General features: G+C 59.0%; 55 protein-coding genes, 1 tRNA gene and 2 pseudogenes (1 of these 58 only partly in view). 28 read left to right on the top strand and 30 right to left on the bottom strand.

From position 1 onward, the window contains the following. Together ACOYW1_RS22480 and ACOYW1_RS22475 are read left to right on the top strand one after the other, a co-directional pair. Window positions 1-247: the 3' end of a LysE family translocator gene (locus tag ACOYW1_RS22480; protein ID WP_482419823.1), read on the top strand. The gene continues 386 nt to the left of window position 1, outside the view; the window shows 247 of its 633 coding nt (coding positions 387-633); its start codon lies beyond the left edge, outside the window; its stop codon occupies window positions 245-247. 670 nt (window positions 248-917) lie between these two features. Next, window positions 918-1,202, top strand: a complete 285-nt coding sequence (locus ACOYW1_RS22475; protein ID WP_482419822.1) for a hypothetical protein — start codon at window positions 918-920, stop codon at window positions 1,200-1,202. Between the two features lie 956 nt (window positions 1,203-2,158). Here the strand turns inward: ACOYW1_RS22475 and ACOYW1_RS22470 are convergent. From ACOYW1_RS22470 to ACOYW1_RS22415, 12 genes are all read right to left on the bottom strand, one after another. Beyond that, a complete protein-coding gene (locus tag ACOYW1_RS22470; protein WP_482419821.1) occupies window positions 2,159-3,052 on the bottom strand; it encodes an SDR family oxidoreductase in 894 nt (297 codons plus the stop codon). A 5-nt stretch (window positions 3,053-3,057) separates the two neighbouring features. Next, on the bottom strand, window positions 3,058-3,843 hold the full coding sequence (locus ACOYW1_RS22465) for an SDR family NAD(P)-dependent oxidoreductase (protein WP_482419820.1): 786 nt from the start codon (window positions 3,841-3,843) through the stop codon (window positions 3,058-3,060). Further along, complete coding sequence (locus tag ACOYW1_RS22460) at window positions 3,779-4,357, bottom strand: hypothetical protein (protein WP_482419819.1); 579 nt, start codon at window positions 4,355-4,357, stop codon at window positions 3,779-3,781. Before ACOYW1_RS22460 ends, ACOYW1_RS22465 begins: the two co-directional genes overlap by 65 nt. 463 nt (window positions 4,358-4,820) lie before the next feature. Next, window positions 4,821-5,822 carry a DMT family transporter gene (locus ACOYW1_RS22455; protein WP_482419818.1) on the bottom strand — a complete coding sequence of 334 codons (1,002 nt, stop codon included), beginning with the start codon at window positions 5,820-5,822 and terminating at the stop codon, window positions 4,821-4,823. A 475-nt stretch (window positions 5,823-6,297) separates the two neighbouring features. Continuing rightward, the gene (locus ACOYW1_RS22450; RefSeq protein ID WP_482419817.1) at window positions 6,298-7,146 is read right to left on the bottom strand and encodes a hypothetical protein; all 849 of its coding nucleotides are present in this window, start codon (window positions 7,144-7,146) and stop codon (window positions 6,298-6,300) included. Then, on the bottom strand, window positions 7,131-7,355 hold the full coding sequence (locus tag ACOYW1_RS22445) for a hypothetical protein (RefSeq protein ID WP_482419816.1): 225 nt from the start codon (window positions 7,353-7,355) through the stop codon (window positions 7,131-7,133). Before ACOYW1_RS22445 ends, ACOYW1_RS22450 begins: the two co-directional genes overlap by 16 nt. A gap of 270 nt (window positions 7,356-7,625) precedes the next feature. Then, window positions 7,626-8,201 carry a thioesterase II family protein gene (locus ACOYW1_RS22440; protein WP_482423798.1) on the bottom strand — a complete coding sequence of 192 codons (576 nt, stop codon included), beginning with the start codon at window positions 8,199-8,201 and terminating at the stop codon, window positions 7,626-7,628. Between the two features lie 142 nt (window positions 8,202-8,343). Beyond that, on the bottom strand, window positions 8,344-10,422 hold the full coding sequence (locus ACOYW1_RS22435; protein ID WP_482419815.1) for an asparagine synthetase B family protein: 2,079 nt from the start codon (window positions 10,420-10,422) through the stop codon (window positions 8,344-8,346). Between the two features lie 522 nt (window positions 10,423-10,944). Next, window positions 10,945-11,322 carry an AMP-binding protein gene (locus tag ACOYW1_RS22430; RefSeq protein ID WP_482419814.1) on the bottom strand — a complete coding sequence of 126 codons (378 nt, stop codon included), beginning with the start codon at window positions 11,320-11,322 and terminating at the stop codon, window positions 10,945-10,947. Between the two features lie 126 nt (window positions 11,323-11,448). After that, on the bottom strand, window positions 11,449-11,688 hold the full coding sequence (locus ACOYW1_RS22425; protein ID WP_482419813.1) for a hypothetical protein: 240 nt from the start codon (window positions 11,686-11,688) through the stop codon (window positions 11,449-11,451). 224 nt (window positions 11,689-11,912) lie between these two features. Further along, window positions 11,913-12,683, bottom strand: a complete 771-nt coding sequence (locus ACOYW1_RS22420; RefSeq protein ID WP_482419812.1) for a fumarylacetoacetate hydrolase family protein — start codon at window positions 12,681-12,683, stop codon at window positions 11,913-11,915. A 170-nt stretch (window positions 12,684-12,853) separates the two neighbouring features. Next, on the bottom strand, window positions 12,854-13,657 hold the full coding sequence (locus tag ACOYW1_RS22415) for a beta/alpha barrel domain-containing protein (RefSeq protein WP_482419811.1): 804 nt from the start codon (window positions 13,655-13,657) through the stop codon (window positions 12,854-12,856). A gap of 294 nt (window positions 13,658-13,951) precedes the next feature. Here ACOYW1_RS22415 and ACOYW1_RS22410 point away from each other — a divergent pair, with 294 nt between their 5' ends. Next, window positions 13,952-14,305 (top strand): hypothetical protein, encoded by a 354-nt coding sequence (locus tag ACOYW1_RS22410; protein WP_482419810.1) that lies wholly within the window; start codon window positions 13,952-13,954, stop codon window positions 14,303-14,305. 421 nt (window positions 14,306-14,726) lie between these two features. Here ACOYW1_RS22410 and ACOYW1_RS22405 read toward each other — a convergent pair whose 3' ends face one another. The 6 genes from ACOYW1_RS22405 to ACOYW1_RS22380 form a co-directional block, all read right to left on the bottom strand. Next, window positions 14,727-15,812: a radical SAM protein gene (locus ACOYW1_RS22405; RefSeq protein WP_482417862.1), complete on the bottom strand. Its 1,086-nt coding sequence runs from the start codon at window positions 15,810-15,812 to the stop codon at window positions 14,727-14,729. Between the two features lie 366 nt (window positions 15,813-16,178). Next, complete coding sequence (locus ACOYW1_RS22400) at window positions 16,179-18,029, bottom strand: GNAT family N-acetyltransferase (RefSeq protein ID WP_482419809.1); 1,851 nt, start codon at window positions 18,027-18,029, stop codon at window positions 16,179-16,181. Between the two features lie 523 nt (window positions 18,030-18,552). Further along, a complete protein-coding gene (locus ACOYW1_RS22395; protein ID WP_482419808.1) occupies window positions 18,553-19,368 on the bottom strand; it encodes a substrate-binding periplasmic protein in 816 nt (271 codons plus the stop codon). 169 nt (window positions 19,369-19,537) lie between these two features. Then, window positions 19,538-20,434: an NAD(P)-dependent oxidoreductase gene (locus ACOYW1_RS22390; protein WP_482419807.1), complete on the bottom strand. Its 897-nt coding sequence runs from the start codon at window positions 20,432-20,434 to the stop codon at window positions 19,538-19,540. A gap of 38 nt (window positions 20,435-20,472) precedes the next feature. After that, entirely contained in the window at window positions 20,473-20,853 is a 381-nt protein-coding gene (locus ACOYW1_RS22385) for a VOC family protein (protein ID WP_482419806.1), read from the bottom strand. A 186-nt stretch (window positions 20,854-21,039) separates the two neighbouring features. Further along, window positions 21,040-21,115: transfer RNA gene (locus tag ACOYW1_RS22380), tRNA-Ala, on the bottom strand. Window positions 21,116-21,545: 430 nt separating this feature from the next. Here ACOYW1_RS22380 and ACOYW1_RS22375 point away from each other — a divergent pair. The 18 genes and pseudogenes from ACOYW1_RS22375 (at window position 21,546) to ACOYW1_RS22290 (ending at window position 38,196) form a co-directional block, all read left to right on the top strand. After that, complete coding sequence (locus ACOYW1_RS22375) at window positions 21,546-22,799, top strand: peptidylprolyl isomerase (RefSeq protein WP_482419805.1); 1,254 nt, start codon at window positions 21,546-21,548, stop codon at window positions 22,797-22,799. Continuing rightward, window positions 22,742-23,308, top strand: coding sequence for a peptidyl-prolyl cis-trans isomerase (locus tag ACOYW1_RS22370; protein ID WP_482419804.1), 567 nt, complete (start codon window positions 22,742-22,744; stop codon window positions 23,306-23,308). The genes ACOYW1_RS22375 and ACOYW1_RS22370 overlap by 58 nt, the downstream gene beginning before the upstream one ends. A gap of 407 nt (window positions 23,309-23,715) precedes the next feature. Continuing rightward, window positions 23,716-23,940: a hypothetical protein gene (locus ACOYW1_RS22365; RefSeq protein ID WP_482417855.1), complete on the top strand. Its 225-nt coding sequence runs from the start codon at window positions 23,716-23,718 to the stop codon at window positions 23,938-23,940. 84 nt (window positions 23,941-24,024) lie between these two features. Then, window positions 24,025-25,359, top strand: coding sequence for a M16 family metallopeptidase (locus ACOYW1_RS22360; RefSeq protein WP_482419803.1), 1,335 nt, complete (start codon window positions 24,025-24,027; stop codon window positions 25,357-25,359). Next, window positions 25,347-26,849: a M16 family metallopeptidase gene (locus ACOYW1_RS22355; RefSeq protein WP_482419802.1), complete on the top strand. Its 1,503-nt coding sequence runs from the start codon at window positions 25,347-25,349 to the stop codon at window positions 26,847-26,849. Before ACOYW1_RS22360 ends, ACOYW1_RS22355 begins: the two co-directional genes overlap by 13 nt. 340 nt (window positions 26,850-27,189) lie before the next feature. Continuing rightward, window positions 27,190-27,321, top strand: coding sequence for a hypothetical protein (locus ACOYW1_RS22350; RefSeq protein ID WP_482419801.1), 132 nt, complete (start codon window positions 27,190-27,192; stop codon window positions 27,319-27,321). Beyond that, a complete protein-coding gene (locus ACOYW1_RS22345) occupies window positions 27,318-28,028 on the top strand; it encodes a Na/Pi cotransporter family protein (protein ID WP_482419800.1) in 711 nt (236 codons plus the stop codon). The genes ACOYW1_RS22350 and ACOYW1_RS22345 overlap by 4 nt, the downstream gene beginning before the upstream one ends. A 97-nt stretch (window positions 28,029-28,125) precedes the next feature. Next, window positions 28,126-28,845, top strand: a complete 720-nt coding sequence (locus ACOYW1_RS22340; RefSeq protein WP_482419799.1) for a Na/Pi cotransporter family protein — start codon at window positions 28,126-28,128, stop codon at window positions 28,843-28,845. A 262-nt stretch (window positions 28,846-29,107) separates the two neighbouring features. Continuing rightward, window positions 29,108-30,502, top strand: a complete 1,395-nt coding sequence (gene resB / locus ACOYW1_RS22335; protein ID WP_482419798.1) for a cytochrome c biogenesis protein ResB — start codon at window positions 29,108-29,110, stop codon at window positions 30,500-30,502. Continuing rightward, entirely contained in the window at window positions 30,499-31,341 is an 843-nt protein-coding gene (gene ccsB / locus ACOYW1_RS22330; protein WP_482419797.1) for a c-type cytochrome biogenesis protein CcsB, read from the top strand. The genes resB and ccsB overlap by 4 nt, the downstream gene beginning before the upstream one ends. Before the next feature lie 778 nt (window positions 31,342-32,119). Next, window positions 32,120-32,548: pseudogene (qrcA, locus tag ACOYW1_RS22325) on the top strand (menaquinone reductase multiheme cytochrome c subunit QrcA); the annotation flags it as partial. 13 nt (window positions 32,549-32,561) lie between these two features. Next, window positions 32,562-32,777, top strand: coding sequence for a cytochrome c3 family protein (locus ACOYW1_RS22320; RefSeq protein ID WP_482423882.1), 216 nt, complete (start codon window positions 32,562-32,564; stop codon window positions 32,775-32,777). Window positions 32,778-32,833: 56 nt separating this feature from the next. Beyond that, entirely contained in the window at window positions 32,834-34,936 is a 2,103-nt protein-coding gene (gene qrcB, locus ACOYW1_RS22315) for a menaquinone reductase molybdopterin-binding-like subunit QrcB (protein ID WP_482419796.1), read from the top strand. Window positions 34,937-34,996: 60 nt separating this feature from the next. Then, window positions 34,997-35,818 (top strand): menaquinone reductase iron-sulfur cluster-binding subunit QrcC, encoded by an 822-nt coding sequence (gene qrcC, locus ACOYW1_RS22310; RefSeq protein ID WP_180139194.1) that lies wholly within the window; start codon window positions 34,997-34,999, stop codon window positions 35,816-35,818. Window positions 35,819-35,928: 110 nt separating this feature from the next. Then, the gene (locus ACOYW1_RS22305) at window positions 35,929-36,447 is read left to right on the top strand and encodes a hypothetical protein (protein WP_482419795.1); all 519 of its coding nucleotides are present in this window, start codon (window positions 35,929-35,931) and stop codon (window positions 36,445-36,447) included. A 169-nt stretch (window positions 36,448-36,616) separates the two neighbouring features. Continuing rightward, window positions 36,617-37,159 carry a hypothetical protein gene (locus ACOYW1_RS22300; protein ID WP_482419794.1) on the top strand — a complete coding sequence of 181 codons (543 nt, stop codon included), beginning with the start codon at window positions 36,617-36,619 and terminating at the stop codon, window positions 37,157-37,159. A 60-nt stretch (window positions 37,160-37,219) separates the two neighbouring features. Then, entirely contained in the window at window positions 37,220-37,375 is a 156-nt protein-coding gene (locus ACOYW1_RS22295; protein ID WP_180139201.1) for a hypothetical protein, read from the top strand. A gap of 239 nt (window positions 37,376-37,614) precedes the next feature. After that, window positions 37,615-38,196, top strand: coding sequence for a hypothetical protein (locus ACOYW1_RS22290; RefSeq protein WP_482419793.1), 582 nt, complete (start codon window positions 37,615-37,617; stop codon window positions 38,194-38,196). Between the two features lie 197 nt (window positions 38,197-38,393). Here the strand turns inward: ACOYW1_RS22290 and ACOYW1_RS22285 are convergent, their stop codons facing one another. The 4 genes and pseudogenes from ACOYW1_RS22285 to ACOYW1_RS22270 all read right to left on the bottom strand — a co-directional run bounded on the left by ACOYW1_RS22285 (window position 38,394) and on the right by ACOYW1_RS22270 (window position 41,377). After that, window positions 38,394-39,119: an RNase H family protein gene (locus ACOYW1_RS22285; RefSeq protein ID WP_482419792.1), complete on the bottom strand. Its 726-nt coding sequence runs from the start codon at window positions 39,117-39,119 to the stop codon at window positions 38,394-38,396. A gap of 13 nt (window positions 39,120-39,132) precedes the next feature. Continuing rightward, the gene (locus ACOYW1_RS22280; protein WP_482419791.1) at window positions 39,133-39,342 is read right to left on the bottom strand and encodes a hypothetical protein; all 210 of its coding nucleotides are present in this window, start codon (window positions 39,340-39,342) and stop codon (window positions 39,133-39,135) included. Further along, window positions 39,264-40,313 carry an exo-beta-N-acetylmuramidase NamZ family protein gene (locus ACOYW1_RS22275; protein WP_482419790.1) on the bottom strand — a complete coding sequence of 350 codons (1,050 nt, stop codon included), beginning with the start codon at window positions 40,311-40,313 and terminating at the stop codon, window positions 39,264-39,266. The genes ACOYW1_RS22280 and ACOYW1_RS22275 overlap by 79 nt, the downstream gene beginning before the upstream one ends. A 194-nt stretch (window positions 40,314-40,507) precedes the next feature. Beyond that, window positions 40,508-41,377, bottom strand: a pseudogene (locus ACOYW1_RS22270) (Hsp33 family molecular chaperone HslO). A gap of 580 nt (window positions 41,378-41,957) precedes the next feature. Here ACOYW1_RS22270 and ACOYW1_RS22265 point away from each other — a divergent pair. After that, entirely contained in the window at window positions 41,958-42,446 is a 489-nt protein-coding gene (locus ACOYW1_RS22265) for a hypothetical protein (RefSeq protein ID WP_482419789.1), read from the top strand. Window positions 42,447-42,567: 121 nt separating this feature from the next. Here ACOYW1_RS22265 and ACOYW1_RS22260 read toward each other — a convergent pair whose 3' ends face one another. The 4 genes from ACOYW1_RS22260 to ACOYW1_RS22245 form a co-directional block, all read right to left on the bottom strand. Further along, window positions 42,568-42,840 carry an anti-sigma factor family protein gene (locus tag ACOYW1_RS22260; protein ID WP_482419788.1) on the bottom strand — a complete coding sequence of 91 codons (273 nt, stop codon included), beginning with the start codon at window positions 42,838-42,840 and terminating at the stop codon, window positions 42,568-42,570. Then, window positions 42,815-43,423 carry an RNA polymerase sigma factor gene (locus ACOYW1_RS22255; protein WP_482419787.1) on the bottom strand — a complete coding sequence of 203 codons (609 nt, stop codon included), beginning with the start codon at window positions 43,421-43,423 and terminating at the stop codon, window positions 42,815-42,817. The genes ACOYW1_RS22260 and ACOYW1_RS22255 overlap by 26 nt, the downstream gene beginning before the upstream one ends. Before the next feature lie 985 nt (window positions 43,424-44,408). Further along, window positions 44,409-44,852, bottom strand: a complete 444-nt coding sequence (locus ACOYW1_RS22250; RefSeq protein WP_482419786.1) for a hypothetical protein — start codon at window positions 44,850-44,852, stop codon at window positions 44,409-44,411. Then, the gene (locus ACOYW1_RS22245) at window positions 44,849-45,826 is read right to left on the bottom strand and encodes a 4Fe-4S dicluster domain-containing protein (RefSeq protein WP_482419785.1); all 978 of its coding nucleotides are present in this window, start codon (window positions 45,824-45,826) and stop codon (window positions 44,849-44,851) included. Before ACOYW1_RS22245 ends, ACOYW1_RS22250 begins: the two co-directional genes overlap by 4 nt. Before the next feature lie 426 nt (window positions 45,827-46,252). On the opposite strand from ACOYW1_RS22245, the gene ACOYW1_RS22240 reads away from it, so the two are divergent. Then, a complete protein-coding gene (locus ACOYW1_RS22240) occupies window positions 46,253-46,441 on the top strand; it encodes a hypothetical protein (protein WP_482417840.1) in 189 nt (62 codons plus the stop codon). 172 nt (window positions 46,442-46,613) lie between these two features. On the opposite strand, the gene nifS is transcribed toward ACOYW1_RS22240, so the two are convergent. Beyond that, the gene (gene nifS, locus ACOYW1_RS22235; protein WP_482419784.1) at window positions 46,614-47,792 is read right to left on the bottom strand and encodes a cysteine desulfurase NifS; all 1,179 of its coding nucleotides are present in this window, start codon (window positions 47,790-47,792) and stop codon (window positions 46,614-46,616) included. After that, window positions 47,792-48,619, bottom strand: coding sequence for a Fe-S cluster assembly protein NifU (nifU, locus tag ACOYW1_RS22230; RefSeq protein WP_482417838.1), 828 nt, complete (start codon window positions 48,617-48,619; stop codon window positions 47,792-47,794). Before nifU ends, nifS begins: the two co-directional genes overlap by 1 nt. A gap of 488 nt (window positions 48,620-49,107) precedes the next feature. Here nifU and ACOYW1_RS22225 point away from each other — a divergent pair, with 488 nt between their 5' ends. The 3 genes from ACOYW1_RS22225 to ACOYW1_RS22215 all read left to right on the top strand — a co-directional run bounded on the left by ACOYW1_RS22225 (window position 49,108) and on the right by ACOYW1_RS22215 (window position 52,033). Further along, on the top strand, window positions 49,108-49,926 hold the full coding sequence (locus tag ACOYW1_RS22225; protein WP_482417837.1) for a purine-nucleoside phosphorylase: 819 nt from the start codon (window positions 49,108-49,110) through the stop codon (window positions 49,924-49,926). Window positions 49,927-50,071: 145 nt separating this feature from the next. Continuing rightward, entirely contained in the window at window positions 50,072-51,370 is a 1,299-nt protein-coding gene (locus ACOYW1_RS22220; protein ID WP_482419783.1) for an amidohydrolase, read from the top strand. A gap of 90 nt (window positions 51,371-51,460) precedes the next feature. Then, a complete protein-coding gene (locus tag ACOYW1_RS22215; protein ID WP_482419782.1) occupies window positions 51,461-52,033 on the top strand; it encodes a DUF4136 domain-containing protein in 573 nt (190 codons plus the stop codon). 55 nt (window positions 52,034-52,088) lie between these two features. On the opposite strand, the gene ACOYW1_RS22210 is transcribed toward ACOYW1_RS22215, so the two are convergent. After that, window positions 52,089-53,648: a Na+/H+ antiporter NhaC family protein gene (locus ACOYW1_RS22210; RefSeq protein ID WP_482419781.1), complete on the bottom strand. Its 1,560-nt coding sequence runs from the start codon at window positions 53,646-53,648 to the stop codon at window positions 52,089-52,091. A gap of 130 nt (window positions 53,649-53,778) precedes the next feature. Then, the gene (locus tag ACOYW1_RS22205; protein ID WP_482419780.1) at window positions 53,779-54,579 is read right to left on the bottom strand and encodes a TIGR04283 family arsenosugar biosynthesis glycosyltransferase; all 801 of its coding nucleotides are present in this window, start codon (window positions 54,577-54,579) and stop codon (window positions 53,779-53,781) included. A 193-nt stretch (window positions 54,580-54,772) separates the two neighbouring features. On the opposite strand from ACOYW1_RS22205, the gene ACOYW1_RS22200 reads away from it, so the two are divergent. Then, on the top strand, window positions 54,773-55,255 hold the full coding sequence (locus tag ACOYW1_RS22200; protein WP_482419779.1) for a MauE/DoxX family redox-associated membrane protein: 483 nt from the start codon (window positions 54,773-54,775) through the stop codon (window positions 55,253-55,255). Between the two features lie 96 nt (window positions 55,256-55,351). Beyond that, window positions 55,352-55,876, top strand: coding sequence for a rhodanese-like domain-containing protein (locus ACOYW1_RS22195; protein WP_482417831.1), 525 nt, complete (start codon window positions 55,352-55,354; stop codon window positions 55,874-55,876). The last annotated feature ends 70 nt before the right edge of the window (window positions 55,877-55,946 follow it).

The following is a 55,946-nucleotide window of genomic DNA, read 5'->3' as shown; positions in this document are numbered from 1 at the left end:
CATTGTTTTCCTCACGGCCCTGTTTCCACCCTTCATAAACCATGATGAAGCCCTTGTTCCGCAATTCTTGACGCTTATTTCGGTGTTAATGGCGTCGTCATGCACGTTTCTGGTGTTTTATGCCCTGATCGCAGACAGAGCGACAGGCTGGTTTAAAAAACCATACAGAATGAAGGCAATACGTCAGGCAAGTGGCTCGGTTTTTGTGGGCTTTGGTATTCTGATGGCAACGTCATCCAATAAATGAAGTGGCATCATATTATTGCAGTGGTTGCCTGTGGCCGAAGGCTGCTGGCCAACACGTTGCCCGGCAACGCCGATTTATCCGGGCAGGAAGATTTAGCCCTTAAGATGAAAGCCCGCCTCGGGGTTACGAGGTGGGCTTTTTTGCGCCGATTCTTACAACGTCCCCATGTATCTTCCCCCGTCCACAAGCAGGTTGTGACCGGTGATGAAGCGAGCCTGTTGACTGGCGAGAAAGGAGCTGCTGCGGCGTTGACCCGATCTTTCATGAGAAAATGTTTATTTGGATATGTACAATATTACAAGACGTTATTGGGGAAAAGTTCGATAATTCAAGGGATAAACGTAATTTACGATTTTCTGATTCGATTCTGACCCTTTGGAAGGAAGCCGTAATCCACCCCCCAACGCTGCGAACCGCTTCAAGAGAGCTATCGCAGATAGTGCGGAAGCCCATGTGTGATGGAAGCTCCGCCTTTTTCCGATAGTTTTTTTACGCCTGCCCGATGATGTCCTTGATACCATGTAGATCGAAAATCCATTCTGAATGGCACACCCCTTGTCTACCAAAAAAGTTCCCTCTTGCTTTAGTGCTTGCTAAACGTTTCCGGATTGGGTGCATTGTTTTTTGTGTTTTGTGTGAACGGAGCAAAATGAGTTGGGGAAAGATGTCTATGAGAAGTACTTACTGTTTTAAAATAATAAAAGAGTTGTGCTTTTTGTTAGCTTTGCAGCGTGTTGTCCAAAGTTCTCTTTCAGGTATGTATGGTTTTTCTAAATTGAAAAATGTTGAATTACAGCGTATGACTGAAAATATTCTAGTTGATTTCTCGCTTAGGGCTACAGGTACCATCACTGTCCAATATCCAATGGGATTATGCCTGTTTTTTGGGGCCGGAGTAGATACCACTTCATTCATTGAAAAGCAGGCAGTAGAGTCTTTAGATAATTTATCATAGCCACAGGCTGATTATGATATAAAGCATTTTTGTGATTGGATTGATGATTAAAGAGACTTGGGAATAAATGCCATAAATTCTGTTTTTATGGGTGGGTGCGATTTAGCGCATTCAGCCGATGCTCCATCAAACACGCGCTTAGAACTGAAACGGTAAGAAATAGAAATCGTAGATTTACTTTAGCTCAAGGACGGATCATGATGGGAAGTCTATTTCAGAATAAACGAGTCAAAATCTAACGTAAGTACAGGGTTCAATTAAAAAACGTACTAATGAATGAGGGAATAACGGCTATTTGGATTGATAAACTATTAGACTGCTTTCGACAGGATTTTTTTTCAAGATTTTTTTGAAAAAAGCGAGGCCTGGTTATTAGTGTGGCTTATATGGTTTATACATTGTCGGTATTTTGGGGCTTCTAACTTCATTGATTTTTCCGATCCGATATAATGCACTCCCTTTTATGTATTCTTTCGGGATTGGGATATCTTGGGTGCTTTTGTGTGTGGTTCTTCACTATACTTGCATATAAGTTGTCTCAATATGACCAATATTATATCTTCAACACCAACCAAAATGTCATCCAAGCGTTCTTAAACTCAATCGCCTTGATATCAGGTCTTTGTGGGGTTGTGTCTCTTCTCGCGGGCATTTTTTTCTGGATCAACATCATGATTTAACTCCTTTGTTATTGGCCTGTTTTCTTTTGTTTTTTGTAATATATGCTTGCGCTTTCGCTCAATCCGAATCTCCTTATTAATATCTATAAGAATATCTCTGTGGAGAAGCAATCATCGGAATATTATCTTTTTTTGTAAAAAGTAATTTAAATATAATTCTGATAATTTTTGGCTCTGGGATCGTTCTTAGCATAATTAGCTTGATAGGCTATGTTTACAAAATTCAACGATATTCCAGACAATTACTGCTAGATGATGACCATTGGTGGTTTTAGATTAACAGCTCTGTTGCCATTTGTAGGATATATACTGTTTCTGTCCTACGTATTTCGTTTTGGATTTAGTGGCTTCCGTTATTTCTATACCTTCGAAAATTGATGCCTTAATCAGGAAAAATAGTGAAAACTTGACTCTTTGCATTACGGTTTGCCGTGACCGAAGGGTAGGGCAAGCCTTTTTTTCAAATTGTTGGGTTTGAATGTATAAGAAGCTTGTCGGGGATCGTTTGAGTGTGAGAGGCCCGCCTCGGGCATGAGGTGGTCTTTTGTGCCGACTTGTACAACGTCCCCAATGCACTCCCCCGTCCACAAGCAGGTTGTGACCGGTGATGAAGCGAGCCTGTTGACTGGCGAGAAAGGCTGCTGCGGCGCCGAAGTCCGACGGGTCACCGAAGCTTCCGCAGGGAATGGCCGAGACCATTTTCCGGGAGATTTCCTCCTGGTGTTTGCCTTCCAGTGCGGCGCGGTCCTTGACCAGTTTGTCCACGCGGGCGGTTTTGTGGGTACCCGGTAGCAGGGCGTTGACGGTGATGCCGTGGGGGGCCAGCTCTGTTGCCACGGTTTTTAAAAAACCGGTGAGCCCGGCCCGGGCCATGTTGGAGAGAAGCAGGTCCCCGATGGGCTGTTTCACGGAGATTGAGGTGACGGCAATGATTCGGCCCCAGCCCTTGGCCTTCATGGCCGGGCAGACATGGTGGATCAGGCGCACGGCGCTCATGAGGTTGAGGTCCAGGGCCTTGGTGTAGTCGTCCAGGGCCGTGGTTTCAAACGTACCGGGGGGCGGGCCACCGGCGTTGGTGACGAGGATATCCGGGGTGCCCAGGGCGTCGTCCACCCCTTGAACCAACCTGTGGATCTCCTCTTTATTTGTCAGGTCCGTCCCTGAACCCACCGCCCTCACCCGCCGGCGGTGGCCGAGATTTCCCGTGCAGCCTCCCGGGCGGCGTCTTCGCTACGGGAGCACACGGCAACGCGACACCCCTCTTGCGCCAGGGCCTCGGCGCAGCTCCGGCCGAGCCCCCTGGTTGAAGCTGCGACAAGGGCTGTTTTTCCTTTGATTCCTAAGTCCATGGTCTGTTTTTCCTTGTAACTGATCAATCCAAACACGCCTCCGGCAGGGCCGCCGGAGGCATGTCTATCTAAATACGCTCTGGGGTTTATCAGGGGCGAAAGAAAGGGGCCAGAAGGCGACGGGCTTCGCTTGTCTCTCCCACGCTTCCCTGGCCGGACATTACATAGGCCAGGGCGGGGAAGGAGACCATACTCCGCTTTCCCCACGCCCCGGGTCTCGTCGACGTCCCGCTCAAGCCTGTAGAGCTCTCGAAAGGCAAGGTGGGGCTCTGCCCCGGCCATGAGCTCCATGACCTTGCGAGATCGCTTGGCGCCCTTGGCAACGTCCTTGTCCGAGAGGGTCGGCAGGTCAGGGGCATCGGAGAGGTTTGCGATGAACCGTTCTGCCTGCTCCATGGTCTCCTGCTTCAGGGAGAGGGTGTCGGCAGGGGCCCCGGATGACAGGCAGGCGAGGCGTCCTGCCGGGGAGTCGGTGGCGCCGTTGATGTTGGAATCGGTGGTGCCCACGATGATGGTTTTGCCCGCATCGGGAAGGGGCATGCCGCAGTCAACGGAGAGGCAGACCAATGGCGCTACCTCCAGGGCTCCTGCCTCCCGGTCCAGCACGGGCATCCACGAGCCTTTGGCGGCAGTGAAGGTGTCCAGAAAGTCGAGGCGGGCGGTGAACCGGCTCTGACCATGGCCGGTAGCCGGGGTCTGCCTCGGCGATTTTTCGGGCGCCCAGGGAGTAGTCCGAGATCATTCGGGCCCGGCCCGCTTCGGTGAGGATGGAAAGATAGCGGGCCGAAGCCGCCTCATGGGTCAGGCCGTCTGCGGGGCCGCCTGTGCGGAAGGCCTCTCCCGTGCGGATCACCGGCGGCTCGATCCAGGTGTCGCTGTCGGGGCCGGGGATTGCCGGTACCAGGCCGAACCGGATGGGAAGGCCGACGTCCCGTGCAAAGCTGAGGTCTGCTGCGCAATGGGCCGGGTTGACGATGACCACACCGGTGCCGATGTCCGGGGCCACCCAGTCCACGGCCCAGACGGGCATGAGGTCGCCGTGCAGGGGGTGACGGGCATACGCCCCGGTAAAGGCCGGAAGGCTTTTTCCCTTGGGGGCCAGCCTGTGGTGCGGGTGCACGGGCACGGAACACCAGGCCGCGGGTAGGGGGCTCCAGTCTGTGGTGAAGCAGTGCAGCGACCGTGTTCGGCCCCGGGTTCTTGTCTCCTGGAGGGCAAGGTGATGAGGGCGCCTTTTGGGGTTTCAGCTTTCTTTGCCAGTCGGCCCAGGCTGGCGCGCTTTTTCCATGATGTTGCAAGGAACGCCTTGGCCTCGGCAGAGGGGAGATAGTAGAGCCCTTCCCGGGAGTCACCTTCGGGGACCCGGTAGACCAGTCCCCGGCCTTCAAGGTCCGTGAGCCGCGTGCCGGGATCTTTTTTTGGGGGTTGGTCCTTTCTCGTCGTCGACTTCGCTGAGCCGCGCGAGCACTGACCAATGGCCGTGGCGCGGAAAGAGCCGTCAGTGGAAAAATATCTTCTTTATGGTGTCCTTTCCACGGGCCGCCGCGCGGGTGCGGCGCGTGGCTGTCTGTCGGGTGATAGGTGGCGAATTACGATGCCTTGTCCTGGCTAGGTCGCCTGCAGAACCCTTGATGGGCTGGGGGCGCCTGCTTTGCGGGCACGCTCCGGCGCTCCATGATCACGGCGATAAAAGAGCCCACCAGCATCACCGTTGCGCCGGTCAACTGCAGGCGGCCGATGGATTCCCCCAAAAAGAGGATGGAGAAAAAGGACCCGAAGAAGGGGACCGTGAACATCATGATGGTGGCGGTGGAGGCGCTCACCCGCTGCAAGCCGTAATAGTAGAACAGGTAGGCAATGGCCGTGGGGCCCACGCAGAGGTAGGCCACGTTGTACCAGGCCGTGGGGGACACCGAGGCCCAGTCAACCGCCTGGGCATGGGGGACGGCCAGGGCAATGAGGGCCACGGCCCCGCTTGCCGTGGCCCACGTCGTGGCCCGCAGCGGGTCGATGGTTCCCTTGGAGAGAAGGGTCTTGGACACAATGCTGTAAAGGGCCCAGCAGCAGGCACCGACCACGAAGAAGATGTCACCGGTCATCCGGGTTTTCAAGGACGCCCCGGTGCCTGCCCCGGCCAGGAAGACCCCTGCGCCCACAAGCCCGAGGAAGAGCCCCAGGATCCTCATGGACGAGGCCTTTTCCCGGCCCAGGATGATGAGAAGGACGGTGGTGATGACAGGGCTGAGCACCGGGACAATGACGCTGCCGTCGATGGACGGTGCCAGGGAGAGCCCCCAGAAAAAGAAGAGATTGTAGGCAAACACGCCCAGGAGGCCTGCAAACCCAGCAGACATGGCAGCCCCCCATCCCACGGGCTTGGAGCGTCCGTGCATCACCATGGCAAGGACCATCAGAAGGGCGCCCCCGCCCCCGAACCTTAGAGCCGCCGCCACTTCGTGGGGCAGCTCCCCTACCACGAATTTGGAACTCGCAAATGCACTGCCGAACATCACCATCGTCACCAGCAGGCTGAGATAAGGTGACGCACTGGAACCCGTTTTCTCCCGGCCTTGAGTCTTGTCAGTCAACATACAACATCATCTCCTTTCTTACGTTTGTATTACAAAAATCTATGGAAAAGGCGTGAACGCCTGGTCCGTCGTGTTCGTGGTGAGGGCGCCGGGCACAGGGGGCTTCTGCCCGGTCAGGCCTTCGGCTGCGTTGTCGACGGCTGCGCGGGTCGTCTTTTGCGGTTCTTCAGATTTGGCATCTCTCAGTGCCTGCGCCCGGTGCCGGTTTTGCCGGAGCCGGGCGCCGTTCGATCGCCTGCGGTTATCTTCCCGATACCCGGTCCATGATGGGCGATTCGTCGCCTCCGAAATTCACATGGATCAGTTTCTGGTTTGGGTCGCTCTTCGTGATAAAGGGCAGGAGTCCCTCCCGGGCGCTGTCGCTGCCCGTGGGCGACCACAGAGGGAGGCCACGAGCTGCCTCAAATCGGTGAGGCTCAGGCCGCTGATCCGTTCCAGCCGAATGGCGAGTTCCTGGCTTTCAATACCCCCGTCCTTAAGAAGAGCACGGATCTCCCCTTCCCGGGAGCCAGGTCCGGCTGTTCGGCGGAGAGGTAGTTGTGCAGCCCGGCACATTGCCCGCAAAGGGAGAGAAGACCATGCAGACCAGCTGCTCGGTGGTCAGGCCGAAGGTGTCCCGGGCGTACCCTTCCACGAGATCGCGCATGTGCGTTACGCCCTGGTCCGTGGCGTAGCGCTTTTTGATGGCTTCGATGAGGTGCTCCGGAAAGTCCTTGTGCTCCATGAGCTCAATGGCGAACTCCGTGTACTGATCAATGCCTTCCCGGTACCCCCGCCCGTAGACCCGCTCGGTGCGAAGGCCTCGCAGGTGCGCCATGAGCGCGGGATTGGCACAGTCCGATTCCGTGTACTGAAGGCCAGCTCGTCGAAGACAAACCCCAGGAAATCGGTGAGCAGCGCCCAGTGGGCACCGGAGGCATAGTCCGTGTAATCGTAAATCGAAAAAAAGGTGAGGGGCTCGGAGACGTCCCACGTGACCCGGCAATCTGCCAGCCGGTGGACCCCCTGCGCCGTGGATCTCCTTAAAATAGTCCTGGAAGATCCCGTCGAGGACTTTCAGGGTGCCTTTGAAGGTGGCGTCTCTGGACGGCTCCTGCCCGGTCTTGTGTGCCAGCTTGTTGATCCACACGGCATAATCCCGCTGTTCGTCCGGGGAATCTCTGGTGACGATGAGGTCCACGCCGCAATGGCGGGCTGCCACCCCGAAGAAGTTGGCCACGTTGAAATTGCAGGCATTGCAAAAGGAGGTGCGGCCGTCTCCGTAGGACTGATGTCCGGCCATGAGCAGGTCGGTCCGGTTAAAGTCGATCAACAGGTGGGGCATGGGGCGTGCAGGTCAAAGGGCCGAACCTCCTCGCGCTCTATGAGGAGGAGTTCGGCCATGGGATCGTCGTACACGCCCAGGGCCTGATAGGCCCGGTGGATGTTCTGCATCACGACAAAGGGCATGCCCGAGTGACGCATCGTCACGATGACCAGGCGAAAGGTCTCTCCGCCGAATCGCTCGGCCATGGCCAGGTGCACGGCCCGCATGAAGGCGGTGGTGTAAGCGTTGCCCTTGCCACCGCCCTATGCAACCATCACCGTGTTTTTACACAATTTGTCTTTGTGTGGTAACCTGCCGTGCAGGTCTGTTACACATTGTTCGACTGCATTTAGATCATTATTCGGCAGGGCCTCCCGCAGTGCACTCAGAATATGATTTTGCATTCCAAATTTCCCTTGTAGGTAATGTCAATTTGGTGACAAACGCTGCTAATTCAGTAGCATACATAGTCTCGGTTCATGGCACAACTGAATTGCTTAATGGTAAGTAATTCTTTTGACCCATGTGATGAATTCATCCGTCGCCAGCAGGTCTGTGTGACCGCCGCTGAATCGTCGGCTTTTCAAACCCTCGGTGGTGTACTCGTCCCACCCGTCGAGGCCGGTTTTCGTGACCAGGGGGTCCCGGTCGCCGGACGCCGCGAAAATGGGGCAGTGCAGCCGCCCGAAATCCGGAGCGTGAAAATCGCTCTGCAGATTCAGCTCCTTGCAACTTGTGTCGATGAGTTCGTCCTTCCATTCTGGATCGGGGATTCGTTCAAACAGGCTTGGGTCGACCATGGCCCAGTAGGCTTCGATTTCTTCGGGCGATCTCGGTAGTAACTCGGCTCCGTCCAGGACATGGGGCGCGTTGGCGCCAACGACAATGAGCCCGCCGATGCGGCATGCTGTTTTTTCCAGCGCGGTGGCAAGGGCGTAGGCGATATACGCCCCGAAGCTGTGCCCGAAGAGGATAGGTCCCTTTTCCTGCATGCCCCGGAGCCGGGGCAGGCAGGACATGGCTGCGTCGTGAAAATCAGGAACGTCATGTCGTCGGACTGTCCGTAGCGCCAGGGGTAGCGAAGAACCTGGGCCTTTGGCCTTAGCGTTCGCACAATGGGCTGGAACTCGCTGCCTAAGGATCCGGTTCCGGGAAAGATGATAACGTCCCGTGTTGCTTGGTCCATGATGGTTTTCCTTGTTGGTTTGTCTGTTTTCAGCACCTCAGTTCCAGCTCGTCGACGATCATGGCGAGGCTGATGGCGCCCAGGCGAAAATCCCACTTCTCGTTGACGGTTTCAGGGGACGGTCCGGCCATGCATTCCGGGTTCAGGGCTTCCACAGAGGCCACCATCTCCTGCCAGTCCTGCCAGAGCAGGTGGTCGACGATGGATTTGAGGTCATAGGCCGTGAAGCCGTGTTTGGCATGGTTCATGACCTGGTCCGGGACGGTGTCGCGATAGGCTTTTTTCAGGCAGGTCTTCCCCTCGAAGTTCACGACTTTTTCGTCGTCGGGTACCTGGAGGGCCAGGGAGACCACCGAGTTTCCGAGGAAGGGGTAGCGCCCTTCGATGGAGTTGGTCATGACCATGGCGTCTCCATGATCGCCCAGCAGGTGCCCGCCGAGCTGGACATAGACATCGGCGATGGAGCGCAACTGCATGGGGGAGAGCCCGGTGAGCTCCGTTTCCGAATAGGGGATCAGGCGGTTGCGCCAGAATTCCCGGCCCACAATTTCCTGGCGCGCATGGTCAGACAGGAAGGCCCCGCGGCGGCCCTCCACACGGTCTAAGTCCACCTCCCAGCTGAAATCCGCCCGGCCCCATGCCTGTTCGTTGCGGGCGCTGGCTTTGGGCGGGCGGCGCCGGACGCTGTCAAAGGCGTAGGAGTCGTAGCCGAAGAAGAGCTCATCGGCCCCTTCACCCGACACCACACCTTTGATCCCTGCCTTGTGCACCCGTTCCGAGAGCATCATGGCTGAGACGTTGTAGGTCTCCCGCTGGGGAAAGCAGCAGTGGCGAACCATCTTTTCGAAGCGGGCGGCAATGTCATTGGGGGCGCACTGCACCTCTTCGTGGACGCTGCCTGCGGCCGCCGCCACAGAGCGTTGGTAGCGTCCTTCGTCCAGGCGCGGGTCATCGAATGTCACGGAAAAGGAGCGCATGGGGCCCTTGGACAAGGAGGCCGCGTCCATGAGGATCGCCGTGGAATCCAACCCCCCGCTGAGGTAGGACCCGATCTCCACATCGGAGTGAAGGCGTACGGCGATGGACTTCCGGATGCCTTGGCGGATCGCTTCCGCATCCACGGGCCCCTTCGTTCGTGTGAAGGTGCCATAGCGCCAGTAGCGGAGGGTCTTGCGGCCGTCTTCGCTTACCTTGACGGCGCACCCCGGCTCCACGGCAGAGACCTCTGCCACAGGGGTCCTGGGCGCCACGATATTGCCCAGGGAGAAGTACTCGTCCACGGCGGCATAATCGAGGCGCCACGGGCCGGGTACGGCCTGCACAAGCCGCTCCAGCTCCGAGCAGAAGTGGGTTTCGTGCCCCGCTGTGGTGTAGAACAGCGGGCAGATGCCGAAGCGGTCGCGGGCCAGGTAGACGGCGTTTTCCAGGCGGTCGTGGATCACCGAGGCAAATTGCCCGTCGATTTTCTCCAGGCCGTCGATGCCGTAGCGGGCCACCAGCTCCGGAAGGATGGCCACATCCACCCCGTTGCCGCTGGGACGGGGGATACCCAGCTCCCGGAACAGGCTGTCGGCGTTGTAGATTTCCCCGTTCGTCAGGGCCACGAAGCGGCCGCTGGCCTCTTCGGCTGCCAGCCGTTTTCGATGTGGATCATCCCGAGCCTGGCGAGTTTTGCCGACAGGGACGCCGTGTTCAGGGAGTAGGCCTCGTCCGGTCCCCGGTGGGTCAGCCGGTTGTGCATGGCCACGCAGAGGCTGCGGTCCAGCCCACCGTCCGGGGCAAAGGTTCCGCTTATACCGCACATAAGCGTTCGACCTCCTTTTCGGGAAGGCGTCCACGAGGTCGCCGAGTTTTTCGGCCCGAAGCACGTCCCGCACGCCCACGTCGGTCCATCCCAGTTCTTTGAGCTTGGCCAGCAGGATGATGGTGGAAGCCGAATCCCCGCCGATGTCGAAAAAGTTGTCGTCCCGGTTGGCGTCTTCAAGGCCGGTGAGGCTACGCACCAGTGAGAGGATCTGGGCCTCGACGGCGGTGGCCTCCTCAAAGACCTGGTGGCGGGCGGCCTGGAGGGCGTGGCGGTCCACCTTGCCGTTGCGCGTGTAGGGCATGGCCTCCAGGCGCTTGAAAACCGAGGTACTTTGTACGGGTTGAGGTTTTTCTCCAGATGCTTTCGCAGCATGCGGGGTTCGGCCATGCCCTGGTAGTAGCAGACAAGGGCGTCGTCCCCTGCGTCCTTTTCCCCTGCGTGGGACTCGGCAAGGACCACCGCCTCGACGATGGTGTCCAGGCCGCAGGCCACACCTTCCACCTCTCCGGGGTCGATGCGGTAGCCCCGCACCTTGACCTGGCGGTCGTTTCTCTCGACAAAGAAAAACTGGCCGTTTCGCACCGTGACGATGTCGCCGGTGCGGTATGCCCGGCGGCCTTCCGGGTCGAGGAAGCGCTGCAGTCCCTCTTCGGCAAGGTAGCCGACGGCCACGCTTTTGCCGGTGATGACAAGCTCTCCCCGACAATCCGGAGAAGGCTCTTCCGTGGGGTCGGCCTGCTGCCGGGCCACCTTGACGTCGCAGTCTCCCACCACATCACCCAGCGGAGCCCCGTTGCGGACACCGTCCGGGCTCAGGGGGCCGCTAAGGAGGTTGCAGATGGTCGACTCCGTGCATCCGTACGCGTTGTGGAGCTGTTACGCGCGCCCACTTTTCCACCACGGCAGGCCTGCAGGCTCCGCCGCCGTTGACGACGTGGCGCAGGTGCATGGCCGGTGTGGGCCATGTGGCCGTCAGGGCGAAGGGCGTTGTTTTCAGGTGGGTGATGGCATGGTGCTCCAAGGTGTTTTGCAGGATCGCACCGGGTGCCAGCTCGCTTTCGTCCACCACCACAAGGCAGGCTCCGGCGCAGAGGGTCCAGAAGATCTCGGTGAGGCATCCGTCGAAGGTGAGCTTCTGGAAACGAAGCGTCCGGCTGCCGGGCCCCACATCCAGCCGGTGATGTGGTCCCTGATTACGCAAGCCAGCGGCTCCGCAGGCACGACCACACATTTCGGCTCCCCGGTGGAACCCGAGGTGTGGATGGCATAGGCAAGGTCACCGTACCCATCACCAAGGTCCGGGTGGGGCTCGCGTGGGGCCGGGCCGTCACCTGCCCAGGGGGCAGGGGGTGGGCAGAGCTCCCACCTCTCCGGGGGTGGCGGTGCCCCGGGCCACCCTGTTGATCCGAAGGCGGGACACCTTGCTGCGGTTGGCTTCGCTGTCCCGCGGGTCCATGACCACAAAGGGCCGACGGGCCCGTAACAGCCCTGCCATCGCCACAATGGTTGCGGCATCCCGCCGCCCTTCAATGCCGACAAATTCACCGGGAAGCGTTATCTGCTCCACGCGTGAGCGCTAGCTCCCTTGTCTTTTTGTCGAGGTCTCCGTATGTCAGGGATGCCAACGGGGTTTTAATGGCCGTGGCGTCCGGCTGGATACGGGCGCTCTTACCGATCATCTCCGTAATGGACATGTCGTCTCTGGCGTTGGTCTTATCCATGTTGATCGATGCATACCGTTCCATTTCGTCTACGATCGCCCGGCGGGCGGTCTATTGCCCGTCGAGCGGTCTATTTCACATGATGGGAGAGGTGCCCGACCTTCTCCACCAAAGCCTCCACCCTGTCGCCTGCCTTAAGTACTGCTGCCGCCCCAGGGGTGCCGGCGGACACCACCGTGCTGGGCAGGAGGGTGCGGCCCGCTGAGAAATACTCCACCAGAAAACCCAGGTCGTATCGCATCTCCGACACCTGTGCCGAGGCGATGGTCTCCCCGTTTCGGACGGTGGACACGCGCAGGGTTTCCAGTTCTCCCGGTGCAAAGGCGTCCATGGAGACCAGGGCCGGCCCGATGCTGCAGAAGGTGTCAAATCCCTTGGCCGGCAGGGGATGTAGCGTGGGGTTTTCGCGGACGACGTCCTCGGCGGTCATGTCCAGGACCGTTGTCACGGCCGCCACCGCATCCCGCCAGTCCTCGCGGCGCACATTCTTGCAGCGGGTTCCGATGACAAGGCCCAGCTCGCCTTCGGCGGTGACGCGCTTGCTCTGCTGGGGCAGCTCAATGGCCCCGCCGTTTGCGATGAGGCACCCGGAGGGCCTCAGGCAGGGAGCCAGGCCCGAAACCGGCTGGGCGGCGTCCAGGTCTTTGGCGTGTCCCCGGTAGTTGAGCCCTGCCCCCCAGATATCCCCGCCGTCCCCTGCAACCGGGGCCGCCGTGTCCAGGCGGCTTGCCGACACATCTGCCGTCGCCTGTGCCTCCAGGAGGCCCTCAATGGCTTCCCTTGGCTTGTCGGCCAGAAGCTCCACCAGGCGGAAGGACTGGAATTCCTCGGGCAGGCACACCCACCTGCCGTCGCCGTTGCAGGCGTGGGTTTTCTCGAACGTCCTCGCTTCAAACGAGATAGCTTCACTCTTTTTTCCTTTCGAACCGGCTCTGGGCCGGTCTTTCTTTCCTATGCGCACATTTTCTGGAAACGATCTCAGAGGCCTTGTAGATGTCTGATTCCTTGGGCTCAAGTGGCTACGTTCAGGGCCTCTTTCATGACGGCCATCTCATCGATCTTCTGCTCGGAACACACCTTTTTGATCACCGGAAAGAGGCTGGTGTGCAAGCCGATGACACCGCCCAGGACCTGGAGGTAGTGGCTTCCGGGGATGACCTTCATCTCCTGGTTGCACATCTCGGCAAGCTTCGCGAATTCGCGGTAGTCGTAGTCACCCCTTCCCATGTTGGACAGGATGCCCGCCAGCGACTCGATGGCCGCGTTGCCGCTTCCCCGGCCGATGCCGTACAGGGTGCCGTCGACGACGGACGCCCCCGCAGAGATGGCGGCAAGGCTGTTGGCATTGGCCATGCCCAGGTTGTCGTGTCCGTGAAAGCCCACCACGGGGAAGGTTTCCCGGACGGCTCGGACGTAGTTCTCAACATCTTCGGGCAGCATGGTGCCGTAGGAGTCCACGATATCAACCCCTGCGATCTCCGAGGGCACATTGCGGAGGAAATTGCCGATCTTGTCCGGGGAGACCACACTCGACTTCATGAGGTTCAGGTAGACGTCATCGCAATGGGTCAAGGCATGTTCCAGGTAATTCAGGTTCTCTTCCACCCGGTACGCTTCCAGGCCCACCCGCACAAAGGACATCCCTTCGCTGCACAGCCATTTCAGTGTGGAGAGGCGGCTGAATCCGGGCTGAGCGAACATTCCCCATTTCGAGGTGCTGAAGTTCTCATTGGCGATGTCGCACCACTCGGTGAGGCTGATGTTGCTCTCTGTGTACCCGGCCCTTTCCGCTTCAAAACCAATGCCGTGGGCCACCTCCACCAGGTCGACGGACAGGGCGTTGAGCCGTTTTCAGGCCAACGACAAAGGCCTTGTCAAACTGGAAATCAACCGCGTAGGAGCCGTCGCGCAAGGTCGAGTCCAGCAGTTTGATCCCATGGGGTGAGGCTGTCGCATTGTGTTTTGTTGTCTCTTTCATCATTCATGTTTCCTTCGTGTTTATTGCAGATTAAAGGTTATCCCGCTGTAAAGCCGGGGGGCTTGAACTGTTGAAGATCCGGCACGGCCTGGAAAACGGCGCGTCCGGGGTGCAGGTGGATCACTGGTCCCATGCCGCAGGCAAGGGACCGGGAGCTGTTACTGGCATCTCTGGGTATAGATGGTTTGGTTAATGTTCTGGAATTATCGAATATTACCGTCTATGGCCACAAAACGCTGCCTTCTCTTCCCTGGATTGCAAGGGCGGCCGTGGCGATGTTTCTCGTCAACACACCGGTTCGTGATCATGCGATTTGCTGTCGCCGGCGGTTACTTATTGTACGACTGGTAAAACAAGAGGCTGGTTTTTCCCGTACAGGCACCGATCGTCCCACCCACGCGGGGTTTATTGGCGATGCGGCGGGGTCGGGATTCGGCAGCATTCCTGCCGATAAATCCTGCGGCATATTGACTATGTATTTGTGACGTCAATTGAGGGTTTATTGCTTGCGTAAAATGTATGTGCTTCCGAAGTCTCAGGAGGCTTTATTCATAATTGCAGAGCGCAATTCAAAATTCTAGATTAGGCAAATCTTATAATATTTAATGTAGTATGGGGATACTATTTTGCAGGTGATAATTCTGTCAAGGTAAAATCTTCAAAATAACAAAAATAGTGCAAAGTGTGCCTGGCGGTGATGGCGCAGGTCGCATTTCTTCGGCGCGCAAGGGGCTGAATCCTTGATGTATGCTCTATTACTATACTTGAACCAACTTTGTTTGTGTCTTATTGCTTCCTGCGTGACCCCCGTGCCGGCTGGGAGGGCTGCCAGTGGAACGGGCAGCGGGGGTCGGAAATCGCGGGTGGAGACAAGGGAGGCATCCGCAGTGAGCGGGAGCCCTTCGGTTACGGGTTCAGCCAATTTTTCATCAAACGTCCCGCGTGCCCGAAATATCTGTTTTTGAAGCTCATGGCCAGGTAGCGCCGGTTTACCAGGCCTGTGTGAACGTCGTAGCCCGCCTCCTTGAGCATGTCACGGCAGGCCGGGGCATCCCAGGCCCTTCCTGTCTCGGTTCGGGAGTCCATGTCCCGGGGGTTGGTTCCCCGCTCCGCCACCAGAAAGTTGGCACCTGCCCTGAGGCAGAGGGGGGAGGGCTCGTGGGCGGCCAGGGTGAAGATGGTGTTGCCGAAAAAGAGGCGGGTCACGGCGGTGATTCGGGCAAACTCCTCATCGGAAATCTGGCCGTAGGGCTCAAGGGGGCTGCCGCATATGGGGATGCGTTTCATGGTTGCCATCCAGGAGACCTTGAGGGTGCGCATGAGGTCCAAGAGGTCGGCGATCTCCTCGTAGCTGTGCTCCGGGCCGATGGGTTCCAGGCAGGAGCCCACCAGCAGGCCGGCCCGGTGGGCGTTTTCAATGGTCTGCATGCGTTTGTACGGATCGATGAGGGTTACCACCCCTTCTCCGAGCCTCAGGGCGTGGTAGTAGAAGGTGAAACCGGTTTTTTTTACGGCCCGGGCCTGATCCGGGTCCAGGTCTCCCCAGTTGGCAAAGAGGGGAACCCGCCCGTTGAGCTCCTTGCGGACCAGGGCACCCATGGAGAGGAAGAGATCGAAGTCGTAATCGGCGGTGGACATCAGGGAAATGGACCCCACGTTCTGTGCGTCAAGGGCTGCTGCGTGGGCCAGGACCTCCTCTTTGCCTAAGCAAAACGGGGTGTCAAGGGAGCTCCAGGTGTCGCTGAACATGCAGAACTGGCAGTCGTTGCTGCACCGCTCTCCGTTAAGGCCGATCTGTCCGTGCACCTCGCCCATGTTCCCGAACTGGCGGCGCGAGAGGCTGTCTGCTGCCTCCAGAAGGGTTGTGAATGCCTCACCCCGGGTGGGGATCTCGTGGAGCAGCGTCAGTGCGTCGCCTTTGGTGAGGCCCTTGCCTCTGCGGCCTTTGTCGATGATGGAGAGAGTGTCCTGGCCTGTCGTTTCGCTTCGCATTTTTATTACCTCACTTCGCAATTCTTCGAACGTCGCAGCGATCTTCCTGCGGCATGATGCCGGGCAGGGAAGACGTGGTCCGCCGGTCCGTGACGGGCTGTGGGGACCATATGGCCCTGTAAAAACGGAATCTCAGGCCGGTGGGCCGGGGCTGATGGGGGTGGGGTGTCTCATTGGTGGGCCGGCCGGCTCCGGGCTGTGCGCCATCCATTTATCGCTAAACAGGTAGCAAGGCATATGCCAATGGGGTTTATCCGGGTGGGAAAAGGGGGCTCGGGCTGGCCGGGAGGGCCCGGGGGCAATGCCCCCGGGTGACGATGGCCCCGGGGAGGAGCCTCTCCCCGGAGCCGGTTACGCGGTGACACATCAGAGGGAGGCGGTGAGGCCTTTCCAGAATGTCACCAGGTTGGAGTGGCTGGTTTTTCGGAACTCACGCCACATGCCGGAAACGGTCATGCGGGTGGCAAACCAGGCTGTGTGGGCCAGGCCTTCGGGGAGAATACCGACCCCCATGAACGCCTTTGCCACGGGGTCCAGGGGAATGGAGCCCTTGGTGATGCAGTAAGTGTCCCGGACTTCCACCTGGTTCGGGTTGCTCTCAAAGGACTTGGGCCAGTAGCCTTTTTTGGACTGGAAGATTCCCTTGTAGTTGTACCCGTCGTTTCCGTAGTGGTAGCTGAGGTCCGAGACCCGCTCCACCAGCCGATTTGAGAACCCGTGTTCGTTGTGTCTTCCGGCCATGGGCGCCAGGCCCAGGGAGAGCACGCGGAACCTCGGTTCGGCTTTGAAGGTGCCCAGGGCCTCGTCCACAATGGCATCGAAGATGGCGATGTTGCGGCTGTCGTCCCGTCGGTTGATGTTGGCATACCACCCGATTTTCCGGTTCTGGTCGTACATCGCCTCAAAGGTGACGTATCCCACGAGGGTGCCGTCCAGCCGTGCAAAGAAGGTGCGTTCATCCGGTTCATCACGGAAGGTGGGCTCGCGGAGAAGCAGGTTCAGGGGTGTCTTTGTTTTGCGCGTCAGGCGCCATGCCTCGGAGATATCCATGGCCTGCTGCGCCAGGGTGGGGTCGGAGTCCCACCGGGCTTCGGAGATTACGAGGCCTCTTTTCTGGGCCTTGCGGATTCGACGCCCCACGTTTTTCCCTTTGATGGACCAGTCGTTGAGGATGAGGGTTTCAACCCCCATGTGGGTGGCGTCAAAGCCGTGGTTGCTGAAGTGTCGTGCGGTCTCCAGGCTGCACTGCATGCCCACCAGGGGGCGGCGAAGAAGGCGGCTCTCCTTGACAAAGGCGTTGATTACTGCCGCCGCATCGCATGGGTGGCAGAAGGGGTCGCCTACAAAGATGCGAACGCCGAATTTGTCCTGGTAGGCGATGGAGCCTTTTTCGTGGGGGAAATGGGAGAACTGGGGATCTTTCTTGATGGAGTAAGCCATGGTGAATGAACCGAATTTCTTGTAGTTTTCCATAAGTCGTGTGTTCCTTGTCTTTTTGCGATTGTTACGTTTCGCCTGTATATGCATGCTTGTCGCATGGGATGTTGTGGCGGTTTGACTATTGTGGGATTTTGGGGTGGGAAGGGCGGGGCGTATCACAGGTGCTTTTTCATGCGAAACTGTGATGAGAACCCGGCTTTGGCGGCGATGGGGCCGTAAGGCAGGGTGCCGCAGTCGGCAAACCCGAGCGCCTTCCTCGGGCTGAACTTTCTTGGCCCCGGGGTTGGTGTCAACGACTTCCAGGCGAACGCCGGAGAGGCCGCGGGTCCTGCCGAAGGCAAACAGGGTTTCAAGGAGGCGGTGACCCACCCCGGTTCCCCGGAAGGCGTTGTCCACGGCGATGACCTGCACCCTGACCTCGTCGTGGCCCAAGGGGTGGATGTCCTTGAACACGGAGCCGCTGAGTTTTCGCGTGACGCCCCCGAAGAATCCGAACTCCCGGTTCAGGGTGGCAAGGTTCAGGTTGATGAATTTCTGGTTTTGGTAGTGAAAGCCCAGCATGCCTGTGACGCGTCCCCGGCTGACGGCATAGATCCCCGAAGAGAAGTCTGCGCCGTCGCGATAGATCCTCAGGGCCTGGGCCCGGCTTCGGGGTTTAAGCATGAGATGGTCGATTTTTTGCCCGAACCCGCTTAGAAATACCTCAATGGCTGATTCCTTTAGCGCTTCAGACAGCTTTCCCGTGACGATGGCCGGGGGGTGACTCTTGTCTTTCATGGTACAAAACTCCTTTTGGTAGGTAAGTAAAGAACGACCTGAAAAGGCGGGGCCTTACCGGCGGTGCTCCCATGGCAGTGAGGGAGGTTCGCCCGGTGGCAATCTGCCCCGCGAAGACGGGTCAGTAACGAGTAAATAGTAGGGAAGGATGAGATATTGGTACAGGAGTGATTTTTTACTCTTGAGGTGATGTTGCCTGCCCGGATATTTCTCGGGTTGAGTGACCCCATCGGCATGGCTGCATATGCAGTGGTTTACCTCAACGCTCCGATAATGAAGGCGATGGGTGGGGCAGGCTTGTCTGGCGGGTGAGGAAATTATGCCCAAAACGGTGGGTTACATGTTGCATCTTTTTTAAATATCGCAATCTTTCTGTCTGGCCGGTTGCACGATCAATCTTGGTGTTTGGGGCTGATTGTTTTCTCATGAAGTGTCCGGGTGGGGAGATGATGTCCCGGGAAAGGGTGGGTGGAGGATATGACGGTGTGGAGCGGGCTGGAATGGCGGAAAGGCGGGCTGAGGATTACTCCGGGGCGGTCATTGCCTGGGTCATGATGCGCCGGATTTCTCCTTTTTTCTGCATGTCTTTGATAACGGCGTTGAACTTGAGGATGAAGTCCTCCTTGAAGTGAAATCGCCCGTAATCCCGGTTGGTGAACCCCAGGTGGCCCCACTCGGTGTTGATGACAAGGGTCTCCCTTAGCAGGGCGTGGGTTCCTCCTTCGTCGTAGAGACCCTCTTTTTTGAGTTTGTTGAGTTCCCAGAGGATGGCGAGGCGGTCGTTGATGTAGCAGTCTGTTCGCTTGATGCCAAGTTTCAGGAGATTGATGCGGTTGCTTCTGGCTTCGTCGATGCGGATGTTGTTTTTTTCAACTTCACGGAAGAAGGCCTCGCCCCCTAAGAGGAAGCCGTCGTTGCTGCCGATGATAAGGCCGCGGAAGTCCTCGGGCCAGGTGTGTCTGGGGGCGCTCTGCAGGATCTCGTCCCGGCAGAGAAGCACCACTTTTTCCTGGAGGATGGGTGTGGAGTAGGGCCACATGTACGGTCGCGCCCGGGGCCTGAAGTAGGGCGGGCAGATGGCGAACACCTTGCCGCTTTCGATGTCGTGAAGGCCCCGTTTCCAGGGGATGGGCAGGATGGTGACGCGGTACCCCTCCATGCGCTGGAAGGCCTGCTCGAGGATGGCGGGGTAGATGCCCCTGGCCTGCCCTTCCACCGCGTAGCTGTAGGGTGGGTAGTTGTCGTCGCAATACACGACCACATCCGTTGCTGCGATGCCTGTTTGCCGTGTGGCCAGGCAGGTCATCAGCAGGGCTGCAAGCCAGAGGCCTCTTTTCATGCATCCGTCCATGTGGGGGTTGAAGGGGCTGCCCGGTGCGTGCCGGGCGTTGAGGTGTGTTGCTGTGTGAGAAAAGTATATCAGAGGGGCCGGATGGGAGGGAAAGGTAAATAAACGGGGCGTGTTGCAGGGCTCGGGGCTGCCGGGGCCGCCCCGAGCGGGGGTGTTGTCAGGTGGCGTTGTTGAGCTGCTTCAGGGCGCGCATGAGGGCCTGGGTGCCCATGCGCGAGCCCCCGTGGGCCATGACGGCCTGGTAGAGCTGATTGACCAGGGCGAGGCCGGGCAGGGCCAGGTTCATCCGCCGGGCCTCCTCCAGGGCGATGCCCATGTCCTTGACAAAGTGCTCCACGAAAAATCCGGTGTCGAACTCCCCTTTGAGGATCCGGGGTGCCAGGTTGTCCAGGGACCAGCAGGCGGCCGCACCGCCCGTGATGCTCGAGAGCATGACCTCAAGGTCGAGTCCTGCCTTTTCGCCGTAGAGCAGGGATTCGCACATGCCGATCATGGTGCCGGCGATGACGATCTGGTTGCACATCTTGGTGTGCTGGCCAGAGCCGGCGGGGCCCTGGTGGACCATTTGCTTGCCCATGATCTCGAACAGCGGGGTCAGTGCTTTTACGGTGTCGTGGTCGCCTCCTACCATGATGGAGAGGGCGGCGTTGCGGGCGCCCACGTCCCCGCCGGAGACCGGGGCGTCCACGGCCCGGACATCTTTGGATGCGGCCTCTTTGTAAATGGTCTGGGCAAGACTCGGGGAGGTGGTGGTCATGTCCACCACCACGGTGCCGGGTCGCGCGCCCTTGAGGATGCCGGATTCTCCAAGGTAGACCTCTTCCACATCCTTGGGAAATCCCACGATGGTGAAGATCACGTCCGAGGCGGCCGCCACCTCCTCGGGGGTCTCTTTCCACTGGGCCCCCAGGTCCATGAGGGGCTGGGCCTTGGCTTTGGTGCGGTTGGTGACGGTGGCTTGAAAGCCGTGGTCCATGAGGTGGCGGCACATCCACTGCCCCATGACCCCGGTTCCGATCCATCCGATACGTGTGTCGGTCGTGCTGAACTGCATGGCGATACCCTTCCTTCAAAATGTAATAAATAGAAATGTTACTTCATCATCTTTTCGGGGACCACTTCGATCCAGTACCCGTCGGGGTCTTCCACAAAGTAGATGCCCATGGCCTCGTTCTCCCAGAGGTTCAGGCCCATCTCCTTGTGGCGGGCATGCCAGGCGTCGTAGGCATCGGTGGTGACGGCCAGGTGGATTTCGTTGTCGCCGAGGTTGTAGGGCTCTGTTCGCTCTTTGAGCCAGGTGAGCTCAAGCTGGTGGCCGCCGGTGCCGTCTCCCAGGTAGACGAGGACAAAGCTGCCGTCTTCGGCCTCATGGCGGCGGACGATCTCAAAGTCCAGGGCCTCGGTGTAGAAGGCGAGGCTTTTGTCAAGATCGAAAACAGTGAAGTTGGTGTGTGCGATTTTCAAGGTGCCCATGGGGTCTCCTGTGCTTTTTGCTGAAGATTAAGGCGCGGGTGCCGGGGGTTCCGGTGTGGCCTTAATAAAGGTGTGTCGGGTGGAACAGTATAACGCCGACGGTGACTGCCGGTCAACCGGGCCAAAAGGAAGGGGGGAACAAAAAAAGGCCTGTCGAAGAAATCGACAGGCCTTTGAAATCTTTAATGGTGGAGCTGAGGGGGATCGAACCCCTGACCTCATGACTGCCAGTCATGCGCTCTCCCAGCTGAGCTACAGCCCCACGGTGTGTGCTTGGTGCGTTTAAAGAATCGCTCGCAACAAACGAGAGAGTATTTAGACCATCACCGCACGGGTGTCAATGAAAAAAATGACTCTTTTTGCGCTTCCGGCATGCCCGGAGACGATAGGGCCCCGGACCCATTTGAAATACCGGGGCGCCCCGGGGGGCTTGAAATAAATTCTGTACTCTCAAAACAAGGGATGGTAAAGGTATTCGAGTTTTTTAATATAAGGGTATGAACCCGTATGGGCGTGGGAAAATGAGGTGGCGGCACTCGTTTGCTGCGGCCGCCGGGCGGTGATGATTCACCGCATTCGGCTATCCTGTCGTGATGCGCAAGCAACTGCCTTACCAGATGGTGCCGCCCATCCGTTCCAGCCCCCGAAACCAACGACGACAATAAGGGTACAGAGGTATATTGATGCTACAAATGATGCGTGACAATGCCGGCTCCTGGATAATCAAGATACTGCTGGGCGTTATTGTCCTGGTATTTATTTTTCTTGGACTCGGACCGGACCGCAACAGCGGCAACTCCATTGTTGCAGAGGTGAACAAGGCCGTTATCAGCTGGGACGATTACCGACTGGCCTACAATGAACTGGTGGAAGGGTACCGGCGTCAGCTGGGCGGAAACCTGAGCCAGGAGATGATCAAGATGTTCCGGCTCCGTGAGCAGGCCCTGGAGAGCCTCATCACCAGTGAGCTGATGACCCAGGAGGCCGAGCGCCTGAAGCTTCAGGTGACCGACAAGGAGCTTGAGAAGGCCATCACGGAGCTGCCCTACTTTCAGCGGGACGGCGTCTTTGACATGGCGCTTTATGAGGCTCTCCTTCGCCAGAACGGGCTCACCGTTCCCCAGTTTGAAGCACAGCAGAGAAAGGCCATGCTCATCTCCAAGCTGCGAAGCATGGTGGAAAGCGGCGTGCAGGTAACGGACGGCGAAGTCCAGGAACTCTACAAATACAAGAACACCGAAGCCTCGGTCCGCTACGCCCTGTTTGATCCGGCCACCTATGCGGATGTCACCGTGGACGATGACTATGTCACGACCTATTTTGCGGAAAACGGAGAGCGATACAAAACCGACCCCGAGGCCAAGATCTCCTTTATGCGGTTCAGCCGGGATGACTTCCGCACCCGGGTGAGTGTCTCCGACGAGGAAATATCAGAGGCCTATGAGGCCAACCTGGCCCGGTACCAGACCCCTGAAACCGTGGAGGCGAGCCATATCCTCATCAAAGTGGCCGATGAGGCCACGGACGAGGAAGAGGCTGCGGCCCGGAAGCGGGCCGATGAGGTGTACGCCAAGGCCACGGCCGAGGGCGCGGATTTTGCCGAACTGGCCAAGACCTTGTCCGAAGGGCCTTCAGCCAAGGACGGCGGGCGCCTGGGCGCCTTTGACCACAGCTCCATGGTGAAGCCCTTTGCCGACAAGGCCTTTGCCATGACCGAAGGGGAGATCAGCGAGCCGGTCCGGACCCAGTTCGGCTGGCACGTGATCAAGCTGGAGAAGAAAAACCCCGCAGCAACGGCCTGGCCGAGGTGTCCGACGAAATCCGCCAGGGCCTTGTGGATGAGCAGGCCGAAGCCGACGCCTACGCTGCGTCGGAAAATGCCTTTGACATGGTCCTGGGCAGCGACAACCTTAAAGAGGCAGGCGAGACCGCCGAGCTTCCGGTAACCGAAAGCGCATTTTTCACCCGCTGGAAAGGCCCCGAGTCCGTTCCCGGCGTGGATCGCATGCGTATCGCCAAAGACGCCTTCGATCTGGAGGTCGGTGGGGTCAGCGATATCCTGGAATACAACGGCACCTACTACATCGTTCAGCTCATGGAGAAGAAAGAGTCCGTTGTGCCTGAGCTCACCGCCGTAAAAGAGGCTGTACAGGCCGATGCCCTGTCTCAGGCCAAGGCCAAGAAAGCCGAGTCCGAGGCTGCCGCCCTCCTGGCCCTCCTCAAGGAAGGCAAGGACTTCCCCGAAGGGACCAAGGTCACAGAGTCTCCCCTGTTTACCCGGGATGGCAAAGGGGCCGATACCCTGGACCGCAAGGTGGTTGAGGCGGCCTTTGGCCTCAACGCCGAAGAGCCGGTTGCCGGTGAGGTGATCAGCGGCAACGGAGGCTACTACGTGGTGGCCCTCAAAGAGAAGAAGATGGGGCCTCGACGGTTCCCGAGGCATCGGAAACCCTGAAAACCGAGCTTCTCAATCGCAAGCGCAGCGATGTGCTGTCCAAGTGGGTTGAGGAGTTGCGAAACGCCGCGGAGATCAAGCGGGATCCCCGTTTCGCCACGGCCGACGACGAATAAGCGGCCCTGGGTGTCGGGCTTCCTGACGTCCGGGGACGAGCCCGGGGCCTGACCCCTGGCCCGAAGAGACGAGAAACCTGCCGGAAACGCTTCATTGGCTTGCCCGGCAGGTTTTTTTTATGGTAGCATACATAACTGTATGCGCTGACCAAATAAGGCTTGCGCGATACCGCCATGATCCCGCACGGGGTCCGGAGAGAAAAGCCGGTCGCCGATGCATATTCAAGCCTGTCGCCCATCGACCAGAAGACCAGACGACCCTCACGACAACCACTCAGCAGGAGATGGTGCATGGGAAAAGCAAAAGCCAAACGGGTGTTCCCGTCCAAAAGGTGCCCGTATTGTTTTACCAGCCTGTCGCTGGCTGCAGAGACCTGCCCGAGCTGCCACAAGCGCGTGGGGACGGTGGACCGATACGGCCTGGCCAAAAAACCCATCAACTATTTCGGGTACCTCGCCGCCGTGATGTGGGCGGGGATTTTTGTCGGGTACATCTGGTTTGCCTTTGTTCGGTGACCACATGCACAATCGATGATAGCGAGGCCGGGAAGAACGTCATGACGTCCAACCGGCCTTTTTTATTTATTTGAGGGAGAAACCATGACAGGAAAATCGTTTCAACGTGTCCTTTACGGCCTGCTGGCCGTGATGCTGGTTGTCACCACTGCGTGTGCCCGACGGGACGTCGGCACGACCACCGTTCCGGAACCGCGCCTTCCCAAAGACCCGGCCGTGGTGGAAGGGGTCCTCGATAACGGGATGACCTATCTCGTGATGAAGAACACGGAGCCCAAGGACCGGGTCAGCATGCACCTGGCCGTTAAATCGGGTTCCATGGTCGAGACCGAAGCCCAGCGGGGCGTGGCCCACTTCCTGGAACACATGCTGTTCAACGGCTCCGAGCATTTCCCCCCGGGTGAGCTCATCAAATACTTTCAGCGCATCGGCATGCGCTTTGGCGGCGATGCCAACGCCCATACCGGCTTTTACGAAACCGTCTACGACGTGGTGCTGCCCGCGGGCGACACCAAGAGCCTGGCAGAAGGGCTTCTGGTCATGCGCGACTATGCGGGCGGGGCCCTGCTCCTAGAGTCCGAGGTGGACCGGGAGCGCGGGGTGATCCTGGCCGAGAAGAGAGACCGGGACTCCGAATCCTACCGCAGCTTTGTGAAGAACCTGGCCTTTGCGTTGCCGGGCATGCGGATCAACGAGCGGCACCCCATTGGCCTGGAGTCGGTCATCAAGGGCGCGGACTCGGCTCTTTTGAGGAGTTACTACGACACCTGGTACCGTCCGGACAACATGGCCGTGGTGGTGGTGGGAGACGTGGACCCCGCCGAAGTGACGGCGCTGATCCGGGACCGCTTTTCCTCCCTTGAAGCCCGTGCCCCCGAAGGGGAGATTCCCGACGAAGGATCATTTGCTCATGTGGGGACCAAGGCGTTTTATGCCTACAACCCCGAAGCGGGGGGTACCACCGTGACCCTTCAGGTGCTGAGCCATGTGGCGCGGCAGCCCGATTCCTTTGCCGTCCGACGGGAGCAGATGCTCTTTGACATGGCGAGCCGGATCCTTGACAACCGGCTGGAGGAGCGTATCGGAAAGCCCGGTACCCCCTTTATCTCGGCCGGAGCAGGGGCCGGAACCTATCTGCGCCATGTGCGCTACGGCATTGTGGCGGCGGATTGTGACGCAGAGAATTGGGAGGAAAGTCTTGCCGTCATCGACCATACCCTGCGCAGTGCCCTGGCCTTCGGGTTTGCACCCGATGAGGTGGCAAGGGTCAAAAAGGAGATGAAAAATGCCCTCCTGCAGGCAGAGGAGAAGGCCGCGCGGACAGCGGGGCCTGTTCCCCTTTTAATGCAGAACTCCACGAGAAAGGTGGTTGTCTCCCCGGGGATGCGCCACCTTTTGAGCCTGTGGTGGACGCGGTAACGGCAGACGAGCTGCACACCGTTCTCAAGGAGGTGTGGAACCCCTCCCATCGCCTTGTGATGGTGGAGGGCAACCTCCGTCTGGAGGCTGGTGACAAAGGCCCAGAAGCCGTCCTTCTCGCTTCCTACGAGAAGAGCGGTCTTGTGGCGGCCACCCCGCCCCCGGCCAGGAAAGCGGCGGCGTTCCCCTACCTTCCGGTACCTGAAACCCCGGGCAAAGTCGCTTCGCGGGTGGATCACGACGACCTCGGGATCACCGTGGTCACGTTTGAAAACGGCCTGGTCCTGAATCTGAAGCAGACGGACTTCAAGGCCAGGGAGGTGCTGTACTCCCTGCGATTCGGGCAGGGTGTCAAAGGGGCCCCGGACCTTGTCCCCGGCCTGGCCTCCGTTTCCGAGATGGTTGTCAACGAGAGCGGACTGGGACGCCTGGGCCGTGACGAGACAGCCCGAGCCATGGCCGGTACCAACACCACCTACCATTATGGCGCGGGGCAGGACGGGTTCGGCCTTTCGGGCCGCACCATCCCCGGGGAGCTGGAGCTCATGTTCCAGGTGCTTTTTACCCAGCTCACCGACACCCGCCTCAAAGAGGAGGCCTACCACCTTTCGACCCAGCGCTATACCCAGGGGCTTGAAGAGATGGATCGCACCGTGGACGGCGTGCTCCAGAAGCAGGTTGAGGCCTTTCTCACCGGAGATACCGCCCGTTTCGGGTACCCGGGAACCTCCCTTGAGGGCATCGATCTGGAGGCTGTCAAAGGCTTTGTCATGCCCGATCTGCAAGGGGCGCCCCTGGAGCTCTCGGTGGTGGGGGACATGGACATCGAGGCGGTGATCTCTCTGTGCGGGCAGTGGCTTGGATCGCTTCCCCGGAAGGCCATGCAACCTGCCCGGGACCACGACCTTGCCTTTCCCGAGGGAAAGCGCCTTGATCTCTCCGTGGAGAGTTCCATCGACAAAGCCGTGGTTACGGTGGCCTGGCCCACCACGGGCATGGGCGATATCCACACGGTGCGCCGTCTCTCCATCCTGGGGTCCCTCTTTTCCGAGCGCCTGCGTGAGACCGTTCGGGAAAACCTGGGGGCGGCCTACTCCCCCAGGGCCTGGAACCGGTCCAGCAGGGCCTACCCGGAGTATGGTACCCTCCGTGCCGTTATTACCGTGAGCCCCGGGCAGGTGGACGAGGTCATCGCAGCGGTGAAAGAGATCGCCGACGGCCTCCGCGCGGCACCGGCCAGCGAAGATGAACTCCGGCGTGTGGTGGACCCCGTGGTGAACCGTATCGCCGACTACCGGCGTACCAACGGGTACTGGCTCAATAGCGTCATGCAGGACTCCTCGAGGTATCCTGAAAAATTGGTCTGGCCCCGGGATATCCTGGAGGACTATGCTGCCGTCACCGCAGCCGAGCTTCAGGCCCTGGCCCGAACCTATCTCAAGGTTCCGGGGGGCGCGGTCCTGACGGTACGGCCCGTGCCGTCGTCCTGATCGCCGTTTTAGCCCCACCATAATGTATGCCGCCCCAAAAACGGGGCGGCTTTTTTTTTGCCTGTTTCAAACCCGGGTGAGGGGACAGTGAGTTATTTCCTTGTCATGTTTCTTGGGAAAGAACGTATCAGCAAGGGTTTGGGGTGGGGTGGAAACGCAATGTATACGGTGGGATAACATCTTTGTGGCAGGCCTCTGGCCGGGGGTCGCAATGGTCTTGATTTTATGCAGGTGATCATTTATATAGTCCCCACAAACATTTACGACTCACGTGAGGTGCGCCTGCATGGAGACTGAGACGGCGCGTCTGTGTAATGTACTGTTACTACAGGAGATTTAGGTGGAATCAGTTAACTGGTTGGCGCTTGTCTACGGTTTGGTCGGTGGGCTGGGGCTTTTTCTCTACGGCATGAAGATGATGTCGGAAGGCCTTCAGAAATCAGCGGGCAGCAGCCTGCGAAACATAGGTTGAAAAGCTGCCACAGCTCCAACCGGGTCATCGGGACCTTTGTAGGTCTGGTGGTGACCGCGGTGATCCAGAGCAGTTCCGCAACGACAGTCATGGTGGTGGGCTTTGTCAACGCAGGGCTCATGAACCTGGTCCAGGCCCTGAGCGTGGTGTTGGGGGCCAACGTCGGCACCACCGTCACGGCGCAGCTCATCGCGTTTAAAATTGGTAAACTTGCCCTGCCTGCCATCGGCATCGGCGTGTTTATGCGCATGTTTACCAGCAACAAGAAGTACCACTACTGGGGAGAGGTCATCATCGGCTTCGGCCTTCTCTTCCTCGGCCTCAAGATCATGAAGGACGGGTTTGTTCCCTTGCGGCACAGCGAGTTCTTCCAGCAGGCCTTTATCACCTTTTCCCATCATCCGGTGCTGGCCGTTGCCGCAGGCGCGGTGCTGACCATGGTCGTCCAGAGTTCCTCGGCCACCATCGGCATCACCGTGGCCATGGCATCCACGGGACTCATCGACTACTACGCCGCGTGCGCCCTGGTCCTCGGGGAGAATATCGGGACCACCATCACCGCCAACTTAGCGGCCATTGGTACCAACCCCACGGCGAGGCGGGCCGCCTTCGGCCACTTCCTCATCAACGCCCTGGGGGTCTGCTACATGCTTTTCTTCCTGAAGTTCTTCATGCAGGCCGTGGATGTGTTGACGCCGGGCATCTGACTTTGTCAACGCTTCCGGTAACCTTCCTTATATCGCCCGCCACATCGCCAACGTCCACACCGGCTTTAACATCGTCAACCTCATCATTTTCGTTCCCGTGCTTCATATCCTGGCGCGCCTGTGCGAGCGGATGATTCCGGGCAAGGGCAACGGCCGGGACGACGGCCTGGTCTTTCTGGACGACTGCCTCATCGAGACCCCTGATTTTGCGGTTTCCCAGGCCAGAAAAGAGGTGAGCCGCATGTCGGGGCTGGCCCTGGAGATGCTGAAGCTGAGCCGGGACGCCTTTTTCTCCCGGGACACAAAGACCATCAACAAGGTCTACGAGCTGGAGAACACCGTGGATCTCCTGGAAAAGGATATCTCCACCTTCCTGGTCCGCCTGAACCAGGAGCAGATCAGCGCCGAGACCTCCCGGGAGCTCAACAACATCCTGCATGTGCTCCACGACCTGGAGAAGATCGGGGATTACGCCGAGAACATCGTCAACTACACGGAAAAGCTCATCGAGAGCGATATCCGCTTTTCCGACGAGGCCATGCAGGAGATGGAAGAGATCTACGACGTGGCCATCCGCTTTACGGACAATGTGATCAAGGCGTATAACGCAGGCGGCCTTCCCAGGGCCATCGACACCGAGGACGAGAACACCATCGACAAGATGCGCAAGCAGTTCAAGAAGCATCACCTCAAGCGCCTCCAAAAGGGCTCCTGCTCCGTTGAGACAGGGATCCTCTTTGTGGATATCCTCAACAACCTGGAGAAAACCGGGGACCAGGCCTTTAACATTGCCCAGGTGGTTCAGGGCGATATGTAAGGGGCAAGGGATTGCTGAACAGATGAAAGGCCGGGCAGACAGATTGCCCGGCCTTTTTGCGTGGACCGCATTGTGAGTCAGCTATGCGACACACATGTGTATAGGGTTCTGATACGATTGACGTTGTTCCCGCGCCTTTCGGTGTGGTATCATGCGCTGCCCGTTGGGGCCGCAGGGGGCAAGGGCGTTTCATTGTCGCTCAAAGCCTTCGGCTGTGACTTTTGACAAACGCACCACGTAGATGGTGCGCCGAAAGGGATCTATGAACAAACAACAAGTGGAAAAAGGGCTGGTCGACACCCTCTGGGGTGTCTTTGCATCGGTTCGGCTTTCCGTCATCGTGCTGACGCTCCTGGCCGTCACCTCCATCATCGGAACGGTGATTCCCCAGAACGCGTCTCCCGCCGTTTACGTGGATCGGTTCGGTGAGGCCGCGTACCGCGTGCTGTCGTTCCTCGATATCTTCGATATGTACCACTCCTGGTGGTTTCAGCTGTTGCTGCTGCTGCTGGGGATCAACCTGGTGATCTGCTCCATGGATCGCCTGCCCGCCGTGCTCAAGATCATCGGCAAGACACAGCGCCTCAACCCGGAGGCCTACCGCAAGGCCATCAAAGGGGAGACCCTGTCCATGGCCGGGTCCCCTTCCGAGGTGGCCGGGGTGCTCTCCGGAAAGCTCAAGGCGCCCATGGGTACCTTTACCCCCGTGGACGAAGGGGATGCGTGCTATCTTTTTGCAGAAAAAGGCCGCTGGACCCGCCTCGGGGTTTATGTGGTCCACGGCGCCGTTCTGTTGCTTCTGCTGGGGGGGCTCCTGGGCTCCCTGTTCGGGTACGAAGGGACCCTGAACCTGGCCGAAGGGGAGAGCAGCCAGGTGGTCAGGCTCAACGGCTCCAACGCGGCCATGCCCCTTCCCTTTGAACTTCGATGCGATGCCTTTTCCGTCTCTTTTTACGACACGGGCGCGCCCAAGGAGTATCGGTCCGATCTCGTGGTGACCGAGGGCGGGGCCGAAGTCCTTTCAAAGCAGATCGTGGTGAACGATCCCCTGCGCTACAGGGGCATCAGTTTTTACCAGGCCAGCTACGGCACGGTGCCCCCGAAGTCCGCCACCTTCTCCTTTACGAGCAAGGCCAGCGGCATGAGCTACCCTCTTGACGGTGATTTCGGGCAGCCCATCACCATCCCCGAAGGCTTAGGGACCTTTACGCCCATGCATTTCATGAACAACTACAGGTTCCACGGCAGGTCCATGGGGAGCGCTGTGCTCGGCGTTCTGGAGAGCGCGGAGGGAGAGGCCACCCGCCTGGCCCTTCCGGTGAAATCCCCCGGTTTTGACCGCATGCGGCAGGGGGATGTGGTAATTGCCGTGGCGGACTTTCCGCAGCGGTACTACACGGGGCTCCAGGTGACCAAGGACCCCGGGGTGTGGCTGGTGTATGCCGGGTTTCTCTTTCTCATCGCCGGGTGCTACATCACCTTCTTCATGAGCCACAAAGGCTTTATGGTGGCTGTGGAACCGACTTCCACCGGGTCGGCCGTGACCCTCTATGGAAACACAAATAAAAACAGGCTGGGCATGGAGATGGTGCTTCGCCGCTTGACCGAAAAACTCGACCGTGAGGCCATTAGTCCTGAAAGGCAGGTGGAGAGATGAACAACAGTTCCCTGATTTTGTCCATTGTGACTTTTGTCTATGGCTTTTCCGCCGTTTTGTACATCTCCGGGTGGATTTTCGGTAAGGAGGCACCGGCACGGAGCGCGCGGTATATCGCCGTGGTGGGGGCCCTGGGCAACCTGGCCGGGTTCCTGCTTCGGTGGGTCGAGTCCTACGGGCACGGGTACGGGCACATCCCCTTGTCCAACCTCTACGAGTCCCTGGTCTTTTTTGCCCTGACCATCGCCGTGATCTCCCTGGCCATCGAGGTGCGGTACCGAAATTACATGATCAGCACCTTTGCCATGCCCCTGGCCTTTTTGGCCCTGGCCTACGCCTCCCTGTCCCCCACGGTGAACGACAAGATTCAGCCGCTGATCCCGGCCCTGAAGAGCAACTGGCTCACCACCCATGTGGTGACCTGCTTTCTCGGCTATGCCGGATTTGCCACGGCCTTCGGCATCGGGGTGATGTACCTGGTGAGGGAGTGCACCACCATCCGGGAGGGGGGCCTTATTTCCCGGCTTCCGGAGGGGTATGTCCTGGACGAGCTGATCCAGAAGACCGTGATGTTCGGGTTCCTGTTCCTGACGGTGGGGATCATCACCGGCGCGGTGTGGGCCAACTCGGCCTGGGGCTCCTACTGGAGCTGGGACCCCAAGGAGACCTGGTCCCTGATCACCTGGTTCGTTTACGCCATCATGCTTCACCTGCGCTACATGCGGGGCTGGGGCGGCGCAAAGATCGCCGTCATCTCCATCATTGGGTTCATGGCCGTGATGTTTACCTATTTCGGGGTCAATTTTCTCCCCGGGCTTCACAGCTACGGCAGCATGTAAGGGAGATCAATCAAGGATTGAAGCGGAGCCGCCTTTCCCGTCAGGGGAGGGGCGGCTCTTTTTTTTGGGTGGGAACAACCCACCGGAGCCGTTGGAATTTCATTTTCTTGCTTTGTGAAACGATAAGGATCTTTTTATTGACACGTGCGGCGTCGTTACTATAGAAAAGAGGCTAGCAATTTTCAGCGTTTCAAAGCCTCATGCATGTGAAATGGCAGTAATTTCGGGAGGTCCTTGGCACGTTTCTTCGGGGTGGTGCGGGACGGCGACCGGAGCGAACCGTTGTCCCCAAGTGGGAACCGGCGTGACGCGACCGCTGCATCGGACCGCCTCAGACCCGTTTTGAAACCCGTTTTCTTTTTGCCTGTCGTGTCGCTTGAATCTGTTTCTTCTGCAGGTACTTAGTTGCTGCGCCGTGGGGCTCCGGACAGGGCCGTGAGGCATCGGGCGTGGTTGCCATGGCTTGAAAAAGGACGCATGAGCACGTATAAGAAACGCAATCAAATGCGTGAAGGCCGGCGAAGGGGGAATGCCGGTTTGCTATACTTGGTAAGGCTGCTTGACAAGACCGGTGCAATGCGTGCCCCGGCTCTCGGTTTCGGCCTTGCCGTTCACAGGTTCGGAAAAAGCCGTTAGCACCCGGTAAGATCACAGGGGGCCAGGGGCTTTTTGTATGTCCGCGCCCCTTTTTTTTGAACTATCCGAGGACGCGGCGCATGCCTGAACCACCCGGTGGTCGGGTATCTGGTGCTTAAAACAATTAACACGTGGAGTTTTCATGAGCCTAACTGGTGAAAAACAGACTGGTCGTGAGCAAACGGGGTCACCCGGAGGTCCGGAGAAAAAGGGGGAATCGGGATTGGTAGCCCTCTTTTTTATCGTGGGCCTGGCCGCAAGCCTTGCCATAGGGTGGATCGTTTTCCCCAAACTTCTCTATTCCAAGAGTGAGCAGCCCTTTGATTTCAGCCATGTCACCCACGCCGATGAGGTGGGGGACTGCGACAGCTGCCATTACTTCCGTGAAGACGGAACCTTTGCAGGGGTTCCCACCCTGGAGCAGTGCGCGGAGTGCCACGAAGAGGTGCAGGGCGAGACTGAAGCCGAAGAGACCTTCGTCAACGAATATGTGGCCGAAGGCAAAGAGGTGCCCTGGAAGATCTATTCCAAGCAGCCTGACTGTGTCTTTTTCTCCCACGCCGCCCATGTGCAAGGGGCGGGGGATGGAGTGTGCGGAGTGCCACGGGGACATCGGCGAGTCCGAGAGCCTGAAGCCTTACGAAGAGAACCGGATCACCGGCTACAGCCGGGACATCTGGGGCAAGAACATCGCCGGCATCAAGAAAAACAGCTGGGACCGCATGAAGATGGACGACTGCGGCGCCTGTCATCAGGAGACCATGGGCAGCAAAGGTGCCTGTTTCCAGTGCCACAAGTAGACGCTGTTTTTTAGCTTCAACGCGAACGATCAATCCTTTCAAGGGGTGATTCACATATGAAGATCAACAGGAGACATTTTCTCGCTTTGGGAATGGGAGCCACGGCCGGTACCCTGCTCTCTCCCCTTCCCTGGAAGTTGACGGACGATGTGTCCATCTGGACCCAGAATTGGTCCTGGACGCCGGTTCCCGAGACCGGAGAGTACTATTACGTCGGTGGGGCGTGCACCCTCTGCCCCGGCGGCTGCAGCCTTGCGGTGCGCAAGGTGGGCGAACGTGTGGTGAAAATCGAAGGGAGCCCCGAGAGCGCCGTGAACAGCGGTGACCTCTGCGGTATTGGCATCTCGGCCACTCAGCTCCTCTACGGCCCCTCGCGCATTGAGGGCCCCATGGTGCGGGCCGGCAAGCGCGGTGAGGGCAAATGGAACCGCATTTCCTGGGAAGAGGCCGAAGCGCAGCTGGCGGAAAAGCTGGGCAGCCTCTCCGACGGCAAGGGCGTGGCCGCCCTGTCGGCCTCCCGCAGCGGCAGCGTTCCCGCCCTGTTTCAGCGCCTGCTGGACACCCTGGGTTCCGACCGCTTTTTGACCCTGCCGTCTGTTCACGACACCCTGGAGCAGGCCATGGCCATGACCATGGGCCGCAAGCCCGGGGAAGGCGTGGGCTTTGACACGGAAAACACCGACCTGATCCTGAGCCTCGGCAGCGCCGTGGCCGAAGGGTGGGGCGCTCCGGTGCGCATGGTCAAAACCGCCGGTTCCAAAAAGATGATCCAGGTGGAATCCTACCTCTCCACCACCGCCTCCATGGCCGACATGTGGGTACCTGCCAAGCCCGGCACCGAAGGGGTGTTTGCCCTCTCCGTGGCCGCTGCCATGGTCCAGGAAAAACTCTACGATCACATCTTTGTCTCAACGGCCACCGAAGGGTTCGACGCCTTCAGCGCCTGGCTCCTTGAGAACTACGCGCCTGAGAAGGCCGAAGCCGTGACAGGGGTCACTCCTGCCATGGTGAAAAAGGTGGCCGTGGCCTTTGCCGGGGCGCGCCGTCCCGTGGCCATCTGCGGTCGCGGAAAAGGGGAGACCCCCGTGAGCCTTGCCGAGGCCCTGGCGGTCTTTGCCCTGAACGCCCTGAAAGGGTCCGTCCAGCGTGACGGCGGCCTGGTGAAGGTGGGGGCCCTGCCCTACGCCGTGGCCACCGCCGAAACCGCCGATCTGGGGGCCAAGCTCGCAGAGCTTACCGAGCCCGGCAAGACCCAGCTCCTCATGGACTGGGGCACCAACCCCTTCTACACCCTGGCCACCTCGGACAAGGCAAAAGAGTCCCTGGCCGCCATCGGCACCATCGTCAGCTTTTCTCCTTACATGGACGAGACCGCGGCCATGGCGGACCTGATCCTGCCCGACCACACCCACCTGGAAAAACTCCAGGATGTGCCGGTTCGTGCTGGCCTGGAGCGACCCACCGTCAACCTGGCCCAGCCGGCCATCGACCCGGTGATGGATACCAAGCACACCGGGGACGTGCTCATCAGCGTGGGCGCTCAGCTGGAAGGCGGCAGCGACTCCTTTGGCTGGGACGACTACGAAACCTACCTCGAAGAGAGCTGCGGGGAGATGTGGGAGACCCTCTACGACGAGGGTACCTGGCAGGGTGACATCGCCTGGAAAAAAGGCCTTGAGCGCATCCTGGGTACGTCCCAGCGCTTTACCTTTGTCATCCCCGAAGGACCCGTTGCCCTGGCTGCCGAAGGGGCGGCCTCCGGCCTTCCCTTCACCCTGGTGCCGAGGTGGTCCCTGCGCATTGCCAGCGGTCCCGTGGCCGACGCTCCGTTTACCATGAAGACCATCTCGGACCGGATGCTGACCAAAGGGGTCTCCCATGTGGAGCTTCACCCCAAGACCGCCAGGCAGGCGGGTCTCAAAGACGGCGACACCGCCACCCTGTCCACACCCTTTGGCAGCGCCAAGGTGGTGGTCACCCTCTTCGAAGGGGTGATGCCCGGTGTGGTGGCCCTGGCCGCAGGCCTGGGGCATACAGCCTTTGACGACTACATCGGGGGCAAGGGGGCGAGCTACACAGCCCTTTCCGGCACCATGGCCGACCCTGCCACAGGGCTCAACTGCACCTGGGGCGCCAAGGCATCCCTGGCCAAGGGGTAGCCTGAGCGCGGCAACGGCTCGTGAACAACTGACGAAAACCCATCTCATACGAGGTTTTTCATGAATACGGAATCAAACGATACGAGGGCGAAGAAATTCGGCATGGTCATCGACCTCGACAAGTGCACCGGTTGCGGATCCTGCATGGTGGCTTGCTCGGCCGAGAACAACGTCCCCGTCAGGAAAGACGAAAGCGACAAGCTTTTGAGCACGACCTGGATCCGGGTCTACCGCATCACCAACGGCAAGGATTTTCCCGACACCGAGATCTGCTATATCCCCCGTCCCTGCCAGCATTGCGGCGGCAAGCACGACGACGGTCACTCTCCTTGCGTGTCGGTCTGCCCGGCCACGGCCACGGACTACGACCACTCCACCGGCATTGTCAGCCAGATCTACACCCGCTGCTTCGGCTGCCGGTACTGCATGGCGGCCTGCCCGTATCACGCCCGTTACTTCAACTGGTGGGACCCGGTCTGGCCCGCCAAGGTGGAAGAGTCCCTCTCTCCGGACGTCTCTCCGCGTATGCGCGGTGTGGTGGAGAAGTGCAGCTTCTGCTTCCACCGTTACCAGCTGGCCAAGGAGAAGGCCTATCTGGAAGAGCGGGACGTGGAGGAGATGGAGTACCAGACTGCGTGCACCCAGGCGTGTCCTTCCGGCGCCATCACCTTCGGGGACCTGAACAACCCCGACCACGCCGTGTACACCCTGAAAAAAGACAAGCGCGCATTCCGGTTGCTTGAACGCCTGCACACCAACCCGAAGGTCTACTACCTCTCCAGCCGTGAGTGGGTGAGACGGGCAGGTGACAACTACGTGAGCAGCGAAGAGCCCACCGGAAAACCCGGAGCCTATCACCTTGAGGGCAAGGGCGGCCACTGATCAGGCCCGCTTCTATCAGGACAAGACAGACGCCCGGCAGCCACGGGCGTTTTAAAAAATCTCTAAATGGCCGCCTGCACACAGGTGGAGGCGGCGAGGGGTAAGGATTTATGGACTCTGCTTTGATACCCGAAGGTGTTGAGCGTTGCTCTCTCAAGCGGTTTACCCTTGGTCTGGTCATTCCGGCGGCGCTGGTGGTCTGGGGGCTTTATGCCGCCTACCTCTGCTGGTTCAAGGGCCTCAATCAGACCAACATGAACGATTCCTACGGGTTTGCCCTCTGGATCTGGGCCGACCTGGCGGTTATCGCCGTGGGAGGCGGTGCCTTCTTCACCGGCTTTCTCCGCTACGTGGTGGGGAAAGACGAGCTGAAGAACATCATCAACTTTGCCGTTATCGTGGGTTTCTGCTGCTACTGCTCCGCCATGCTGATCCTGGCCATCGACATCGGCCAGCCTTTGCGCGGGTGGTTTATTTTCTGGCACGCCAACGTCCGCTGGAGGTGGCTTTTTGTCTTTCGCTCTACCTGTCGGTGCTGGCCATTGAGTACCTGCCGCTGGTGCTGGAGAACCGAAAGATCGACCAGAATCCCTTCTTTCACAACCTGGGCCACCGCATGCATGAGGTGATGGCTGTCTTTGCCGCCACCGGCGCCTTTCTCTCCTGCTTCCACCAGGGGTCTTTCGGGCGGCGTCACCGGCGTGCTCTACGGGCGCCCCTTCGGCCTGCGGCGGCTGCTGGCCCTGGACCTTCTTTCTCTACACCTGGTCTGCGGCGGCCTGCGGCCCCTGCTTTACCATGCTGTGCTGCAAGATCACCGAGAAGATCACGGGCAAGCGCCTGGTCAAGGACAACGTCTACGACCTGTTGGCCAAGATCTCCGGCTGGATGCTGGGCACCTACATGGTGGCCAAGATCGCCGATACCATCTGGTGGGCCGTGGTGACCGTACCCAAGACCGGCTTTACCTTCATGGAGTTCTACACCAACTCCCAGAACTACCACGGCATCTGGATTCTGATCCTTGAGCTGGTGATCTGCGGCATCGTGCCCGCGGCCATTCTCCTTAAAAAAGAGTGGCGCCAGAACAGCAGGCTCTTTATCGTTGCCGTGACCCTGGCCGTTATCGGGGTGTGCGTGAACCGCTGGGTCATGGTCATGCAGCCCATGGCCATGCCGGTCATGACCTTTGATTCCTGGGTCCTCTACTTTCCGTCGTGGCAGGAGTGGGCCACCACCATCCTGCCCGTGGCAGGGGCCATCCTGATCATTGCTCTTTCCTATCGGTACCTGCCGGTGTTTCCCCAGGAGAAAGAGCTCAACCCTGTCGAGAGACCGTAAACGACCAACCGACCGGGGCCTTGGTTTTATCACAGGCCCCGGCATGAAAAGGAGAGAGCCATGTTTCCATTTGTCTGGGAGTGGGTCTGGGACGCGGGCCATTACCTGTTTTTCGGGGGGATGTGGTACGTGCTGATCATCCTCACCGTGGGGCTCAACTGGTGCATTTTTAAAGCCCTTAAGGACACAAAAGAAGGGAAGGGCGGCGGCCACTGATCTTTTTTTAAATAAAGGCATCGTATTAAGGGGTTGATTTCTTAGTTGAAATCAACCCCTTTTTTGTTGTCTGATGGCGGTGCCTCTGTTTTTTATGCTCATTTTTTCCGTTTTTTTTGGAGGTGTGAAGCAGATCATACCTGATGCATCAGCCCTGTGGTAGCTTCCGACCCGTTGATAGGAAATAAACCGCCTCTGTTGAGGCTTTGACGTACCATTTATGTTTTAGGAGTATCACGATGAAAAAAGCAGTTCGAGCAGTTGCAGGGTTGGCAGTGGCCGTATGTATGATGATGACCGCAGGAAACGCCATGGCGGAAGAGAGCGGGACCAAGTTCAAGCTGGGTGTGGGAACCTACGGGCTTATCATTGCTGACGACAGCTCCAGCGTAAACAGCCATGACGAGGAATTCTACGGGGGGGCCATTGTGGGCACCGCGTGTTTTACCAAGCATGTGGCGCTGCGAAGCGAGGTGGTTGCCGCAGCAGAAAATGATGACGACTCCAAATGGGACGTAAGCGGCGGCGATCTCCAGCTTCTTCTGGGTACCAACTTCTATAAAGGGTTCAACGTGTTCGGCGGTATCGGGGTGTTTACCGAAACCTGGGAGTACGACGGCGGGACCATCGGCGGTGTGAGTGTCAAAGCCGATAAGGATTTTTCCGGTGCCCAGGCCTCCTTCGGTATCGGCTACTCCTGGAGCAAGGTGGCTCTGGATTACGTGGTCAACGTCAGGGACACCAGCGACTACGAAGACTTCACCAATGTCGACCATGACTTTGCCGTCTCCGGCGGCATCAACCTCTCCTACATCTTCTAAGAAATCCTCCTTATCCCCACAAACAGGTCCCTGAAGGCCAGGCGCAGGCGGTATTCATGTGAATACCGCCTGCGTTTTTTGTTTTTGAGACACACCCCGTCCATTACGGGCGCAGCCCGTCAGCGAATGTGACAACCCGAGGGACGAGGGTTGGAGCATTCGCGAGCCTGGGGTGCAGGGGCTGTAGCCCCTGTATTTTAGTTTTTGATGGCGGAGGTGGCCAGCTGGTCGGCTTTTTCATTTTCGGGAAAACCGGCGTGGCCTTTGACTTTGACGAAGACGAGGTTTGAAAACTTTCGGGTGAGGGCGCGGATCTCTTCCACCAGCTCCCGGTTGGCCTGGGCTTTCCAGCCTTTGGCGATGAGGCCCAGGGCGTAGCTGGAATCGGTGTAGATGCGCACGGGAAGCTCGGGCTTTTTCACTTCGGAGAGGGCCGTGCGGATGGCTTCGAGTTCGGCGATGTTGTTGGTGCCCTGGCCGATGTTCCGGGAGATCTCCCGCTCGTGGGGCCCGTAGCGGAAAAAGACCCCGATGCCCGAGGGGCCGGGGTTGCCGGAGCTGGCTCCGTCGGTGAAGATGTGGATGACGCCGGGTTCGGTGGTGGAAAGCCCTTCCAGGGGCACCTCGCGCACAAGGCCGGGGCGCTGGGGTGGAGGCACGCTGACCTCCCCTTTTTGGGGGGATGTTTTTTCCTCGTCTGTTTTTTTCTTTTTGGCGCCTTTGGGGATGAGGTTTTCCGGGGCGTCGGACTTCAGGGTATCGGGATAGACCTTGTATTCATGGGTCTGCTTGAGGTTGTACTTGATGCGCACACGCCCGCCGTCAAGGCGAAGGGCCTCGGCTTCATCAACCTCCGCCCACACTTTGTTGCCCTTGAAACTCATGCGTTTCCAGAGGGCGCCCTCATCATCCTGTTTGGCCATGGTCTGCTCCGCGTCAGGTGTTGTAGATCAAAAAGGCTTCCCGGCTCTTCCTGAAATCGTCCAGTCCATCCTGCCACTGTGCTTCCAGTTTATCAATGGCCGTTCCTGCTTCAAGGCTTTCCCTGAGTGCACGAGATCCCAGGATCATGTCCATGGGAAGTTTTTCGTATTCGTACTCGTAGGGGGGCTGCTTCCAGGCAAACTTATCGGGATGGTTGGCCATGGCCGCCCGGATGATGTCGAGGCTGAGGCGGTACGGGGCAGAGGAGGCGCCCCGTGGTGGCATGTTATCTGAAAGCCCTTGCAGAGCTCACCCGCCCATTTGCCGAAGGTGGGCTCAAAGCCTGTCTGCCGGAGGATGCAGCCTTCAAGGCTTTCAGGGGCCAGGGTGTTTTTAAGTTTGGTGGTGTCGAGGTAGGGGGCGCCGAAGAGCTCAAAGGGCCGGGTGGTGCCCCGCCCTTCCGAGAGGTTGCACCCTTCCAGGATCACCTGGCCGGGGTAGACCAGGGCCGCCTCTTCGCAGGGCATGTTGGGGGAGGGCAGCACCCAGGGAAGGCCGGTGTCGCCGAAGTGCATGGATCGGGTCCACCCTTTCATGGGCACCACGGTGAGGTCGCAGCCGATGCCGAACCGCTCGTTGAAGAAGAGGGCCAGCTCGCCCATGGTCATGCCGTGGCGCATGGGAATGGGGTAGCGCCCCACAAAGGAGGTGTAGGCCGCTTCTGTGAGGTTGCCTTCCACCTTAACCCCGCCGATGGGGTTGGGCCGGTCCAGGACCGCCACGTGAAAGCCTTTGTCAGCCGCCGCCTCCATGATGTAGGTGAGGGTCCAGATAAAGGTGTAGACGCGGGTGCCTACATCCTGGATGTCCACCACCACCGTGTCGATGCCCTCAAGCATTTCGTCCGTGGGCCAGCGGGTTTCGCCGTATAGGCTGAAGACCGGCACCCCGGTGACCGGGTCGAGCCCATGGCCCGATTCGATCATGTTGTCCTGCTTGTCAGCAAAAAAACCGTGCTGGGGAGAGAAAAGAGCCCCCAGGCTCCCCGGCAGGGCCTCGGCCATGAGGTCCCGGGCGTGGCGGTAGGAAGGGCCCACCGACGCAGGGTTGGCCAGAAGGGCCAGTTTGCCCTCCCGCGCCCAGGCAGGCGGTGATTCCAGAAGGTGTTCAAGACCGGTGATGACGCGTGACAATAAAGACTCCCGGGTTTGCGGTTGTTCTCAGCCCCTCGTTCCCCGGGTTTGATCACAGCCGCTGATCGGTCATAGCGCCGAGGTTGGCGAAGGGGAGACGCATATGTTGAGACGGTTGACCCTTTGGTGGGATGACCTGTGCCCGGCATTTTTTATTGATTGACGGAGCACAGCCATTCCATGCTTTTTAGCCTTTAGCCTTTAGCCTTTTTCTTGTTCAGGATCTCCGTGATCTCCTCTTTGGAGAAGTGGTAGACGCTGTTGCAGTTGTGGCACCGAAGTTCCACGGGAAAGGGGCCTTCGTTGGCAATGGCGGCCAGGTCCTTTTTGGGGAGCATGGCAAGGTGCCCTGCAAAGGCCTTTTCGGAGCAGCGGCAGAAGAACTCCACGCGGTGGCTCCCAAGGAGTTTGGGCGAGAGTTCGGAAAACTTGTTTCAATGACCTCTTCTGCGTCTGCTCGCCGGCGATGTCCCCGGGGGAGGGAAAGAGGCCATGAGCTCTTCGATTTTCTTGTCGGTCTCCTCAGGGGCTCCGGGCATCACCTGGAGGAAGAGGCCTCCTGCTCCCACCACCTCGCCGTCCTGGTCGAAGTTGATGCTGAGGTTGAAGACCGTGGGGGTCTGCTCAGAGGTGAAGCAGTAGTTGGCCAGGTCTTCGGCGATGTTGCCGTACTCCAGGGCCACCTGGCCGGTGTAAGGCTGTTTCATCCCCTCGATGACCTTGGTGACGGTGAGCATGCCTGCCCCGAGGAAGGGGGACATGGAAAGGCTCTCCAGGGGGGCCTTCACCGGGATGGGGCTCTTTTTAAGGAATCCGCGCACCTCGCCGTAGGCGTTGGCTTCCACGGAGAGGCCTTTGGCCGGTCCGGTGCCGTCCAGGGAGAGGCCGATGCGGTCCCCGCCCTTTAAGTTGGCGCTCATGAGGGTGCACCCCAGGTAGGCGTGGCCGAGGATGTAGGTCTCCAGGATCCCCAGGTCGAAGTTGCCGCGCATTTCGTTGATCATGCGGGTTCCATGGACAAAGACACCGCGGACGGTGTCGTCGGCCAGGAGAAAACGGTACATTTTGTCCCGTGCGCTGGCCTTGAGCTGCTCTTTGGCGTTGGCGCCGTATGGTTTTTTCTTGATCATCTCTTTTTCTATGGTATTTCGCATCGCCCCTTTCGGTGGCGGGCGACGCCGTGTTTTTCCGTTGTTCGTGAATTTCCATCCGAATTGCAGCCCGTTATATAATACAGGTGAATCGGGAATGCCACAAAAAAGGCCCCCGTGGGACACAGCCGTCCCTCCCGGAGGGAAGAATGCGACGGATGGGCCGGGAGGGCACGGGCCGGAAAATCGATTAAACCTCCCTTGGGCGGTGTCCGATAGAATCCCTATCAGGGATAAATTTCATGACATCGTTTCCGAGATTTCCCGTGGCAGAGATTGAAAAAAGTAGGCAAGACCCGGAACGACCGGCACGCCTTCAACTGCCGGTGCGTTCAGGATAAAAAGTGTTTTCGTTCACGGATGGAACAGCACGGCCCAGGCCGTGGCAATGTCCCCCTTTTCGGGGGAAAAGGAGCAAGGATGCTGATGAAGAAAGGGATGCTTTGGATGGGGCGCAGGTGCCTGGTGTGGATGGTGCTGGCTGGCATGGTGCTTGGGGGTCGTGTCCGCGGGGTGGAACCAGACCCCCGATTACATGAAGCCGTCCGACGACGTTACCTACCAGGAAGACCAGCTTTACCCCGAGGACGCGGAGATGGACACCTATCAGGACCGATACGCCACCCCGCTTTTTTACATGCCCGATGTTTATCAGACCCACCGCATCACAGGCTACGGGGCCATTGCCCTCACCATCATGGCTGTGGCCTCGGGGGATGACTCCACCTTTCACAAGATCAGCGGGGCCAGCGCCGCCCTCTGCGGCGTGGCTGCCGGTACCTCCGGCCATATGGCCTACGGCGGGGGGATCAATTTCAGGGATGGGTGGACACGTGAGAACATCCATGCAGGGGCCGGGTACCTGGCCACGGCAGCCCTGGTGCTGGCCTCAGGCCTGGGTGCTGCCGATGAAGACCACGAGACCGCAGGCGCCGTTGCCACGGCAGCCGCCGTGGTTCCCGTGGCCGTATTCGTCTTCTAAAACCGGCGAGCACCCTTCAGGTTGCCTCCGGCTGGGTTTGGAAAGGCTGTGTTACAACCTGTTTGGAAGATATTTTGAACGTTTGGCCCTCGGCAGGACCGCCGGGGGCTTTTTTTACGCCTTAGGGCATACTGCCGTGGGGCATGTTGTTTAGGGCCTTCCTCAGCCTTTGGGAAAACCCGGGGGGGACCGGTTCCTCCCCCACCTCTTCGCAGAATCCAACGGTCCGTTTCAGGGTCTCCAGGCACGTGGTGCAGCAGGGGCCAGTGCTTCTAGCGTGGGCACGGATCGCCTCGCAGGTCACCTCATCGGTCTCCCCGTCGATGTATTCCGAGAGTTTGGCAAACAGCTTCAGGCACGCTTCGTGATCATGGTGTGTGTGGTTGGTTGTCATGGAAATACCCCTTTAATTCTTCCCGCAGGAAGAGACGGGCGCGGTGGAGCCGCACCTTGACGTTGGCGGGCGTGATGCCCAGGATCTCGGCGGCCTCGTCTGTGGAGAATCCCTCCATGTCCCGTAAGACCAGGACCAGCCGGTACTGGGGGGGCAGCTCTTTCACCGATGCCTTGAGGTGCTCCCCCAGCTCCCGGTTCAACACCTGGCGGATGGGCATGGCCGCCCATTCCGGCAGCTCCGTGTCAATGTCGGCGTGGTCAGCGGGCAGGAACTCATCAAGCGAGAGTTCCCGCTCCGGGGCGTATTTGGACCGGCGCCGCATGCGATGGCAGACACTGGTGGCGATGCGGTACATCCAGTTTTTGAATTTTGTCTCCTGCCGAAAATCTTTGATATACCGGAAGATGTTGATGAAGGTCTCCTGGGCAAGGTCTTCGGCGTCGGAGGCGTCCTTGCAGATGCGGAGCCCGAAGTTGTAGAGCTTTCCTTCGTACCGCGCCACCAGCTCTTCAAATCTCTCTGCGGCCCCGTTCTGGATGGCCGTGATGAGCTCCGTATCCTGGTCCGTGATGTCAGGCACCCGGTTTGCGTCCCTTCCCATTGGTGTCGAACCTCTTCCTTCACATGGCACAGGTTGCTCATCAGGCATGTGATCCCCATTTTAGGCAGGATCCAGACCTGGAGGGCGATCCAGATCACGACGATGAGTCCCATGGCAAGCAGTGCGTTCATGATGATACTCCTTCTTTTAAGGGGCAAAGTCCCCGTACCCTGATATTTCATGAGAAAACAACCATCAGAAAGGAAAATGATATGATTTCGGATGGCTACAAAAAAAAGTGTCAGCTGTTTTTAGAATGTAAAATGTAAATCAGCGTTTGCTGTTTGATTTTCTCACCCTTCGGGCGAGCCGAGTGCACCCATCTTCTGCGTTATCAGAGCTTTGAGGTAAACCACTACATCTGCAGCTCTGATGCCTTGAATATGGGTGCACCCGACTCGTGAAATATCCGGGCTTGGTGTTTCATGGTTCAGATTATCGCAAAGTCCGGACGTTGGACAGCGAATAAACGTAACGATTCAGTTTGTCTTCTATAATTAAAGTGACCGGCAAAAAGCGTGCCTCCGGCGGCGAGGTGAGTCACCTCGAAAACTGATTGCGCGTGCGCATTTTCCTTCGTTCCTCAGGAAAAACGCGCACGCGCCTTCGGCTCGGGCTTCGCCCGACATAAACGCCGATGGTTTATGCGGGTTGGCTCACAAGCTTCGACGTAACAGGATACGTTGTTGCCACTTGTCCATTGTGGATTTAACCGCACTGCCGGCGGCCAAGGGTTGTGCCTCTACGACCTTTTTATCAAACCTTCTGTATCGTGTTTTTAGAAGAATGAAATGGGCCTCTCCTGCAAAGACGGTTGCCAGATGTCACACATCACGCGAATGCCCCGAAACCTGTCGCGAAATGGTTGCCTTCATGCATTCGCCATAGGGTTTCAAGGTGCCCCACCTTGCCGCCGGAGGCCTGCTTTTTAAACCGATTTTAACCATAGAAGGCATTTTTCCCGTTATCCCTCGGCGGACCTGATCCATCCCGTGCCTTTGATGACGGCCACAAGGGCGGCAATACCCAAGGCAAAGGCCCCGAAAAGGTGGATGAGGTCCAGGGTGGTGATGGCAGCCGCCGGCATGTAGACCCCTTTAAGGTTTTTGATCACCAGAAGGCCCCCCGAGGCGATGATGGCCGCATATAGGCCTGTTTTCACCCGTGCGGCGGGGGTGAGGGGGCCGCCTTTTTCCAGGAGGTGCGTGGTGACGAGCCAGGCGGCCATGGCCAGGAAGAGGGCGGCGGTGAGGTAGTGGACGGCCAGGGTGATATGGAACTCCGCCAGCCAGCCGAAGCCCGGGATGTCGGCGATGTAGTACCGCTTGAAGATGGGCATGTGGCCCACGCCGCTTAAGGCAAGAAAGAGCATGTTGACCCGAAAGAGGGTGCGGAACAATGGGTTCATGGGGCTTTCTCCTCCTTTGCGGCTTTTTTGAGCTTCAGAAAGACGCGCCCTGCGGCCGCTGCAAAGCCCGCCAGGGGCGCCAGGAGCATGGCCGCCCCCGCGTTTTCCGCCAGGGCCATGCTGTTGCCGTGGGGGGCGAGGTCGGGCAGGCCTGGGCCCTGGTCCACGGCGCTGTTCAGGGTCTCAAAGGGGACGGGGGAGACGTAGAGGGTGGTGGTCCCCCCGTTTTCGTCCAGGCCGTAGATGTACCCGTTCATCTCCTTTGCAAGGGCCCTGGCCTTCGCGATCATTTCGTCCCTTGGTCCGATGCTCTGTACGCCTTCGGGGCAGGCCTCGATGCAGGCGGGCTCTTCTCCGTCTTTGAGCCGGGTGTGGCAGCGGTCGCACTTGTACATCACCCCGTTCCCGGCAAGGGAGGGCAAAAGATCCAGGTAGAGCCCGACCCCGGTCTGGCGCTGGGGGATGTGCCAGGGGCAGGCTTTGCGGCATTTGGCGCCCCCTAGGCAGAGGGCGTCGTTGATGTGGGAGAGCCCGTTTTTTTCCTGGACCGCCGCGCCCCAGGGGCAGAGCTTTACGCAGGGCGGGTTGATGCAGTGCATGCAGCGCCTGGGGATGTAAAGGGTCTGCTCTTCGCCGTTCACCGTGACCTCGGCCTCCTGGATGGTGAGCCAGTTGTACGGGCTGAGGCGCCCCTCCTCATCCTGTTCATCGCTGAAGTCCTCCACCGGCACCCGGCTTGGGTGCATGGCGGGAAAGGGCTTTTGGGGCTGGGGAAAGTCCTTTTCGTGGGCCTCTTTGCAGGCCATGACACATTCACCGCACCCCACGCACCTGGAGAGGTCCAGCAGGGTGGTGAGGTAGCCCTCGGGGTCTGCGGCCTCGGCCCGTGCAGGCAGGGCTGCTGCCGTTACCGCCGTGGCTGCGCTGGCAACGCTCCCCTTGAGAAACGCGCGTCGTGATAAAGTCGGGTTCATGGGTGTCCTTCATGTACGGGGTTCACCGGGTTGGGCACACAAGCCTCCGGGCAAATCCCCGGAGACGTCGCCATTCATGGTCCATGCCCTTTAAGAGACGCTTTCAGGAAAAGGGTTACAACATGTGCATCCCTTTGACAGGATTTTTCTATCGTCGTAGTATAGTAGCAGGTGACACGGACATGGATGCGCCGCCTCACCCCTTGCTTTCACTCTCCATGAGTGCCTTTTCCCTTTCTCTCTCTTTTTCCGTTTGATTTCCGGCCGCGATGTTTTTTTGATCTCTTCCATGTCCGTCACCGGCCCACGACCAACGAGGGGCGGCAGCGGCGCAAGGGTGCCCGCCGAGGCAATCCGCCATGTCGCTCCGGTACCCCCGGTTGCATGGTGATGAAGGTCTTTCGTGCACGGGAAAGGGGGAATGGGATGAAACACAAACAGACGATGGTCAACCGCTCCGCCCAGGACAGGCGTCGCGTGGAATCCGGCACGTGGAAGGGTGTTGAGCGCAGGACGCAAGAGGAGAAGCGGGAGCAGTGGCAGCGCGTCGGTAAATGGCGCAGCAAGCACAAGCCGGTCACCACGATCGACCTCTCCCACAATGCCCTGCTGTGATCCTTGGGGGCCTGGCTGGCCAGGCCCTTGAAACCCAGTTTCCCTGACGCCTTGGACGGTCTCCTGAAGGTGGCCGCCGGGCGTCAGGTGACCGTCGCAACCAAAAAAACCGCCCCCCGAATACGGGGGGCGGTTTTTTATGACGGGCGTTTTGTGGACATTCCCGTTTTGATCAGGCTTTGGCTGCCATGGCTTCTGCCCAGAAGGGGGACATCTGGCGCAGGGTGTTGATGATGCCGGGCAGGCACTCAAGGACGGTGTCGATGTCCTCGTCGGTGTTGTCGATGGACAACGAGAACCGGATGGTGCCGTGGGCAGCGGTAAAGGGCACGCCCATGGCCCTCAGCACGTGGGAGGGCTCCAGGGAGCCCGAGGTGCAGGCAGATCCCGAAGAAGCACAGATCCCGAACTCGTTCATCATCAGGAGGATGGCTTCGCCTTCCACATACTCGAAGCTGATGCTGCAGGTGTTGGGCAGGCGGTTATCCAGGTCCCCGTTGACAAAGCTGTTGGGGATGGTTTCAAGAAGGCCTTTTTCAAGGCGGTCCCGAAGGGCTTTGACCCGGGTGTTCTCCTCTTCCATCTTTTCTGCGGCAAGCTCGCAGGCGCGGCCCAGGGCCACGATGGAGGAGTGGTTCTCGGTGCCGGCACGACGTCCCTTTTCCTGGTGGCCGCCCATGAGGAAGGGGGCGAACTTGGTGCCCTTGCGGATGTAGAGTGCGCCCACGCCCTTGGGGGCATGGAGCTTGTGACCGGACAGGGCGAGCATATCAATGGCCGAGTCGGCCATGTCGATGTCGATTTTCCCCACAGCCTGCACCGCATCGGTGTGGAAGACTGCCGCGCCCAATGATTTTACCTTCTTGGCGATCTCTTCCACGGGGAAGATGGTGCCGGTCTCGTTGTTGGCCCACATGATGCTGACAATGGCGGTCTCTTCGGAGACGGCCGCGTACAGCGCCTTGAGATCAAGGCAGCCCTTTTTGTCCACGGGGACGAAGGTAACGCGGTAGCCCTTTTTCTCCAGATACTCGCAGTAGCTCAGGACCGCGGGGTGCTCCACCATGGTGGTGATGATGTGCTTTCGGTCGGGGTGAGCCGTCAGGGCCGCGTTGATGGCGGTGGAGTCGCTCTCGGTGCCGCAGCTGGTGAAGAGGATCTCTTCCGGCTGGGCACCCAGGAGGGCTGCCACGCGACGGCGGGCAAGGTTCAGGGGCTCACCGGCTTCAGCGCCCTTGTGGTGCATGGATGAGGGGTTGCCGTATACATCCCGCAGGCAGGGGATCATCTCTTCGAGGACTTCGTCGGCCACTCGGGTGGTTGCGTTGTTGTCAAGATATACGGTGCGCATTACTTCACCTCCTCCACCACGAGTTCCGAGGTCACCAGCTCCCGGAGCTTGGCTTCCACATGGTTTTTCAGCGTAATCTGGGACTTGCTGCAGGAGGCGCAGGAGCCCTGGAGGCGGACGTAGACCTTATCGCCCACCACGTCCACAAGCTCGATGTCGCCCCTGTCTTTCTGGAGGGTGGGTTTGATCTCACGCTCCAGGGTGCTTTCGATGAGCTTGATCTTCTGCATGTTGCTCATGCGCACGGGCTTGATGATCTCCATGGGCGCATCACCCTTGATCTTGTGGATGATGGCTTCAATGTCGTCGTGGCATTTGCCGCAGCCGCCGCCAGCCTTGAGGTGGTTGATCACCTGGTCGATGGTGGTCAGGCCGTCTTCTTTCACTGCGCGCTCGATCTCGAGGTCGGTGACCCCGAAGCATTCACAGACCACGTTGCCCTGGGTCTCTTTCACCACCTCGCCACGGTAGTCGGCAATGGCGCGCTCCAGGCCGTCGCGGCCCATGACGGAGCAGTGGATCTTTTCTTTGGGAAGCCCACCCAGGAACTCGGCGATATCGTCGTTGGTGATCTTGGTTGCTTCGTCCAGGGTCAGGCCTTTGACCATTTCGGTCAGTGCCGAAGAGGAGGCGATGGCGCTTGCGCATCCAAAGGTCTGAAATTTAGCGTCTTCAATGATATCGTTCTCGCCCACGCGAATGGTGAGTTTCAGTGCGTCACCGCAGGAGAGGGACCCCACTTCACCGACACCGCTGGCGTTTTCAATCACGCCGACGTTTCTGGGGTTCAGAAAGTGCTCCCTGACCTTTTCCGTATAATCCCACATGGTATTCTCCCGTTAAGCATAATATATGGCCTCGCATCCACCCGGCGGTTCACGAATGCTTGCAGCCGGGTGCTGCCGACATTTCGAAAGTCCATGATGTCCCGACGAGGCGTTGTTGCCTTGAGCATTTTCGGCTGGCCGTCACAGGGCGCCTGGGTTGGAATTTTTGAAGGGCCGTATGATTTTTGGGGCTGCCGAACGTTTTTCAATGAAGATAAGAATCAACCACGATTGGTCAACCCTTTCAAGGATAAAATCGATAAAAACGATTCCCGGTGCCAGAAAAGAATCCTCTGGAAAGCCCCTGTACGCCGGTCCGCAGCGCACCGCATCCTGGGGCCGAAGGAGCAAGGGGCTTGAAAAGCGGGGATGCTCTTGACAAGCCTTTCGCCCCCAAGGGATAGTAGATGGCGACATCAGCAAAACGATATCTTTTTTGTTCCATCATGAAGCATACCTGAGTCCACCGTTCATACAAGGGAGCGCCCATGGATGAGAGCACCGCACGACTGACCGAGGCCGCGGCACATATTCGGAGCCGCTGGCCAAAGACCCCCGACATCCTGATCATGGCAGGCACCGGCCTGTCCGACTGCACCGGGTTTGTCTCGGAAGAGGCTTCCCTGATGTACGGGGAGATCCCCGGGTTTCCCCTGGCCACCGTTGAGAGCCACGCCGGGTGCCTTCTTTGCGGCGATGCATCCGGTACCCCCGTGATGGTGATGCAGGGGCGCTTTCATCTGTACGAGGGCTACACAGCCCGTGAGGTGACCTTTCCCATTCGGGTGGCCCGAGCCTTGGGGGCCCGGACCCTCATCGTCACCAACGCCGCCGGTGGTCTCAACCCTACCTTTAAAGAGGGGAGCCTCATGGTGATACGGGACCACCTGAACCTCACCGGTGAAAATCCCCTGGTGGGTCCCAACAACGATGACTGGGGCCTGCGCTTTCCTTCCATGATCCATGCCTACAACCGAGACCTCTCCGATGCAGCCTTTGCCATGGCCCGCGACCTGGATGTGCCGGTGTGCCAGGGGGTCTATGCGGGCCTTATGGGCCCCAGCCTTGAAACCCCGGCCGAGATGCGCTGGCTACGGACCATCGGGGCGGACTGTGTGGGGTTTTCCACGGTCATGGAGGTGATCGCCGCGACCCATGCGGGGATGAGTACCCTGGGCCTCTCCCTCATCACCAACATCAACGATCCGGACAACCCGGAAGAGGCCACCGTGGAAAAGGTGCTGGCTGTGGCAGAGAAGGCACGGCCGGGGTTTGAGATGGTGTTGAAACAGGTCATAGGGCAATAGGCAATAGGTAATAGGTGAATAGTGAGTAGGGAGCAGGGAGCAGGGAGTAGGGAGCAGGGAGCAGGGGATAGGGCGTGGCCGGGTGGGAAACGGCAGGGATGCCGTTTGATTATTGAAGCGATTCTTTATTGAAAGGGACGGAGCGATGACCAGAGGGACGACGTTAATCAAGGGCGGGTGGGTGCTCCCCATGACGGACCGCGAGGTTTACGACGGGGGCGCTGTGCTGGTGAAAGACGGGGTGGTGGGGGCTGTGTTCCGGGCGGGGGACGCGCTCCCCGAGGCCGAGACCGTGGTGAATGCAACAGGCTGCGTGGTGATGCCCGGCCTGGTGAACACCCACTGCCACAGCCCCATGTCCCTGTTCCGGGGGCTGGCTGACGACATGCCCCTGGCCTCATGGCTCAACGAGCATATCTTTCCGGCCGAAGCCGCCCACATCAACCCGGAGACGGTGCGGGCAGGGGCCCTGCTCTCCTGCGCGGAGATGCTCTTGTCCGGCACCACCACAGTGTGTGACGGCTATTTTTACGAAGGGGAGGTGGCAGAAGCCGTGGTGGAGACCGGGATGCGCGGGGTGCTGGCCCACGGCGTCATCGATTTTCCCGCGCCCGGGGTGCCCGACCCTTCTGTGAACGTGGAAAAAGCCGCCGCCTTTGTGGAGGCGTGGAAGGACCGTTTTTCCCTTATCACCCCGTCCATCTTCTGCCACACCCCCTACACCTGCAGCGAAAAGACCCTGGCCGCGGCCAAGGAGGCCTGCCGCCTTTTGGGCGTGTTGTTCCAGATCCATGTGGCAGAAACCGAAGACGAGGTGCAGCGTCTGAAAGAGGAGCGGGGTATTTCTCCGTATCAGCTCCTGGACGACCTCCACATCCTGGACGAGGCCACCCTGCTCATCCACAACGTCTGGATGAACAACGGGGACATGGACCTTGTGGCACGCCGCGGTGCCGCCGCATCCCACAACCCGGGGAGCAACACCAAGCTCGCCTCGGGGCTCTGCCCGGCCCAGGCCCTCATGGACAAAGGGATCCACGTGGGCCTGGGAACCGACGGCGCGGCCAGCAACAACAACCTGGACCTCTTCAACGACATGCAGGTGACAGCCAAGCTTCACAAGGCATACAGTCTGGACCCCGTGGCCATGGACGCCTGGACCGTCCTGGAGATGGCGACCCGGGAAGGCGCCAGCGCCAATTGCCGGAGTATCGGCAGCCTTCTTCCCGGTAAGCGCGCGGACATCATCCTGGTGGACATGAACAAACCCCACCTCACCCCCACCCACAACCCCGTCTCCCACCTTGTGTATGCCGCCTCAGGGGCCGATGTGCGGGACGTCTTTGTGGAGGGCAGGCAGGTGGTGAAAGAGGGCAGGCTCCTTACCGTGGACGTGGACTCCGTGATGGCTGAGGTCAATCGCATCGCCGCATCCATGGGATGATCGTACAGGGAACCGCATGGTTTGACCGTCTGATACGTTGTTGTTGATAAATTGTTACCCTGAAACAATGCAATCAATTTAAGGTGGGCCATGAAGAAGATCTGGTTTGGATTTGTGGGGCTGGTGCTGCTTGCGGGCTGTGCATCCCTGTCTGGAAACGAGCCCAGGACCGTGAGCAAGCTGGTGATCGGAGACCTGGGCCTGGTGGCCCCTCCGGCACGTGCTTTTGCCATCTATCCGGTGGGCAATGCCGCCTACCTTGGCTCCGGATCCGGTGCAGAGATGCTTGTGGGCATGACGCGGGATGCCATCCGCAGGACCATGGAAGGCAAAGGCTACGTGCTGGTGGCGGTGTCTGCGGAACCCGATTTCATCATCGGCTTCGGCCTGGGGATGGAGTCGAAGATTACCGATGAGGATATTTTTCGGAAAACCGGCATGGTGGCAGGGCTTTCCACCGAAGGGATCAACCAGTCGGCCTTTCAAAAAGGCTCCATCCTGGTGGCCATGTTCAGGCCGGGAGACAAAGAGCCTGCCTGGCGGACCCTGGCCCAGGGCATGGCAGACATGAAAAAAGCGGATACCGCCCGGAAAGAGTCCATTGACGCCCTGGTGGCGGACATGCTGAGTCCCGTCCCCCCGGCAGGCAAGGAAACGCATTAAAGGGGACGGAAGCCTTTGCACCGTCCCCCCTGCCCGCCGGAGGTGCGTTGTCTCCTTACTCCCGGGCCGCAGCAGGCTCTGCGGTGAGCCGCTCCACATCCTCAACGGTGGTGTTGGGGATATGGACGCCGTTTCGTTTGGAGAGGATCACCAGGGAGGCCACCAGGGTGGCCATGGCCAAAAGCAGGCAGAGGGCGCTTCCCGTGATGCCCGCAAGCAGGTAGGCCACGAGGCTCACAGTGCCGTTGAGCAGGGCGTAAGGCAGCTGGGTCTCTACGTGGTCGATGTGATCGCATCCGGCCCCGGTGGAGGAGAGGATGGTGGTGTCGGAGATTGGAGAGCAGTGGTCTCCGAAGAGCCCGCCGGAGAGGACCGCCCCGATGCATGCGTGGAGGGGGGCGCCCAGGGTTTCCGACATGGGGATGACCAGGGGCATGAGGATGGCAAAGGTCCCCCAGGACGAGCCCGTTGCAAAGGACATGATCCCACCGATCAGAAAGACCACGGCAGGCACGCCCCAGGCGGGCAGGGTGCCGTGGGTCACCTCGATGATGTAGTTTGCCGTTCCCATGTGTTTCCCCACAGCCCCCAGGGACCAGGCCAGCACGAGAATCACCGCCACGTTCATCATCTTGTTCATCCCGGAAAAATAGATGTCGAAGCTTTCGCCCAGGGTTTTCACCTTATGAAAGACCATGAGGGAGATGATGGTGATGGCCGCAAAGAGGTACCCGGTGCTCAGGGCCGTGCGAAAGGTGCTGCCCGGGACCTTTTTCAGGGGAAATCCCAAGGGACCCAGGATGCCGAAGAGGGTGACGAAGAGGACGATGAGGGGGAGCCAGATGAGGATGGCCTTGCTGTTGGCGTTCCGCTCATCGTTGGCGTGCCTCAGGGGCTTGGAGTGGGGCCAGTATCGCTCCCCGGTGTCGATGGTGCGTTTTTCGGCCCGGGCCATGGCGCTGAACTCATAGCCGGTGAATGCCACCACCGGCACCATGATGACCGCCAGGATCGGGTAGAACTGAAAAGGAATGGCCTTGATAAAGGCGGTCCAGTCGGATTCGGCGATGCCCAGGGCTGTGAACTCCTTCTGGATGAGCCCCATGACGTACACCCCCCAGCCGATGAAGGGAACGAGCACGGCAATGGGGGAGGCTGTGGAGTCGATGATCCAGGCCAGTTTCTCCCGGGAGACCCTCAGCTTGTCAAAGAGGGGTTCGGAGATGGGCCCCACGATGAGGGGCGTTCCGAGGTCCGAGAAAAAGACGATGATTCCCCCCAGCCAGGCGGAGAGCTGCACCTTGAACCGGTTGTTGACGATCTCCGTCATCTTCAGGGCAAAGGCGGCAGCCCCGCCCGATTTTTCCATGAGCCCCACAAATCCCCCGATAAAAACCAGGAGAACCAGGACGCCCGCATTGTAGCTGTCGGCGACCTGGGCAAAGAGATAGGATTTGATCATGGTGGTGACAGCCGTGACGGGGTGACCCCCTGAGAGGATGAGAACCCCTGTGAGGACGCCTGCAAAGAGTGCCGGAATGACGTTTTTGAGCTTGATTGCGATGATGATTGCCAGCACAACCGGCAGAATCGAGACGATACCCATGTGTTCCATAGAAGAATCCTTAAAGACTGTCAGTGAATAATTTTAACTTATTTTCACTGTGCAGATAGGAAGAATCCACCGGTTTGTCAAGGGGGGAGGGGCTTAAATAACTGGGGCGTCCGGCAATGTGCCGAACGCCTCAACGTTTTTTCTTTAGTAGGAAAATAGGAACTGATCTTCTGTCTGATACAGCAGATATGAAATCTTCGTCAGGCGCTGTAGTACTTTTTGTGGTACCATGGTTTCTCCCGTCACCGGGGGGGTGGCCCATTTTCCGTCTGATGAGATAGGCAAAGAAAAGGAAGAGGACACGGGTGACGCCTTGAGTGAAGGGGGTTGCTTGCCATCGTCTGGGGGAGACAGTGACCCGTTGGGGGAGAAGCACCGGCTTTCCTGCGCGCTTCATCATCAGGGAGAGCTCCACATCCTCCATGAGCTTCATGGGGGGAAATCCCCCTGCGCCATCAAGGACTGAGCGCCTTACGAACTGACACTGGTCGCCGAAGCTGATGCCCGTGGTGTGGCAGCGCAGGTGATTTAACCCTGTGATGAGACGGGTGCGGGCCGTGGCAGGGGAAAACCCCATGGAGAAGGCGCCGCCGGGAACGGCGCTGTGGGCAAGGATCTTCCGGATGGCCTCGGCGCCGTGGGCCGGAAAGCGGGCATCGGCATGGAGCACCACCAGAACATCCCCGCTGCAGGTGGCCCACGCCTCGGCGATCTGCAAGCCCCGGCCCTTACGTGCGCACCTCACCACCCGGGCCCCGGCAGCCTCTGCCAGGATGCAGGTGGCATCCGTGGAGCCTGCGTCGGCCACCACGATGTCAAGGAAAGGGCCTCCAATGGCAAGGCTCTTCACGGCATCGGCGATTCCTGCCTCCTCGTTGAGGGTGGGGATGATGGCGGTCAGTGTGGGAAAGGGGGCTGGGTGCGTTTTCATGGGGAAAGTGTGCCACAGATGGACGGGGAGTGCCAGGGTGGTTTTGCCCTCACGGCGTGGTGGGGCCGTATTGAAATCGTAAATGGTTTTTCCCCATGCCATCAATACAAACGATTGGTTTTTTTACTCACTGCCCGATATATGCAACACCATTGAAATCGGTCGAAAAAGCACGGTGATGGCAGGGGGAACCATGGCATATGTTTTGAAAAACAGATGGGTTTACAGGGGACTCCGGTTTCTGGTGGCCGGAATTTTTCTGTGGTCCGGTGCGGGAAAGCTCATGGACCCGGCCGCTTTTACCGTGGTGATCGATGCCTTTGGACTTCTTCCCGAGGGGTTCTCCGGCCTGGTGGCCGTGGTGTTGCCCGTGGTGGAAGTGGTGGCGGGTCTGGCCCTGATTTTCGATATGCGGGGGGCCTTGGAGACCCTGTTTGTGCTTCTGCTGTTTTTCATGGCGATCCTCGGGTACGGGATCTACCTCGGGCTCGATATCGATTGCGGGTGCTTTGGCCCGGAAGACCCTGAGGCGCGTGCCTTTGGCGGACTTCGCACAGCCCTTTACCGGGATATTTTCTTTTGCGGTCTACTGCTCTCATCCGCCGTGAGCCGACGATTGAGGCGCGGTGCGGATCAACGTGTCGATGTCCAGGGGCTTGACCCTCGAATGGCATGACAGCGCATCCCGTCGGTTGATTTGCGGATTGAACAGTCCTTTTTGTGTGTTTTGATTTATGCGGTTTTTGAAACGGTTTTTTTAAGGAGAATGACGATGAAACGATTTTCTGCGGTGATTGCGGTGGGCCTGACCCTTCTTCTGGCCGGCAACGTGTTCGCTTTCGGCAAGAGCAAATTTGAAAAAGAGGTGGAAAAAGAGACCGGCGCCGTCAAGCTCGTGCGCGAGATCCAGCGCGGCGGCTACGACCTGGTGACCACCGCCGAGTTGAAGAAGATGATCGATGAAAACAAAGAGATGGTCATCGTGGACACCATGCCCTATGAAGCCAGCTACAAAAAGGCCCACGTTCCCGGCGCCGTGCAGTTCCTCTTCCCCATCCCCGACATGAACACCTGGAACAACGATGAGACCGCCGGTAAAACCCAGGCCGAGTACGAGGCCCTCCTGGGTGCCGACAAAGAGAAAACCATCATCGTCTACTGCGGGTTTGTCAAATGCACCCGAAGCCACAACGGTGCGGTCTGGGCCAAGAAACTCGGCTACAAGAACGTCTACCGCTACAGCGGTGGCATCTACGCCTGGAAAGGCGCAGGCTACAAAGCCGAGAAGGTCGATTAAGACCGCCTAATTCCCTTTCTTCCAGGTCCTCCACCTGAAACATGAAACACCCCTGAACCGTGTCAGCCGG

It is taken from the genome of Desulfoluna sp. CYM3A (genome assembly GCF_056829965.1).
This window is presented reverse-complemented; position numbering and strand designations above follow the sequence as displayed.

Excerpts from the sequence above, each read along its gene's own strand:
- ACOYW1_RS22300 (WP_482419794.1), top strand. The coding sequence starts at position 36,617 with ATGCTGTGCTGCAAGATCACCGAGAAGATCACGGGCAAGCGCCTGGTC.
- ACOYW1_RS22465 (WP_482419820.1), bottom strand. The coding sequence starts at position 3,843 with ATGCCCGTGCTGGACCGGGAGGCAGGAGCCCTGGAGGTAGCGCCATTG.
- ACOYW1_RS22205 (WP_482419780.1), bottom strand. The coding sequence starts at position 54,579 with ATGAAAACGCACCCAGCCCCCTTTCCCACACTGACCGCCATCATCCCC.
- ACOYW1_RS22395 (WP_482419808.1), bottom strand. The coding sequence starts at position 19,368 with ATGAAAAGAGGCCTCTGGCTTGCAGCCCTGCTGATGACCTGCCTGGCC.
- ACOYW1_RS22435 (WP_482419815.1), bottom strand. The coding sequence starts at position 10,422 with ATGCCCTACACGCGCAACGGCAAGGTGGACCGCCACGCCCTCCAGGCC.
- ACOYW1_RS22215 (WP_482419782.1), top strand. The coding sequence starts at position 51,461 with ATGAAGAAGATCTGGTTTGGATTTGTGGGGCTGGTGCTGCTTGCGGGC.
- ACOYW1_RS22410 (WP_482419810.1), top strand. The coding sequence starts at position 13,952 with ATGCCGCAGGCAAGGGACCGGGAGCTGTTACTGGCATCTCTGGGTATA.
- ACOYW1_RS22195 (WP_482417831.1), top strand. The coding sequence starts at position 55,352 with ATGAAACGATTTTCTGCGGTGATTGCGGTGGGCCTGACCCTTCTTCTG.
- ACOYW1_RS22225 (WP_482417837.1), top strand. The coding sequence starts at position 49,108 with ATGGATGAGAGCACCGCACGACTGACCGAGGCCGCGGCACATATTCGG.
- ACOYW1_RS22455 (WP_482419818.1), bottom strand. The coding sequence starts at position 5,822 with ATGTTGACTGACAAGACTCAAGGCCGGGAGAAAACGGGTTCCAGTGCG.
- ACOYW1_RS22390 (WP_482419807.1), bottom strand. The coding sequence starts at position 20,434 with ATGCAGTTCAGCACGACCGACACACGTATCGGATGGATCGGAACCGGG.
- ACOYW1_RS22400 (WP_482419809.1), bottom strand. The coding sequence starts at position 18,029 with ATGAAAGACAAGAGTCACCCCCCGGCCATCGTCACGGGAAAGCTGTCT.
- ccsB (WP_482419797.1), top strand. The coding sequence starts at position 30,499 with ATGAACAACAGTTCCCTGATTTTGTCCATTGTGACTTTTGTCTATGGC.
- resB (WP_482419798.1), top strand. The coding sequence starts at position 29,108 with ATGAACAAACAACAAGTGGAAAAAGGGCTGGTCGACACCCTCTGGGGT.
- ACOYW1_RS22385 (WP_482419806.1), bottom strand. The coding sequence starts at position 20,853 with ATGGGCACCTTGAAAATCGCACACACCAACTTCACTGTTTTCGATCTT.
- ACOYW1_RS22295 (WP_180139201.1), top strand. The coding sequence starts at position 37,220 with ATGTTTCCATTTGTCTGGGAGTGGGTCTGGGACGCGGGCCATTACCTG.
- ACOYW1_RS22375 (WP_482419805.1), top strand. The coding sequence starts at position 21,546 with ATGATGCGTGACAATGCCGGCTCCTGGATAATCAAGATACTGCTGGGC.
- ACOYW1_RS22220 (WP_482419783.1), top strand. The coding sequence starts at position 50,072 with ATGACCAGAGGGACGACGTTAATCAAGGGCGGGTGGGTGCTCCCCATG.
- ACOYW1_RS22365 (WP_482417855.1), top strand. The coding sequence starts at position 23,716 with ATGGGAAAAGCAAAAGCCAAACGGGTGTTCCCGTCCAAAAGGTGCCCG.
- nifU (WP_482417838.1), bottom strand. The coding sequence starts at position 48,619 with ATGTGGGATTATACGGAAAAGGTCAGGGAGCACTTTCTGAACCCCAGA.
- qrcC (WP_180139194.1), top strand. The coding sequence starts at position 34,997 with ATGAATACGGAATCAAACGATACGAGGGCGAAGAAATTCGGCATGGTC.
- ACOYW1_RS22200 (WP_482419779.1), top strand. The coding sequence starts at position 54,773 with ATGGCATATGTTTTGAAAAACAGATGGGTTTACAGGGGACTCCGGTTT.
- ACOYW1_RS22320 (WP_482423882.1), top strand. The coding sequence starts at position 32,562 with ATGGAGTGTGCGGAGTGCCACGGGGACATCGGCGAGTCCGAGAGCCTG.
- ACOYW1_RS22245 (WP_482419785.1), bottom strand. The coding sequence starts at position 45,826 with ATGAACCCGACTTTATCACGACGCGCGTTTCTCAAGGGGAGCGTTGCC.
- ACOYW1_RS22405 (WP_482417862.1), bottom strand. The coding sequence starts at position 15,812 with ATGCGAAGCGAAACGACAGGCCAGGACACTCTCTCCATCATCGACAAA.
- ACOYW1_RS22280 (WP_482419791.1), bottom strand. The coding sequence starts at position 39,342 with ATGGCCAACCATCCCGATAAGTTTGCCTGGAAGCAGCCCCCCTACGAG.
- ACOYW1_RS22250 (WP_482419786.1), bottom strand. The coding sequence starts at position 44,852 with ATGAACCCATTGTTCCGCACCCTCTTTCGGGTCAACATGCTCTTTCTT.
- ACOYW1_RS22450 (WP_482419817.1), bottom strand. The coding sequence starts at position 7,146 with ATGCCCCACCTGTTGATCGACTTTAACCGGACCGACCTGCTCATGGCC.
- ACOYW1_RS22290 (WP_482419793.1), top strand. The coding sequence starts at position 37,615 with ATGAAAAAAGCAGTTCGAGCAGTTGCAGGGTTGGCAGTGGCCGTATGT.
- ACOYW1_RS22445 (WP_482419816.1), bottom strand. The coding sequence starts at position 7,355 with ATGCGGGCCGTGCACCTGGCCATGGCCGAGCGATTCGGCGGAGAGACC.
- ACOYW1_RS22285 (WP_482419792.1), bottom strand. The coding sequence starts at position 39,119 with ATGGCCAAACAGGATGATGAGGGCGCCCTCTGGAAACGCATGAGTTTC.
- qrcB (WP_482419796.1), top strand. The coding sequence starts at position 32,834 with ATGAAGATCAACAGGAGACATTTTCTCGCTTTGGGAATGGGAGCCACG.
- ACOYW1_RS22260 (WP_482419788.1), bottom strand. The coding sequence starts at position 42,840 with ATGACAACCAACCACACACACCATGATCACGAAGCGTGCCTGAAGCTG.
- nifS (WP_482419784.1), bottom strand. The coding sequence starts at position 47,792 with ATGCGCACCGTATATCTTGACAACAACGCAACCACCCGAGTGGCCGAC.
- ACOYW1_RS22475 (WP_482419822.1), top strand. The coding sequence starts at position 918 with ATGAGAAGTACTTACTGTTTTAAAATAATAAAAGAGTTGTGCTTTTTG.
- ACOYW1_RS22210 (WP_482419781.1), bottom strand. The coding sequence starts at position 53,648 with ATGGAACACATGGGTATCGTCTCGATTCTGCCGGTTGTGCTGGCAATC.
- ACOYW1_RS22360 (WP_482419803.1), top strand. The coding sequence starts at position 24,025 with ATGACAGGAAAATCGTTTCAACGTGTCCTTTACGGCCTGCTGGCCGTG.
- ACOYW1_RS22305 (WP_482419795.1), top strand. The coding sequence starts at position 35,929 with ATGGACTCTGCTTTGATACCCGAAGGTGTTGAGCGTTGCTCTCTCAAG.
- ACOYW1_RS22240 (WP_482417840.1), top strand. The coding sequence starts at position 46,253 with ATGAAACACAAACAGACGATGGTCAACCGCTCCGCCCAGGACAGGCGT.
- ACOYW1_RS22370 (WP_482419804.1), top strand. The coding sequence starts at position 22,742 with ATGGTCCTGGGCAGCGACAACCTTAAAGAGGCAGGCGAGACCGCCGAG.